The organism is Pseudomonas grimontii, from assembly GCF_007858185.1.
In the GTDB taxonomy this organism is placed as follows: domain Bacteria; phylum Pseudomonadota; class Gammaproteobacteria; order Pseudomonadales; family Pseudomonadaceae; genus Aquipseudomonas; species Aquipseudomonas grimontii.
In genome coordinates, this window is record NZ_VFES01000016.1 from 111,823 (window position 1) to 168,143 (window position 56,321).

Consider the following 56,321-nt stretch of genomic DNA (forward strand, 5'->3'; position numbering starts at 1 on the left):
ACCGGTCGAGCAACGCCGGTAGCCCCGCCCGCCACGCCCGAGGCTTGATGCCGAAGGTGTGCAGGATTTTCTTGCAGGCCAGCACCGCATGCTGCGGTTCGTCTGCCGCATCCGGCCGGGCCGCGTGGGCCTGGGCGGTAGGGGCTTCGATGGCCAGCGGGTGGAAATTGCGCGCCTCAGTGAGGATCGCCTGGCCCAGCGCCAACGGTGTGGTCGCCTCATGCCCGGCGTAGTGGTAAGTGCCCCACAGCGGCGCTGCGCAATCGAGTTGCTTAAGCACCGAGATAATCACCCGCGCGGCATCGTCCACCGGCGTCGGGTTACCGCGACGGTCGTCCGCCATCAGCAACTCATCCGGCTTCTCGGCCCGCGCCAGAAAGCGCCCGAGGGTGCCGTCGACACTGTCATCCAGCAGCCAGCCAAAACGCAACAGCACATGTTGCGGGCAGGTCGCGCGTACGCTCTGTTCGATACGCCACAACGCCTGGCCACGCAGGCCCAGGGGCACCGGCTCGTCCTTTTCGCTGTAGGCGGTGGCGCGGGAGCCATCGAACACGCGGTAGCTGGACGGTTGCAGCAGGGTGATGTTGTGGTGCTGACACAGTTCGGCCAAGCGTTCGATGGCGAACTCCTGGGCGGCCAGGCGGGTTTCGCTGACGGCTTCGGCCTGGAACCAGTCGAAATAGTAGGCGAGGTTGATCAACGCATCGGGACGGGTGTCGTCGAGCAATTGGGTGAGGCTCGCGGCATCCCAGCCGTCTTGGGGCGGTTTGGGTGCGAGAAAACCAATGTCTTCCTCTGCACCGAGGCGAATCAGCGCCTGCCCGAGGGCATTCCCGCCGCCCAGTAACATAAGGCGCATTCGCATAGATTGAGCAGGCCCGGTCTGTTTGGAACGATGGTTATTGTCGGCAGGCTGGTGAGCCCTGCCATAGGTTTATTCCAGAATCGTTGCATTTTGCGGGTTTGTAGCGCAACCGTCACGGATAAAGTGCGGGGTTGCAACTTGTTGGAGTGGGCCGCATAACTTAGGCATGAACCTTCCTGAATCAACCGACACGGTATTGAACGGCTTCCACCCCGCCGTCAGCACCTGGTTCCGCCGCACCTTCCCTTCGGTGACCAGCGCCCAGGCCCAGGCGTGGCCGCTGATCCGCCAGCGCCGTTCGACGCTGATCGCGGCGCCCACCGGCTCCGGCAAGACGCTGACGGCGTTCCTCGCGGTGCTCGATGACCTGGTTCACCAGGGCCTGGCCAACGGCGGGCAACTGCCGGACGAGACGCTGGTGGTGTACGTGTCGCCGCTCAAGGCGCTGTCCAACGACATCCAGATCAACCTGCAAACCCCACTGGCCGGGATCACCGAGCATTTGCAACGCCTGGGCCTGCCGCCGCTGGTGATTCGCACGGCCGTACGCACCGGCGACACCCCGCCAAAAGACCGCGCACTGATGCGCAAGCGCCCGCCGCATATCCTGGTGACCACGCCGGAATCGCTCTACGTGCTGCTGGGCTCGGACTCCGGCCGGCAAATGCTGGCCAGCACGCGCACGGTCATCGTCGATGAAATCCACGCCATCGCCGCCAGCAAACGCGGCAGCCACCTGGCCTTGAGCCTGGAGCGCCTGCAAGGCTTGTGTGCCGAGCCGCTGACCCGCATCGGTTTGTCGGCCACGCAAAAACCTATCGAAGCCGTGTCGCGCTTTCTGGTGGGCACCGACCGTACGTGCGACATCGTCGACATCGGCCATGCCCGCGCCCGCGACCTGGATATCGAAGTGCCGCCGGTGCCGCTGTCGGCGGTGATGGCCAACGATGTCTGGGAGCTGGTCTACGACCGCCTCGCGGTACTGGCCCGCGAACACCGCACCACGCTGGTCTTCGTCAACACCCGGCGCCTGGCCGAACGCCTGGCCCGGCACTTGAGCGAGCGCCTGGGCAAGAGCGCCGTCGCCGCCCACCACGGCAGCCTGGCCAAGGAGATGCGCCTGGACGCCGAGCAACGGCTCAAGGCGGGCGAGTTGCAAGTGCTGATCGCTACCGCATCCCTGGAGCTGGGGATCGACATCGGCGATGTCGACCTGGTGTGCCAGATCGGTTCGCCGGGCTCCATCAACGGTTTTCTGCAACGGGTGGGCCGCTCCGGACACCAGGTCGGCGGCACGCCCAAGGGGCGCCTGTTCGCCACGACCCGCGACGACCTGATCGAATGCGCCGCCCTGCTCGACTGTGTGCGCCGGGGCGAGTTGGACACCTTGCAGATCCCCGTGGCGCCGCTGGACGTGCTGGCCCAGCAGATCATCGCCGAGGTCAGCGCCCAGGAGTGGCCGGAACAGGCCCTGCTCGACCTGATCCACCGCGCCGCGCCCTACGCCACCCTGGATGAACGCCACTACCAGGCGCTGCTGCAAATGCTCGCCGACGGCTACAACGGCCGCCAGGGCATCCGCAGCGCGTACCTGCACCGCGATGCCCTGACCCGCACCCTGCGCGGTCGCCGAGGCGCCAAGCTGACCGCCGTGACCAGCGGCGGCACCATCCCTGACAACGCCGACTACAGCGTGTTGCTCGAACCCCAAAGCCTGAACATCGGCAGCGTCAACGAAGACTTCGCGGTGGAAAGTATCGCCGGGGACATCTTCCAGCTCGGTAATACCTCCTACAGGATCTTGCGGGTCGAAGCCGGCAAAGTGCGGGTCGAAGACGCCCACGGCCAGCCGCCGACCATTCCGTTCTGGCTCGGCGAAGCGCCGGGGCGCAGCAATGAGTTATCCGCCGCCGTCGCGCGTTTGCAGGGGCAACTCGACACCCTGCTCAGCGCCAGCCCCGGCGACCTGCAACCGGCGCAAGACTGGCTCACCGGCACCCTCGGCCTGAACCGCGCCAGCGCCGAACAGATCCTCGATTACCTGGCCCGCGCGCGCCTGGCCCTCGGCGCGTTGCCGTCCCAGGACACGTTGATCATGGAGCGGTTTTTCGACGAGTCCGGCGGCACCCAACTGATCATCCACACGCCGTTCGGCAGCCGCGTCAACCGGGCCTGGGGCCTGGCCTTGCGTAAGCGCTTTTGCCGCACCTTCAATTTCGAATTGCAGGCGGCAGCCAGTGAAAATGCGATCGTGCTGTCGCTGTCCACCAGCCACAGTTTTGAGCTGGATGAGGTGTGGCGTTACCTCAACAGCAACAGTGCCGAACACCTGCTGATCCAGGCGGTGCTGGATGCACCGCTGTTCGGTGTGCGCTGGCGCTGGAACGCCGGCGTGGCCCTGGCGCTGCCGCGCTTTACCGCTGGGCGCAAAGTGGCGCCGCAGATTCAGCGCATGAAGAGCGAAGACTTGATTGCCAGCGTGTTCCCCGACCAGATCGCCTGCCTGGAAAACCTCGCCGGCGAACGCGAAGTGCCCGAACACCCGCTGGTGGAACAAACCCTCGACGACTGCCTGCACGAAGCCATGGACAGCGACGCCTGGCTTGCGTTGCTGCGGCGCATGGAGCGCGGCGAAGTGCGGTTGATCAGCCGCGACCTGCCGGCGCCCTCGCCCATGGCTGCCGAAATCCTCAGCGCGCGCCCCTATACCTTTCTCGACGATGCACCGCTGGAAGAGCGCCGCACCCAGGCCGTGCTCAACCGCCGTTGGAGCGACCCGCAGAGCACCGACGACCTCGGCGCACTGGATGCGGACGCCATCGCCGGCGTGCGCGAAGAAGCCTGGCCGGCGCCCCATGGCGTGGATGAAATGCACGAAGCGCTGATGAGCCTGGCATGCATCGCCAGCCACGAAGTCACGGCGCAATGGGCCGAGTGGCTGAACGCCTTGACCAAGGCTGGCCGCGCCTTTCAATTGCCCACCGGCCTGTGGGTGGCGGTGGAACGCCTGGGGTGTTTGCAGACGATCTACCCCAACAACTTGCCGTTACTGCCCGGATTCGATGAGCCCTGGACCTTTGACGACGCACTCGTCGAGGTGCTGCGCGCGCGCCTCGGTGGCTTCGGCCCGCAGCGCCTGAGCGAGATCGCCGCGCCGCTGGGCTTGCCGCTGGCCGACGTCAGCCAGGCGCTGGCCCGCCTGGAGCAGGAAGGCTACGTGCTGCGCGGTCGCTTCAGCCCCGGCGCACTCGAGGAACAATGGTGCGAACGGCATTTGCTCGCGCGTATTCATCGCTACACGGTCAAGCGCCTGCGCCGGGAAATCGAACCCGTGGCGCTGCAGGATTTCATGCGATTCCTGTTCGATTGGCAACACCTGTCCGACAGTACACGCGGCCAGGGCAGCGCCATGTTGCCGCAGATTGTCGGCCAGTTCGAAGGCTATGCCGCCGCCACGTCGGCCTGGGACAGTGACCTGCTCAGTGCCCGGATCAAGGACTACTCCTCCTTCTGGCTGGATGAACTATGCCGCAGCGGCAAGCTGGTATGGACGCGCTTGAGCAACAAGCCGGGCGCCATCGCCCTGCGCAGTACACCGGTGGTGCTGTTGCCACGCAGCCAGGTGGCGCTGTGGAGCGGGCTGACCGAACCCACCGACAGCACGACACTGTCGCCCAAGGCGCAGAAGGTCCACCTGGCCTTGCGCGAACACGGCGCGCTGTTTTTCGATGAACTGGTGCACGAGGCTCATCTGCTGCGCAGCGAACTCGAAACCGCCTTGCAGGAACTGGTCGGCGCCGGCCTGGTGAATGCCGACAGCTTTGCCGGGCTGCGCGCATTGACCACGCCGGCCAGCAAACGCCAGGCACACAGCAGTCGGCGCGGGCGCGGGGCGTTTGTCGGCGGCATGGACGATGCCGGGCGCTGGGCGTTGATTCGCCGCCCATCGACCGCTGCCGGCCCGCACTCGGCCGAGACCCTGGAACATGTGGCGATGACCTTGCTGCGCCGTTATGGCGTGGTGTTCTGGCGCTTGCTGGAGCGCGAGGCGGATTGGTTGCCGAGTTGGCGCGAATTGCTACGCACATTCCATCGGCTGGAGGCCCGGGGGGAGATTCGCGGCGGGCGGTTTGTCAGCGGGTTGGCGGGGGAACAGTTCGCCTTGCCGGAGGCGATCCCGCTGCTGCGCGAAGTTCGGCGCCGGCCCCATGACGGGAGTTTGATCGCCGTGTGTGGGGCTGACCCGCTGAACCTGGTGGGCACACTGTTGCCGGGCAGCAAGGTGCCAGCGGTGAGTGGGAATCGGATTGTGTATCGGGATGGGTTGCCGGCGGCGGTGATGATCGCCGACAAACAACAGATACTGCTGGATGTGGATCAGCAGTCAATACGGGACAAGCTGATCCGGCACCGCGCAAATCCGTAGATACCGTCTTATCCAGCACCGCGCAAAACCCCGTAGCAGCTGCCGAGCGCCAGCGAGGCTGCGTCGGCCGCGACTCGCTTCTGAATCGGCAGCGCGCCTGACGCAGCCTCGCTGGCGCTCGGCAGCTGCTACGGGGTGGAGGATTATTGAGTACGCGGCTGCTCCGTCAACACCACCGACGCCGGCACCTCTTCATCCGGTTCATCCATCTGGGTAGTGCGCTTGGGCAACAGAACCTGCTGTGGATAAGTTTGCGCGAAGTGCACCTCGTCACAGTTATCCACAAGTTTTTTCAAACGCTGGTTAAACGCACGGCTGACCGCATATTGCCCGCCGGACACCGTACGGAACTGCGCCGTGAGCACCACGCCATTGAGGTCCATCTTGTCGACGCCAAACACCTCCAGCGGCCCTTGCAGGTTGTACTTGAGGAACACATCGTCGCGAATCGACTGCCCGGCCTCACGGATCAGCTCCACGGCCTTGTCCACATCGGTGTCGTAGGTGAACTGCACCGAGAAGAACGCATAGGCAAATTGCCGCGACTGGTTGGTGACCGCCTTGATTTGCCCGAACGGCACCGAATGCACAAAGCCCTTACCGTCGCGCAGGCGCAGGGTGCGGATGGTCAGGCCTTCGACGGTGCCGGCGTGGCCGGAGTCGAGCACCACCCAGTCACCGATGGACAGCGTGTCTTCGATGATGATGAACAAGCCGGTGATCACATCCTGCACCAATTGCTGGGAACCGAAACCAATCGCCAGGCCGACCACACCGGCACCCGCCAGCAGCGGCGCGACGTTGATGCCCAGGTTGGCCATGGTGGTGATTGCGCAGATCACCACCAGGATGATTTTGATCGCATTGCGCAGCAGCGGCAGGATGGTTTTCACCCGGGTGCTGGGCTGGCGGCTCGAGCGTTTGCTCACCGGCGGTTTCAGCGCTTCCTGGATCGCCGTGTCGAGTACCACCCAGAACAACCAGGTCATCAGCAGGATCAGGCCGATGCTGCTGAGGGAGTCGCTGATCGCACGGCCCACCGAGTTGCGCTGGGCAAATTCGAACAGCGAAACGCCCCAGATCCGCCCGAGGATTTCGATAAAGGCGATGGCCATGACGATGCGCAATATCGCGTGCAACAGGCTGAGGAAGCGCTCCTTGTAGGCACTGCTGCGCTGGATCGCCACTTGGCTGCGGGACTTGAACAGGTGTTGCAGCACCGTGCTCAGGAATACCGTGCCGATCAACAGAATCGTGGTGAACAGCGCGCAGCGCAGGGCTTTCTGGTTGTCGTCGCCGGCGCCGATCAGGTTGATCGCCGAGACCAGCACCATCAACAGAATCGGCCAATACCACAGCCCGGAAAACACCCGCAGCGATTGCTGTAGCGCCGGATGTTTAAGGCGCTGGGCCAGTGGTCGATTGCGGATCAGGTGAGCCACCGGCCGCCGCAGGCGCACCACCAGCACACCGAAGATCACCGCCGCAAACAAACCGGTAAACACCGCGATACTGCTGGTGATATTACCGCCGAGCTGACGCGCGATTTGCGGACTGGTGAGGGCGTCGCTGAGGGCCGCGAGGAAGCCGATCAGGAACAGCGGTTTGGGGCAGTAGTCGCGAATGATCTGCACCGCCGGCCGCTTGTGGCCGACATTGAACATGACGATGACGCACAGCAGCATGGAGGTGGAAAAGATGCCGCTGCTGGTGGCGTAGGCAAAACACAGCGCCAGCGCACGGCCTATCGAGGTGGGTAAAAAGTGGCTGATGTAGAGCGTCAACGGCAGGCAGATGAGCGCCGGGATCGTGTAGGGCACCACATAGCCGAGCACGCCTTGCAGGCGCCCACGCGTTTGGACGAACGGGCGGCGGCTCAGGCGCCGCACGATAAACCGCCCCAGCAGCGTCAACCCCACGAAGGCGCCGACCCACACCCCGGACAGCAGCAGGAAGTCGCCGGCCACGCTCCACGGCGAGCGCTGCGATGTCTGGTCAACCAACCGGCCGACCTCATCCGCCGCACGGTCCGCGCGCAGGCGCCAGGCATCAACGAGGTTCTGATTAAGGTCGAGCTTGCTCTGCACATCATCGATGCTGGAACTGATGGCACCGAGCAGACCGCCCTCCACCAGCAACTCCGGCTTGGCCGGCGCTTCGGCTTCCGGCGCGGTGGCCGCCGCGTGCAGCGCGCCGCTGCCGCACAACAGCAGCGCGCCGAGCAGTAATGCAGTCTTTAGATTCAGCAAAACACCGGGCTCCTTCAGAGGGGGTCTGTAAGGAACTGACGGGTTTTAGCTGGGATCGTTCACTTCAGGTCGACATTCAGGCTCGGTGCGCCAAACGCTACTAATTGCGCATTAGAACCCGCAAAGTAGCCTTTCCAGAAGTCTTCCAGCGCTTGAATGGTCTTGCCAGAGCGATAAGCCTGTTTAACGTCCTTAGTCACCAGCGCCGCACCGGCCACGTAGACGCGCGCACCTTGCAGATCAGCAAACAGATCCTTTTCACTCACCCGTTTAAGCTCGCCCTCAGGCTGCAGGTCACGAATCCGGTTGTTGGCGTAGAAGCTGCCGAAGTCACTGTTTTCCAGCATGTCGGAAATCAACAACACCACACGTTCCTGAGCTGGCTGTTGGCCCAAGTCCTTACCGATCTCGCGCAGCGAATGGAAGATTTCACTGCGTGCAATATCCTCGGACGCCTCGCGTAACGTGGTGACAAACACCTTGCCCAAGGTCTTGTTGAAAAAGCTGCGCTGCTCGGCAAGGCAGGTGTCCAGAGTACGCAGCGATTGCATGCCGACGCGGTCGCGCGCGCTGTCGTCAACGCCTCGGTTGAGCTCACCGGCAAAGCGCAGTTGCATGAATTGCCCCGGCAAAAACGCCGAAAAGCTGTACAACCGAACCTTGTCGCCCGGCTGGACGAAGCGCTGGACCTGCGCCCAGGTCGCCCTCTGAATGCTCTCGGGCATCGGGATGGTCTGATCAATGATCACCGTCAACTCCCGCCCAGCCGCAGCCGGGCGAAACTCACCGACCTTCGCATAGCCGTAGCAGTCCGGAATGTCATTGCGCTCGCCTGCCACCGCCATCAAGGGCGCCAGCAACAGGGCACAGAAAAAGCGCGGGATTGTCATTCAGGCACCTGTGGCATCGAAGTCTTTGAGCAGTTGCTGTTCAGCGCGCAACGCCAGCACGTCTTCCAGCGCATGGCCCTTGGCACGGCTGATCGTTGCCAATTGTTCTTCGCTGTAGACGGTCAGGTCCTTGCTGCGCAGGGCGTCGATACCCACCGACGGCGCCACAGGCTCCGGGTGGGCCGCCTGGAGTGGAGCGGGTGGCTGAATTGGAGCAGCGACCGGCGCCGCAACTTCAGTGACAACCGGCGCCACCGGCATAACCACAGGTTTCTCGGGGGGCCGCCGGCAATGCCTGCTTGCGTGCGACGAATGTCTCGAAACTGCGATTGTGGGCACTGGTCAGCGCCGCCTGCTGCTGAGCATTGGTGGTGGTGCGCCCGGCCAGCTTGAGCTGCAACTTACTCAATTTGTGATCGGCATGGGAGGCGATTTCCACACGCTGGCTCTGCATCCAGTTTTCCAAGGCCTGGCCGCTGGAAAACTTATGGGTATGCTCCCAGGCCGTCTTGGACTCAACCCCCGCAAAGCCGAAGATCGATGCCAGCCAGATGCTGGTGATCTGAATCGCGATGTAGATCACCGACAGCACGATGAAGGTAATCAGCGAGGCTTTGCGAATCGCATCCATCTTGTCGGTCAGGGTTTGCTTGTCCGCTTGATCGTTGAGCGCAGCCGAATCGGCCGGCAATTCAAACGGGCTGGCCGAATCGTAGTTCTGCTGGGCAAAGGCATGCGGGCTGCCGACCATCTCGGTCTCGATGCTTTTGAGTTGCATGGTGCGGATACCGAACGCCGCCACCGCAATAATTGCGATCCAGATCCCGGTGGTCACCATCCAGCCATGACTTGGCGTCACCGTGTGATTGGTATTGATACGCGCCAGGATGCGGTTGTAATCCTTGCCGTCTTTATCGCTGTCGGTGTCCTTGATACCGATGCCCGGCAATTCCTTAAGCTGGTTGGGGCGATCGCTGTCGGAGTCGTTTTCCCACCAGTGGCGCGCCTTGCTGATCAGGGCGTTCTTGTGAGCAGCACGGCCGGTTACTTCAGCCAGAATCGCCGAGGCCACGGCCAGCAGGAAGGCGAACAACCAGCCCATCCAACTTTGATCGTTAGCCGACAGATTCTGGTTGATGAACGGCACCAGCACGTAGGCAAAACCCACGGCTTCGAACATGATCAGCATGAAGATCAGGGCAAACACCCAAAACGGCCGCTCACGGCGTCCGCGCTCACCGATGGTGCGCAGGTAGGATTCACTCTTGTTGAAAAAATCGACGTTTTTCGCGCCAATTTTTTCATAGCGCGAATAGTAGGCGTCACACAGCTCGCTTTCGGATTTAGGCCAACCGTAGGCGTCGAGCATCAGGCTCTGCTTGGACAAACGCGCCACCTTTCCGATCAAGGGCACGCCGTGCCACACGCGCATGATGAAATAACCCACCTTGTCCCAATACGCTTGAATCAGGATGGCCGCCAGCAGGGTGGAAATCACCAAACCGGTAATTAACTTGTTTGCCCAAAGCAGGGCCGTCAGCGCATTGAAGCTGAACTCTTCCATGGTGTATGTCCTTGAGTCTTACGCGCGAATCGGCACGAACCGGGTGGTGAAAGCTTCATGGCTGCGGGGGTAGAACAACGCACCATCAGTGGCTTCTGAGTTTTTCTTGCTGAACACCACGTCGATACACGACACCGGTGCCTTGGGGTCTTGGGTGAACACCCGGTACAGCACCAGGTCCTCACCTTCATAGGTGTTGGCCACGGCTTTGCTCTTGATCGACTTGCGGTTGCCTTGATCGTAGCCCTTGACCACTTCGATGAACGGTTGGCGATCAACGCTCGCGCCGTCGCGCAGGATCGAAACGGGTGACAACGTCACCAAGTGACCATTGACCAGATTGGCCCACACACGGTTGTTGTAACCCGGCAGGTAATCGGTTGTGCCTTGGGTATCCAGCGCTTGACCGCTGGCAAGGTTGAACACCTTGCCGCTTTCACGCGGCCGGTCCGCCTCACAACTGCTGGATGGCAGGTCGCTGGCGTGAGCACTGGCCACTAGGGCAAAACCGGCCTTTTTCGGAGCGATGGCCTGGCCCAGTGTCCAGCGGGTGTCGCTGGCAGGGCCTCCACCGAAATCCACCAAGGCGGTACCCACATCGGCGGGTTTGCTCTCGCCGGTGGGTTTCGCGACAACGGTGGGTTTGCTTTTTGCGGGTTTGGCAGCGGTTCGCGCAGGCTCGGTCGAGGTGCCGTGCGCCAGGTACTTGGTGTTGTTTTGTTCGGCGTTGACCCGTTTGACCAGCATATTGCGGTCGGTGACCTCAACGATTTCAACCCGACGGTTCTTGCCCCGCTGCTGGCTGTCGCTGTTGTCGGCGATGGGCCGGGAAGCACCCGCCCCCTGGAAAAACATGCGCTGCGCAGAGATGCCTTGTTCGGCAAGGATCGACGCCACGGCACGGGCACGCTGCTCGGACAGCCGTTGATTGGTGGCGGCGCTGCCGGTGGCGTCGGTATGACCTACGACGAGGATGGCAGCCTGGGTATTCTGGCCCTGCTTAGGCGCAAAGGCAGCAGCCAGCTTGCGAACCTGACGCTGACCATTGGCACTCAGTTGCGCACTGCCGGTGGCGAACATGCCTTCATCCTGCACCTGAGCGACGATACCCGCGTCGGTCGACGCTGGCGCACCAGTGTTGCCGGTGACCACGTCCTGGGTCTGCAGGGTTTGTACCTGAATATTCAGATTCTCTTCCCGGGCAACCCGCTCCAGCTCCTGCAAGCGGTTCTGCCACAAGTTACCCGCTACGCAACCGGCGGCCGCACCCACGCCGCCACCGACGATGGCTTTTTTTGCATCGCCTGTAATCGCATACGTCAAGCCGGCACCGAGCAATGCGCCACCCGCGCAGCCAATGGCCGTGCCGTAGTTTTTGCCCGCATCGTTGAGCGTCGCACATCCGCTAAGCGCAACGGCTCCGGCAAGCAGGCTGATTTTTCGGGTAAAGGAGGCATTCACTTGATGGGTTCCGGCTTTCATGAAAAGAGCCGCCGACCCACTGTCAACGCCAGAAAAGCGTCAACTGCGTCATCCATGAACAGGCCCTGCACAATCGTTGAATGGGGTAGATACGCAGGATTTGATCACGTCACTGATGGCAATTCAACACCATTTGTAACTCTTTATCTCCACACCGGACCGTCTGTAGGACGCTCGAAACTTTCTCCCGCCACCGGCAGTCATCCATGAATGAAGCCTTGCCCCACTCTTCACAGGAATAAACATGGCTGCGATCCCCGACTGGGTGCCCATCACCCCCAGCGTCGCCATCACTCGCTTCACGGTGCTGACGGTCAATATCCACAAGGGCTTCACCGCCTTGAACCGACGCTTCATCCTGCCCGAGCTGCGCGAAGCGGTGCGCAGTGTGGGCGCTGATATGGTGTTCCTGCAGGAAATCCACGGCACCCACGAGCGCCATCCCCAGCGCTACAGCGACTGGCCGAACATGCCGCAGTACGAGTTCCTCGCCGACAGCATCTGGCCGCAGTTCGCTTACGGGCGCAATGCGGTCTACCCCCATGGCGACCACGGCAATGCGTTGCTGTCGAAATTCCAGATTGTGAGTTACGACAACCTCGACATCTCCCAAAGCGGGCATGAAAACCGCGGCCTTCTGCACTGTGTGCTGCGCCTGCCGGGCACCGGACAGGAGGTGCATGCGATCTGCATCCACCTGGGCTTGCGCGAGGTGCATCGCCAGCAGCAATTGCGCTTGTTGGAGCAGCGTATCCGCGAGATCCCGGCCGATGCGCCGCTGGTGGTGGCCGGCGATTTCAATGACTGGCGCCAGCGCGCCGACCTCAGCCAAAGCGGCCTGCAGGAAGTCTTCGTGCACACCCACGGCAAACCCGCACGCACCTTCCCGGCCCGCCTGCCGCTGCTGCCGCTGGACCGCATTTATGTGCGCAACTTGAAGATTCATAACCCGCGGGTGCTGACCGCCCGCCCCTGGTCCCATCTGTCAGACCATGTGCCGCTGTGCGTGGAGATCGAACTATGAACATTGCGGTCGAGCACATTGCCACCGATCAACCGCCGGATGAAGCCAAGGCCCGCGACCTCGATTACGGTTGGCAGCCGGACAATCAGCTCGAGTTGCTGGAGAACGGCGAGGCGTACTTTCCCAAAGTGTTCGAGGCCTTGCGGGGGGCGCAGCGGGAGATCCTGCTGGAGACTTTTATCCTCTTCGAAGACAAGGTCGGCCATAAGCTGCAACGCATCTTGATCGAGGCGGCGCAGCGTGGGGTCAAGGTGGTGGTCAGCCTGGATGGTTTCGGCTGCGGCGAATTGAGCCCCGCTTTTCTCGGCGAATTGGCAGCGGCCGGGGTAGCCGTGCAGATATTTGACCCGGCGTCCAAGACCCTGGGTATCCGGACCAACTGGTTTCGCCGCCTGCACCGCAAGATCGTGGTGGTGGATGCCGCCGTGGCGTTTATCGGCGGGATCAACTTTTCTGCCGATCACCTGGGGGACTTTGGCCCCGAAGCCAAGCAGGATTACGCGGTGCAGGTGATTGGCCCGGCGGTGGCCGACCTGCATCATTTCGCCCTCGCACAAAGCGGCCGCCAGGTGCGCACGCGACGTGGGTGGCGGCGCCGCCAGCAACGGCCTTCGGCATGGTCGACCGATAAAGGCGACGGCTTGGTACGCCTGATTTACCGCGACAATCTGCAACACCGCGACGACATTGAAGAGGCGTATATCCATGCCTTGAGCAAAGCCCAACAACGCGCGGTGATTGCCAACGCCTACTTCTTCCCCGGTTACCGCCTGCTGCGCGAGATTCGCAACGCCGCACGCCGGGGGGTGCACGTGCAATTGATCATGCAGGGCCAGCCCGACGTCCTGTTGGCCAAGCTGGCCGCGCGCATGCTCTACGACTACCTGCTCAAGGATGGCGTGGTGATTCATGAGTATTGCCAGCGCCCGTTGCACGGCAAGGTCGCGCTGGTGGATGACGAGTGGAGCACGGTGGGTTCGAGCAACCTCGACCCGCTGAGCCTGTCGCTGAATCTGGAAGCCAACGTACTGATTCGTGACCGCGCCTTCAATCAGCAGCTGTATGAACGTCTGGAAATACTCGCCAAGGAGCATTGCCAGACCATGCCGGAAAACCGCAAGCCACGCCTGTGGCTATGGCGATTGACCGTCGGGTTCCTGGTGTTCCATGTGATGCGCCACTTTCCCGCGCTGACGGGCTGGTTGCCAGCGCACAAGCCACGCTTGAAACCCTTCGAGAGTCAGGCCCATGACGTCTGAAAACAACGGATCACGCTTCAAGCGCTGGAAAAAACCACTGACCATCGCCTTCTTCCTCGCGCTGATCGTGCTGTTCACCCTGCTGGCTCGGCGCATTGATTGGAGCGAAGTGGTTCAAACCCTGGGCGACTTCAAGCTGCGCACCTTGTTTATCGCCAGCACGCTGACCTTGTGCAGCTTTCTCGTCTACGCCAGCTTCGATCTGATCGGTCGCACCTACATCCGCCAGCCGCTGGGCTGGAAGCAGATCCTGCCAGTCGGGATCATCAGCTATGCGTTCAATCTCAATCTCAGCGCCTGGGTAGGTGGGATCGCCATGCGTTACCGACTGTATTCGCGGCTGGGGGTGAGCACCGGCAATATCGCCAAGATCCTCGGCCTGAGCCTGGCCACCAACTGGTTTGGCTATATGGCCTTGGCCGGGGTGGTGTTCAGCAGCGGGTTGGTGACGATGCCACCGGGTTGGAAGCTAAGCAGCGGCGCACTGCAAGGGGTCGGCGTGTTGCTGATACTGGCCAGCCTCGGTTACCTGGCGGCGTGCCAGTTTTCGAAAAAGCGCGCCTGGTCGATTCGCGGGATCGAGATCAACCTGCCGTCCCTGCGCATGGCGTGCTTGCAGCTGGCGTTGGGCGCGTTGAACTGGTCGCTGATGGCAGCGGTGATTTTCACGCTGCTGCCCGCCAAGTTGGACTATCCGCTGGTACTCGGCGTATTGCTGATCAGCGCGATTGCCGGGGTAGTCACCCATATCCCGGCCGGACTGGGCGTACTCGAGGCGGTGTTTATTGCGCTGCTGCAGCACGAGGCATCACGGGGCAGCTTGCTGGCGGGACTGATTGCCTACCGGGCGATCTACTTTATTTGCCCGCTGTTGATCGCGCTGGTGATGTACCTGGGTGTCGAAGCCAAGGCCAAGGCGTTGCGGGTGAAGAAGACACCCGCTTGATCGCGTTATTGGGACTGGATGATGCTTAACCGCTCACCCACCACCATCTCGGTGATCCAGTCCACCAGGATCGAGGTGTAGGCCTGCTGGGACACCGGGTCGCTAAGGGAATGGTCGGCACCGTCGATGATGCGGTGCGTCAGTGAATGGGTCTGCTGGCACGCCGCGCGGTAACTCATGATGGTCGCGTGGGGCACATGGTCATCCGTCTCCGACTCGACGATCAGCACATCACCGGTAAATTGTGCGCAGGCATGCAGGGCGCGGTTGGTTTCGGCATGCACCAGCGTGCTGCGGTAATCCATCAAGTCACCCTTATCCAGGTCACGCTTGGGCTTGAGCCATTCCTGGTCGCGGTACAGCGCCGGCACACGCAGCGCCAGCCAGCGCACCGGGCGCAATGAAGTGAGAATCGCCGCCAGGTAACCGCCGTAGCTGGTACCCACCACCGCCACCGCCGAGGTGTCGATGGCCGGGTGCGCGAGCAGACGGTCGTAGGCCGCCAGCAGATCGCGCAGGTTGTCTTCACGGGTGACGCGGGACAACGGGATACCCGTGCCCGCGTGACCACGCAGATCGAAAGTCAGGCACACGCACCCCAGGCCGGCGATACCTTTGGCTCGCTCCAAGTCACGCTCCTGACTACCGCCCCAGCCGTGCACAAACAACACACCCGGTACTTTGGATTTGGGGCTCAGGAACGTGCCGCTCATCTGTTCGTCGTCGATATCGATCGCAATGCTTTCGCTTCTAGCCGTCATAAGATTTAACCGTCACGTACTTGAGAAGAAAGTCGCTGTTTTCGGCCGGGCCCCGGTACACCTCGATGGCATCCGCCGGCAGCGCCTGGTCCACGTAGGTTTCCACCGAAGACACATGAATGGCCTTGAGGCCTGGGTGGTTGATAAAACTTTGCAGCGCCGCGACTTCCGCGCTGCTGGCGCCGCCCATGCGCCAGGACTGTTCGAGTACGCCACTGCGGCGCTGGCCTTCACTGTCCAGGCCCTGGGCGATGTCGTAGTTGCGTCGGGAAGCGTAGAAACCAGGGTAAGCCTCATCGGCGGCCGCGTCGAAGACCTGGGCCTGTTCGATGGCTTGGCGCACACCGTCGGGCAGGTCGAGCGTGAGCAAGTCCTCGTAGCCGCCCGGCACCACCAGCAGGTTGGAGCCGCCATAAACCTCTTCACCCTGCCCGTCCTTCGTCAGGTATTGCTCGCCGCAGTAACTGAACACGTGATCACCGATAAAACTCTGGCCCACACTATGGGTGACCACATCGTGCAGGTCTTGTTCCAGCACCACGCCCTCGCTGAACATCTGCGCCGCTTCGGGGCGCGCCAGCACGGCCTCGAATGCATCAAGGCTGTGGATAACTTCCTGGCCGCGTCCGGCGCAGGCGTGCACGGGTTTCAGCCGAATCGGCCCGCTGTAAAGCAGGCGTTCGGCGGCAGGTCGTGCATCCTCCAAGGCAAATACGCTAAGACCCGCCAGAACCACATCGCGTACACGCTCGCAGAATAACGGCGACCAGCCTTCGGGGGCTTTCGCTTCGGGGCTTAGCAGCCCATGGCTGATGGCTTTGGTGCAGATGAAGTCGTGATCGACGTAACCGCCCCACAGGTCTTCCGGGCCTTTGACCTGAAGCGCGCGGGCCTGGGCTGGCCCCACCAGGGTTTGTGTGGGTAGCAGGTAGAGTTCACGACCGGTGTGTTTTTGTGGGTCGTAACTGCCGCCGAATTTGAGCCCCAGGATCTGCGCCAGCCAGCGGGCCAAGGCGCGGTTGGTTTCGACTTCATGCTGGGGCGCGCCCTCTCGCGTGGAGTGAGCGACGATCCATTTTTTGCGTTGAATCGGGGTCATGCGTCCCCCTTGGCCATCCCGCCATGTGTGTGCGGGAAAGGCTGCAGGTATCACGCCAAGGTTGTGTCCAAGAGAATGCGTTTAAAATCAAGTCGTTGATAAAAAGGCGATGGCAGTTGGCCTGCCTGATTCTGCACGACGCCGCCTTGAACGCACGGCGTTCTGCACGATTCACACGCCAAAACGGCTGCGGTAGTCACTGGGGGCCAACCCGGTGATTTTTTTGAAAATGGCGCGAAAAGCGCTGGGGTCCTGATAGCCCACGGTCCAGGCAATATGGTCGATGGTGCCGTTGGTGAACTCCAGCATCTGCCGCGCCTTGCCCACGCGCAGGTGTTGGCAGTATTCGGTGGGTTTCAAGCCGGTAGCATTGCGAAAGCGTCGCAGGAAGGTGCGCTCCTCGAGCCCCGCCTCTTGCGCCATGCTGGCGACGGACACGTCCACCGCGCCGCTGGCTTGCAACCCATGCTGGACCTTGAGGATGGCCGCGTCGCCATGGCTGAGGATCGGCGCGAAGTTACTGCCGCATTGACTGGCGCTGTCGCTGTGTTCGATCACCAGGAAACGCGCGGTGTCAGCGGCGATGCTCGGCCCCATCAGGCGGTCGACCAGGCGCAGGCCCAACTCGGACCAGGCCATCAGCCCGGCGGTCGTGATCAGGTCGCCGTCATCGACGATGGGTTTATCCGCCTCCAGCCGCACGGCCGGGTAACGCGCGGCAAAGGACTTGGCGGAAGACCAATGGGTGGTGGCGCTGCGACCATCCAGCAACCCACTGCGCGCCAGCATGATCGAGCCGATGCACACGCCGCCGAGTACGGTGCCCGCCGCGTGTTGCTGGCGAATCCACTCCAGTAACGCGGGGGGCGCCTGTTCTTCGGTGAATTCGCCAATCGACGGAGGCACCAGCACGGCCATCATCGGTTGGTCAGGGCCGGGGTCGCTGGCGAATCCCCTTGTCGGCTTGCCACTGGCGTCGACCTGCCAATGGCTGACCCGCAACACCGGCAGCTGCGCAGACTGATGCTCGGCGGCGATCCGGTTGGCGACCCCGAACAGGTCGGTCAAGCCGTGCACCGCTGCCAACTGCGCCCCCTGGTAGATCAACACGCCCAGCTCAACAACCGCCATTGTCAGTTTTCCCCCTGTTATTGTCGGTGCAGCCAATCCCGCGCCCCGGCGCCAGCTAACATACTGGCCCCATCAACCCATCACGAGGCAATACCCATGGCCAAGCAAGCGCTCATCCTAATCGATATCCAGAACGACTACTTCCCTCAAGGCAAGTGGCCGCTCGATGGCGTGGAAGCTGCGGCGGACAAGGCTGCGCAGGTGCTCCAGGCCTTTCGCCAGAACGGGGATGCGGTGATTCATGTGCGCCATGAATTCACTTCCGAGGATGCACCGTTTTTCACCCCGAACTCTGAGGGAGCCTATTTGCACCCCAAGGTGCTGAACGAGGGCAGCGAGCCGGTGGTGCTTAAACATTTCGTGAATTCGTTCCGCGAAACCCATCTACGCGCCCTGCTGGAACAGCGCAGCATCACCGAACTGGTGGTGGTCGGCAGCATGAGCCATATGTGCGTCGATGCTGTGGTGCGGGCGGCAGCGGACCTGGGCTACAAGGTCACGGTGATTCATGACGCGTGCGCCACCCGCGATCTGGAATTCAACGGGCAGGTGATTCCAGCGGCGCAGGTGCATGGCGCGTATATGGCGTCGTTGGCGTTTGGTTACGCGGGCGTAGTGTCGGCGGATGAGTATTTGAAGGCGCAAGCAGCAGCGGCGTAAGCGCTGCTTGCTTGCGTGCCATTAGCGGGTCGCGATGATAAACAGGCGCGGGAATGGCAGTAATACGGTGCCATCGCCTAGAGCTGGGTAAGCTTGGGCAATCCGCGTCTGGTATTCCTGTAGGAAGTCGGTCTTTTCGCTATCGGTCAGCGGCGCTAGAAAGGGTCGCAAACCCGACCCCTTAAACCACTCAACCACGGCCGCATGGTCCGCCAATGGGTGCTGGTAAGTGGTGCGCCATACATCGACGGTGCTGCAGTGTTTGCTCAGCAGTTCGTAGTAGTAACTCGCCGTGTGGCGTTCATTGTGCTTGACCGCGCCAATCCTGGCAGCCCACAGGCCCTCGGCCGCGACTTCACGCGCAAGCCGGTGTGCGGGCTCATCGAGGTTGTCCGGGGTTTGCACTGCCAGTGTGCCGCCGGGCGTCAGCTGGTTGACCAGATGAGGGTAAAGCGTGGCGTGATTGGGCAGCCATTGCAGCGAAGCGTTGGCGAGGATCACGTCGAATTTTTGCGCGGGACTCCAGGCGCCGATATCGGCCAGTTCAAAGCTCAACTCCGGCAGGCGTTTGCGCGCGTCGATCAACATATCGTCGGAGCTGTCCATGCCGATGACGTGTGCCTGAGGGAAACGCTCGGCCAGCACTTCAGTGGAATTGCCAGGGCCACAACCCAGGTCGACGGCGGTGTTCACCTCATTATTTGGAATGGCTGCAACCAGGTCACGGACCGGACGGGTGCGCTGTTGCTCGAACATCGTGTACTGCTTGGCTGACCAGGTCATCGCGGCTCTCCTTGTTCTTTTGAAGTGGGTTACAGCCTAAATCGTGTGCCCCATGAGGACAAATGCCAGGACCGGCGATCTTCGATCCCGTCATTTAATCCGTTGCAGAAAACTCATGTACGGTTCCCCATTCATGATGGAGTCTTCGCGCATCTGGCCGTCAGGCCTGGGCTCAAGAATGATAGGGGGTGAATAATTTGTGCCTGGGTGCAGTTTCATTCATCACGAAATTGCAAAAAAAGCCCCGAGAGCAAGGCTCACGGGGCTTTTCAGGGAAGCTGTGCGGATTGCTCCGAGCGGTATCCTAGAACGGAATATCGTCATCAAAGCTGTCGAAATCCGGAGCCGGCTGCGGAGCGGCCTGTTGCGGTGCTGGACGCGACTCACGCTGTGGCTGCTGGCTTGGCTGTGGACGCGACTGCTGCGGGCGCGGAGCCGAGTTGGACATGCCACCCTGGCCTTGTTGGTCGCCCTGTGGACGGCCGCCCAGCAGTTGCATGGTGCCTTGCATGTCGACCACGATTTCAGTGGTGTAACGCTTGATGCCGTCTTTTTCCCACTCGCGGGTTTGCAGCTTGCCTTCGATGTAGACCTGCGAACCTTTGCGCAGGTACTCACCAGCGATCTCTGCCACCTTGCCGAACATCGACACACGGTGCCATTCGGTTTTCTCGACCTTCTGGCCGGTCTGCTTGTCGGTCCACTGTTCGCTGGTCGCCAGACTCAGGTTGGTCACGGCGTTACCGTTAGGCAAGTAGCGAACTTCGGGATCCTGGCCGCATGTACCGACCAATATGACTTTGTTAACCCCACGGGCCATAACGTTCTCCTATGCTGGGCGCGCTGTCGGCACTGGGTTGACCAGTTGCTCGAGCGTCGCGCGATCCAATAATTCGGTGTCCAATTTGATGTAAATGGCCGCCTCTTCAGCGACCACGACGGCATCTGTTACCCCTACGACGGCCTTCAGGCGCTCTACCAGACCGTTTTCACGGATCGCCTCAGGCGATAGCGGCAAACGCAGGCTTGTGACGTAGGGAGGTTCGCGCATGGTAACAGCAAAGGCCAACCAAAGTGCAGCCAGCCCGGCGCATCCGAGGAACACAACCGACAAACCGCCATGCTGGAACATCCAGCCGCCCATGATGCCGCCCAACGCCGAGCCAAGGAACTGGCTGGTGGAATACACCCCCATCGCCGTGCCCTTGCCACCCGCCGGTGAAACTTTACTGATCAGCGAAGGCAATGAAGCCTCCAGCAGGTTGAACGCGGTGAAGAACACCACCGTGCCGATAACCAGCGCCCGTAGGCTGTCGCCGAACTGCCAGAAGAATAGTTCAGTGAGCATCAATGTCGCGACGGCGCCCAGTAAAACTCGTTTCATTTTGCGTTTCTTCTCGCCATAGATGATGAACGGGATCATGGCAAAGAAAGAGATCAGCAAGGCTGTCAGGTAGACCCACCAGTGCTGTTCCTTGGGCAGCCCGGCTTTCTGCACCAGGGCCAGGGGCAAGGCGACGAAGCTGCACATCAGCATTGCGTGTAATACGAAGATACCTAAGTCCAGGCGCAACAGGTCCGGGTGCTTGAGCGTCGGCAATAGCGCCTTGCGTGCGACGCCCGACTCACGGTGCTGCAACGTGCCGGTTGAGCGCGGCACCATGAAGGCCACGATCACGATCCCGAACAACGCCATGCCGCCGGTGGCAAGGAACAAGCCGTGCAAGCCAAAGGCGCGCGTCAGCAACGGGCCGACAACCATGGCCACGGCGAACGACAGGCCGATGGTCATGCCGATCATGGCCATGGCCTTGGTGCGGTGTTGCTCGCGGGTGAGGTCGGACAGCAGCGCCATGACGGCAGCGGAAATCGCCCCGGCACCTTGCAGGATGCGCCCGGCGATCACGCCCCAGATCGAATCGGATTGCGCCGCGAGCACGCTGCCTAGGGCGAAGACGATCAGCCCGAGGTAAATCACAGGACGCCGGCCAATGCGGTCGGAAATGATTCCGAACGGGATCTGAAAAATCGCCTGGGTCAGGCCATAGGCGCCAATCGCCAGGCCGATCAGTGCGGGGGTCGCGCCTGCCAGATCCATTCCATAGGTCGCCAGTACCGGCAACACCATGAACATGCCAAGCATACGGAACGCGAACACCAGGGCCAGACCGCTTGCTGCTCGGGTCTCGCCACTACTCATGCGTTCGCTGTGGGGATCGTGCATGGAAAAACCTCGTGTGAACCGGCGGCGATTCTACCAGTCCCATCGATTGAGAGGGTATATGCGGCGCTTTGCCGCGCAGCTTTCATGTAAGGCTGCACCCGGCACTTTGACAGTGTATATTCATCCAGTCCTTAGCCGTATACTCCTGCATTATTTACGCCCGCCGTGCGAGGCCATCTTGGACAAGATCCTGATTCGTGGGGCTAGAACCCACAACCTGAAGAATATCGACCTGACCCTGCCCCGGGACAAACTGATCGTCATCACCGGCTTGTCCGGCTCCGGCAAATCGTCCCTGGCGTTCGACACGCTGTATGCCGAAGGTCAGCGGCGCTATGTGGAATCGCTGTCGGCCTATGCCCGTCAGTTCCTGTCGATGATGGAAAAGCCAGACGTCGACACCATTGAAGGCTTGTCGCCGGCGATTTCCATCGAACAAAAGTCGACCTCCCATAACCCGCGCTCTACCGTGGGCACCATCACCGAAATATACGACTACCTGCGCCTGCTGTACGCGCGGGTGGGTATCCCCCGTTGCCCGGACCACGACATTCCGCTGGAAGCCCAGACCGTCAGCCAGATGGTCGACCTGGTGCTGGCCCAACCGGAAGGCGCCAAGCTGATGCTGCTGGCGCCGGTGATTCGCGAGCGCAAGGGCGAACATCTCTCTGTATTCGAAGAACTGCGTGCACAGGGCTTTGTGCGCGCGCGCATCAACGGCAAGCTGTATGAGCTGGACGAAGCGCCGAAACTCGACAAGCAGAAGAAGCACTCGATTGATGTAGTGGTCGATCGCTTCAAGGTGCGGGCCGACCTGCAGCAGCGTCTGGCGGAATCGTTCGAGACCGCGTTGAAGCTGGCAGACGGTATCGCCCTGGTGGCGCCGATGGACGACGAGCCGGGCGAAGAGATCATCTTCTCCGCGCGCTTTGCCTGCCCGATCTGTGGCCATGCCATCAGCGAGCTGGAACCCAAGCTGTTCTCCTTCAACAACCCGGCCGGTGCCTGCCCGACCTGCGACGGCCTGGGCGTGAAGCAATTCTTCGACATCAAGCGCCTGGTTAACGGGGAGCTGACATTGGCGGAGGGCGCGATACGCGGCTGGGACAGGCGTAACGTCTACTACTTCCAGATGCTCGGGTCGTTGGCGTCCCACTACAAGTTCAGCCTTGAAGTGCCATTCAACCAACTGCCGGCAGAACAGCAGAAAGTCATCCTCAATGGCAGCGGTTCGCAGAACGTCGACTTCAAGTACCTGAACGACCGTGGCGACATCGTCAAGCGCTCCCACCCGTTCGAAGGCATCGTGCCGAACCTGGAGCGGCGCTACCGTGAGACTGAATCGGCGAGCGTGCGAGAAGAGCTGGCGAAATTCCTCAGCACCCAACCGTGCCCGGATTGCCGGGGCACTCGCCTGCGTCGTGAAGCACGGCATGTGTGGGTCGGCGAGAAAACCTTGCCCGCGGTAACCAACCTACCAATTGGCGATGCCTGTGAATACTTCGGCGTACTGAAGCTGACCGGGCGCCGTGGGGAAATTGCCGACAAGATCCTCAAGGAAATTCGCGAGCGCTTGCAGTTCCTGGTTAACGTGGGCTTGGATTATCTATCCCTGGACCGCAGCGCCGACACCTTGTCGGGCGGTGAAGCGCAGCGCATTCGCCTGGCCAGCCAGATCGGTGCCGGCCTGGTGGGGGTGTTGTACATCCTCGATGAGCCTTCGATTGGCTTGCACCAGCGCGATAACGATCGCCTGCTGGGCACGTTGAAACACCTGCGGGACATCGGCAACACGGTGATTGTGGTCGAGCACGATGAAGACGCGATTCGCCTGGCGGACTACGTGGTCGACATTGGTCCAGGCGCCGGCGTGCATGGTGGGCATATTGTCGCCGAAGGCACGCCTGCCGAGGTAATGGCACATCCCGACTCGTTGACCGGCAAGTACCTGTCCGGCCGCGTGAAGATCGCAGTGCCAGCCAAGCGCACACCGCGCAACAAGAAGATGGCATTGCACCTCAAGGGCGCGCGCGGCAACAATTTACGCAATGTAGACCTGGAAATCCCCCTGGGCCTGCTGACCTGCGTGACTGGTGTTTCCGGCTCTGGCAAGTCGACGCTGATCAACAACACGCTGTTCCCCTTGAGTGCCACCGCCTTGAACGGCGCGACCACCCTGGAAGCTGCAGCGCACGACAGCATCAAGGGCTTGGAACACCTGGACAAGGTGGTCGATATCGACCAGAGCCCGATTGGCCGCACACCGCGCTCCAACCCCGCGACCTATACCGGGTTGTTCACGCCGATTCGCGAGCTGTTCGCCGGCGTGCCGGAATCCCGTTCTCGGGGCTACGGGCCTGGCCGGTTCTCATTCAACGTCAAGGGTGGGCGCTGTGAAGCATGCCAGGGCGATGGCCTGATCAAGGTGGAGATGCACTTCCTGCCGGACATCTACGTGCCGTGCGATGTGTGCAAGAGCAAGCGTTATAACCGCGAAACCCTGGAGATCAAGTACAAGGGCAAGAGCATCCACGAAACCCTTGAAATGACCATCGAGGAAGCCCGGGTGTTCTTCGATGCGGTTCCGGCGTTGGCGCGCAAGCTGCAAACGCTGATGGATGTGGGCCTGTCGTATATCAAGCTGGGGCAGTCGGCGACGACGTTGTCCGGGGGTGAGGCGCAGCGGGTGAAGCTGTCTCGCGAGCTGTCCAAGCGTGATACTGGCAAGACCCTGTACATCCTCGATGAGCCGACCACGGGCCTGCACTTCGCGGATATTCAACAGTTGCTGGACGTGCTGCACCGCTTGCGAGACCACGGCAACACCGTGGTGGTGATCGAGCACAACCTCGATGTGATCAAGACCGCCGATTGGCTGGTCGATCTAGGGCCGGAAGGCGGATCCAAGGGCGGCCAGATCATTGCAGTAGGTACACCGGAGCAGGTCTCCGAGATGCCGCAGTCGCATACTGGTTACTACTTGAAACCACTGCTGGCGCGCGACCGGGCCTGATTTATCAGGCCCAATAAAAAGCCCCTTTCACTACTGAGGTGACAGGGGCTTTTTTGTAGCCGGAAATCAGAACTGCGATTGCAGGTAATTCTCCAGCCCCACCAATTTGATCAGGCCCAACTGCTTTTCCAGCCAGTAGGTGTGATCTTCTTCGGTATCGTTCAACTGCACGCGCAGGATTTCCCGCGTGACGAAGTCGCTGTGCTGCTCGCAGAGTTCGATTCCCTTGCAGAGCGCGGCACGCACCTTGTACTCAAGACGAAGATCGGCTGCAAGCATGTCAGGTACGCTGGTGCCCACGTCCAGATCGTCGGGACGCATACGTGGCGTGCCTTCGAGCATCAGGATACGGCGCATCAGCGCATCGGCGTGCTGTGCCTCTTCTTCCATTTCGTGGTTAATACGCTCGTAGAGTTCGGTAAAACCCCAGTCTTCGTACATGCGCGAGTGGATGAAATATTGGTCACGAGCCGCCAGTTCGCCCGTCAGCAACGTGTTGAGGTAATCGATTACGTCGGGGTGACCTTGCATCGCCCTACATCTCCCTGCTTGAAAGTCTGTAGTTTGAACCATGATGACTCGGAGGTCACGGGACTAACGGCAGAAAAGTGAAGATTTCCGGAGAAAAGTAGCTGAAATAACGCAAAAACCGCCCAAATGAGGGCGGTTCTGCTTATCGTTTAGAGTCAGTTAAGCGATACACCGAGTGCCTTTGCGATTGTTTCTCCATAAGCAGGATCTGCCTTGTAGAAGTGCTGCAATTGACGCTGGACCACATCACTGGAAACTCCGCCCATTGCCCCCGCGATATTGCTGGTGAGCAATGCCTTCTGCTCATCGCTCATCAAGCGGAACAGCGCACCGGCGTGGCTGTAGTAGTCGGTGTCTTCACGGTGATCGTAACGATCAGCTGCACCGCTCAAAGCTAACGCTGGCTCGGCGTACTGAGGCGCTTGCTTTGGTGCTTCGGCGTAGCTGTTCGGTTCGTAGTTCGGAGTCGCTCCACCATTACTGCCAAATGCCATCGAACCATCACGCTGGTAGCTGTTCACCGGGCTGCGCGGAGCATTCACCGGCAGCTGCTGGTGGTTGGTACCCACGCGGTAGCGGTGGGCATCTGCGTAAGCGAATACGCGACCTTGGAGCATACGGTCTGGCGACAAGCCAACGCCTGGAACCATGTTGCTTGGGCCGAACGCTGCCTGCTCCACTTCAGCGAAGTAGTTCTGCGGGTTACGGTTAAGCTCCAACTCGCCGACTTCAATTAACGGGAACTCTTTCTGTGACCAAGTTTTGGTCACATCAAACGGATTCTCGTAATGAGCATTCGCCTGGGCCTCGGTCATGATCTGGATGCAAACCCGCCATTTCGGGAAGTCACCACGCTCGATCGCACCAAACAGATCACGCTGGGCATAGTCAGGATCGGTACCGGCCAAGCGCGCAGCCTCAGCCGGCGCCAGGTTCTTGATGCCTTGCTTGGTCTTGTAGTGCCACTTCACCCAGTGCCGCTCGCCATTGGCGTTAATCAAGCTGTAGGTGTGACTGCCAAAGCCGTGCATATGACGGTAGCCATCGGGAATACCACGGTCCGAAAACAGGATGGTGACCTGGTGCAGCGCCTCTGGAGAGTGCGACCAGAAGTCCCACATCATTTGCGCGCTTTTCAGGTTGCTTTGCGGCAAGCGCTTTTGAGTGTGGATGAAATCCGGGAATTTCAACGGATCGCGTATGAAGAACACCGGTGTGTTGTTACCCACGATGTCCCAATTGCCTTCTTCGGTGTAGAACTTCAAGGCAAAACCACGGGGATCGCGCTCAGTGTCTGCAGAACCACGCTCACCGCCCACAGTGGAAAAGCGCAGGAACGTTGGAGTTTGCTTACCGACGGACTCGAACAACTTGGCGCTGGTGTACTGGGTGATGTCCCGAGTAACCGTGAAGGTGCCGTAGGCACCCGACCCTTTGGCGTGCACGCGACGCTCAGGGATGTTTTCACGGTTGAAATGGGCAAGCTTCTCGATCAGGTGAAAATCGTCAAGAAGCAGCGGGCCGCGCGGGCCGGCTGAACGGGAATTCTGGTTGTCCGCAACGGGAGCGCCGCTGGCGGTGGTAAGGATTTTATTCTGGCTCATGCTCAATTTCCCTCAGGTCGGACTTGGAACTGCCGGCTAATCGGCTTGGGGGGAGTATTGACCATCAACATGACACCTACAAATTCATTAAATCGTAAGTCCCAATAGAAAATAACTACCAACACCCTTGTGCACATAGTGCCGAGCGTTGCCGGTGGACGCTTGTACAAATCGCGCTTTTGTTACGCGCACAAAAAACCGGGCACTAGGCCCGGTTCTTCGTTACAGCTTGTCGTCTTACTCGGCGCTTACAGCTTCGCCGGCAGTAGCACGATCAACCAACTCGACGTACGCCATAGGCGCGTTGTCGCCAGCGCGGAAACCGCACTTGAGGATGCGCAGGTAGCCACCCTCACGGGTAGCGTAACGCTTGCCCAGGTCGTTGAAGAGCTTACCAACGATAGCTTTCGAACGAGTACGGTCGAAAGCCAGACGGCGGTTAGCCAGGCTGTCTGTCTTAGCCAAAGTGATCAGCGGCTCAGCAACGCGACGCAGTTCTTTAGCTTTCGGCAGTGTAGTTTTGATCAGCTCGTGCTCGAACAGCGACACCGCCATGTTTTGAAACATGGCCTTGCGGTGCGAGCTGGTACGGCTCAGGTGACGACCACTTTTACGATGACGCATGGTTCATTCCTTACCAAACTCACGTTCGGTGATTACGACGATCAGGCAGTCGCCTTGTCGTCCTTCTTAAGACTTGCAGGCGGCCAGTTGTCGAGGCGCATGCCGAGGGACAGACCGCGGGAGGCCAGAACGTCCTTGATTTCAGTCAAGGATTTCTTGCCCAGGTTCGGAGTCTTCAACAGTTCTACTTCGGTACGCTGAATCAGGTCACCGATGTAGTAAATGTTTTCCGCCTTAAGGCAGTTAGCCGAACGTACAGTCAGTTCCAGATCGTCAACCGGGCGAAGCAGGATCGGATCGATCTCGTCTTCTTGCTCGATTACCACTGGTTCGCTGTCACCCTTGAGGTCGACGAACGCAGCCAACTGCTGTTGCAGAATGGTTGCAGCACGGCGGATAGCCTCTTCAGGATCCAGAGTACCGTTGGTTTCCAGATCAATAACCAGCTTGTCCAGGTTAGTACGCTGCTCGACACGGGCGTTTTCCACCACGTATGCGATACGGCGAACCGGGCTGAACGAAGAGTCAAGCTGCAAACGACCAATGCTGCGGCTTTCGTCTTCATCGCTCTGACGCGAGTCGGCCGGTTCATAACCACGACCACGAGCTACGGTGAGCTTCATGTTCAGGGCGCCGTTAGACGCCAGGTTAGCGATTACGTGATCGGGGTTAACGATCTCGACATCATGATCCAGCTGAATATCGGCAGCGGTAACCACCCCCGAACCCTTCTTCGACAAGGTCAGCGTAACTTCGTCACGGCCGTGCAGCTTGATAGCCAGACCTTTAAGGTTCAACAGGATTTCAATTACGTCTTCCTGTACACCTTCGATGGCGCTGTACTCGTGGAGCACACCGTCAATCTCGGCCTCGACTACTGCACAGCCGGGCATTGAGGACAACAGGATGCGGCGCAGCGCGTTGCCCAGGGTGTGGCCAAAACCACGCTCGAGAGGCTCGAGAGTGATCTTGGCGCGGGTTGGACTGACAACCTGCACATCAATGTGGCGGGGTGTCAGGAACTCATTTACCGAAATCTGCATGGATGCACCTATTTTCTAGCCCTTACTTGGAGTAGAGCTCGACAATCAGGCTTTCGTTGATGTCGGCGGACAGATCACTGCGAGCAGGAACGTTCTTGAAAACGCCCGACTTCTTCTCAGTGTCTACTTCTACCCATTCTACGCGGCCACGTTGGGCACACAGATCGAGAGCTTGGACAATGCGAAGTTGGTTTTTTGCTTTCTCGCGAACTGCGACCACGTCACCAGCACGAACCTGATAAGACGGAACGTTTACGGTCTGACCGTTAACGCTGATCGACTTGTGCGATACCAGCTGACGGGATTCGGCACGAGTCGAACCAAAGCCCATACGGTATACAACGTTGTCCAGACGGCATTCGAGCAGTTGCAGCAGGTTTTCACCGGTTGCACCTTTCTTGCCAGCAGCTTCTTTGTAGTAGCCGCTGAACTGACGTTCGAGAACGCCGTAGATACGACGGACCTTCTGCTTTTCACGCAGTTGGGTGCCGTAATCGGACTGGCGACCGCGGCGTTGGCCGTGGATACCAGGTGCTGCTTCAATGTTGCACTTCGATTCGATCGCGCGCACGCCGCTCTTCAGGAAGAGATCGGTGCCTTCGCGACGAGCGAGTTTGCATTTTGGACCAATGTAACGAGCCATTCTTTACAATCTCCTGGATTACACGCGGCGCTTCTTCGGCGGACGGCACCCGTTGTGCGGGATTGGCGTCACGTCGGTGATGCTGGCGATCTTATAGCCACAGCCGTTCAAAGCACGGACAGCAGACTCACGACCTGGGCCTGGACCTTTGACGTTAACGTCGAGGTTTTTCAGGCCATATTCCAGCGCAGCTTGACCAGCACGTTCAGCAGCTACTTGAGCAGCAAACGGAGTGGACTTGCGGGAACCGCGGAAACCCGAACCACCGGAGGTAGCCCAAGAAAGCGCGTTACCTTGACGGTCGGTGATGGTCACGATGGTGTTGTTAAAAGATGCATGGATGTGGGCGATGCCATCAACCACTGTCTTTTTAACTTTTTTACGAGGACGAGCAGCAGGTTTTGCCATGATAATTTTCCTGTCGATTCGCTGGGGCGATTACTTGCGGATCGGCTTACGCGGACCTTTACGGGTACGCGCGTTAGTCTTGGTACGCTGACCGCGTACTGGAAGACCACGACGATGACGCAGACCGCGATAGCAACCGAGGTCCATCAAACGCTTGATTTTCATGTTGATTTCGCGACGCAGGTCACCTTCAGTGGTGAACTTCGCCACTTCGCCACGCAGCAATTCAATCTGCTCGTCGCTCAGATCCTTGATCTTAGCGGCTGGGTTTACCCCAGCAACTGCGCAAATTTTCTGCGCAGTAGTGCGACCAACACCATAGATGTAGGTCAGCGAGATAACAGTGTGCTTGTTATCTGGAATGTTAACGCCTGCAATACGGGCCATTCAGTGGGACTCCAATTGACAGCTACCTACGCCCCGGAAGCCAAGAAATAGGGCGCGAGATAATATCGCTGTAATAACAAATAATCAACCCGGCAGCGCACTAGCTGCCGGGCTTCAAGCGGATCACACTCAGCCTTGGCGCTGTTTGTGACGCGGTTCCGCGCTGCAAATTACTCGAACAACACCTTCGCGGCGAATAATCTTGCAGTTACGGCACAGCTTTTTCACCGATGCACGAACTTTCATCACCAACTCCTCGAACCTTATGGGTACTCAGCGCAACATGCCGCTGCCGTAACCCTTCAGGTTGGCTTTCTTCATCAGGGATTCGTACTGGTGCGAAACGAGGTGCGATTGTACTTGGGACATGAAGTCCATCACAACCACGACCACGATCAGCAACGAGGTCCCGCCAAGGTAGAACGGAACGTTTGCTGCAACCACCAGGAACTGGGGCAACAAGCACACGGCCGTCATATATAGAGCACCGAACAGGGTCAAACGAGTCAGAACGCCATCAATGTAGCGCGCAGACTGCTCACCTGGACGAATACCCGGAATAAAGGCACCGGACTTCTTCAGGTTTTCCGCTACGTCTTTCGGATTGAACATCAACGCCGTATAGAAGAAGCAGAAGAAAATAATCCCTGCACTAAACAGCAGAATATTCAACGGCTGACCAGGAGCGATCGACTGAGAGAGGTCCTGCAGCCAGCCCATATTTTCAGACTGACCAAACCAGGTACCCAACGAAGCCGGAAACAGCAAAATGCTGCTCGCGAAAATTGCCGGAATAACACCGGCCATATTCACTTTCAGCGGCAAGTGGCTGGTCTGCGCAGCAAAAACCTTACGGCCCTGCTGACGCTTGGCGTAGTGAACAGCAATACGACGCTGGCCACGCTCAATGAACACCACAAAACCGATAATCGCTACTGCCAGCAAACCGATGGCAACCAAGGCAAAGATATTGATATCACCCTGACGTGCAGACTCGAAAGACTGCCCGATTGCTCTCGGAAGACCGGCGACGATACCTGCGAAAATCAACATCGAGATACCGTTACCAACACCACGCTCAGTAATCTGCTCACCCAGCCACATCATGAACATCGCACCAGCCACAAACGTGGATACCGCGACGAAATGGAAGCCAAAGTCACCAGTGAACGCAACACCCTGCCCCGCCAAGCCAACGGACATGCCGATAGCTTGAACCAGGGCAAGGATGACGGTGCCGTAGCGGGTGTACTGGCTAATCTTGCGACGGCCAGCTTCACCTTCCTTCTTCAACTGCTCCAGCTGCGGGCTGACGGCTGTCATCAATTGCATGATGATCGATGCCGAGATGTACGGCATGATCCCCAGTGCAAAAATGCTCATCCGTTCCAGCGCGCCGCCAGAAAACATGTTGAACAAGCTAAGAATGGTCCCCTCATTCTGTCGAAACAGGTCTGCGAGTCGGTCCGGGTTGATACCTGGAACCGGGATGTGTGCGCCTATTCGGTAGACGATAATCGCCAGGAACAGAAAACGCAGACGAGCCCAAAGTTCAGACATACCGCCTTTGCCGAGCGCTGAGAGAGCACCTTGCTTAGCCATTTATTCCTCGAACTTGCCGCCAGCTGCTTCGATAGCCGAACGCGCACCTTTGGTGGCGCCGATTCCCTTGCCGATAGTGACAGCGCGAGTCACTTCACCGGACAGCATGATTTTCACACGCTGTACGTTGACGTTGATCACGTTGGCATCTTTCAGGGTCTGCACAGTAACGATGTCGCCTTCCACTTTAGCCAGCTCGGACAGACGCACTTCTGCGCGGTCCATGGCCTTCAGGGAAACGAAACCGAACTTAGGCAGGCGACGATGCAGCGGCTGTTGACCGCCTTCAAAGCCTGGAGCGATGGTGCCACCGGAGCGGGAGGTCTGACCTTTGTGACCACGGCCACCAGTCTTACCCAAACCGCTACCGATACCACGGCCCGGACGATGCTTTTCGCGACGGGAACCCGGCGCTGGACTCAGATCATTGAGTTTCATCGATTAACCCTCGACACGCAGCATGTAGTAAGCCTTGTTGATCATCCCGCGATTCTCGGGAGTATCCTGGACTTCTACAGTGTGACCGATGCGACGCAGACCCAAACCCTTAACGCACAATTTGTGGTTAGGGATGCGGCCGGTCATGCTTTTGATCAGCGTTACTTTAACGGTAGCCATGATCAGAAGATCTCCTTGACGCTTTTGCCACGCTTGGCGGCAATGGATTCAGGAGATTGCATAGCTTTCAAACCTTTGAAAGTGGCGTGAACCACGTTTACCGGGTTAGTCGAGCCATAGCACTTGGCCAGAACGTTCTGAACGCCAGCAACTTCGAGGACAGCACGCATAGCGCCGCCAGCGATGATACCGGTACCTTCAGAAGCAGGCTGCATGTACACCTTCGAAGCGCCGTGAGCGGACTTCATTGCGTACTGCAGCGTGGTGCCGTTCAGATCAACTTGGATCATGTTGCGACGAGCAGCTTCCATTGCCTTCTGGATCGCAGCAGGCACTTCACGTGACTTGCCACGGCCGAAGCCAACGCGCCCTTTACCATCACCAACCACGGTCAACGCGGTGAAAGTGAAGATACGGCCGCCTTTAACGGTTTTGGCTACGCGGTTAACTTGAACCAGCTTCTCAATGTAGCCTTCGTCGCGCTTTTGGTCGTTATTTGACATAACTTAGAACTCCAGCCCAGCTTCACGAGCAGCATCAGCCAGCGCTTTAACGCGGCCATGGTACTTGAAGCCAGAGCGGTCGAAAGCCACTTGCGAGACGCCAGCGGCCTTAGCACGCGTAGCGACCAGCTGGCCAACCTTTGTGGCCGCGTCGATGTTGCCAGTGGCACCATCACGCAGTTCTTTATCCAAAGTCGAGGCGCTGGCCAGGACTTTGTTGCCGTCGGCCGAGATGACCTGGGCGTAGATGTGCTGCGACGAGCGGAACACGCAGAGACGCACGACTTCGAGTTCGTGCATTTTCAGGCGTGCTTTGCGAGCGCGACGCAGTCGAGTAACTTTTTTGTCGGTCATTTGCTATGCCCTACTTCTTCTTGGCTTCTTTACGACGGACGACTTCGTCCGCGTAGCGCACACCTTTGCCTTTGTACGGCTCTGGTGGACGGAAGTCGCGGATCTCAGCAGCCACTTGACCTACCAGTTGCTTATCGATGCCCTTGATCAGGATATCGGTCTGGCTAGGAGTCTCAGCGGTGATGCCTTCCGGCAGTTCGTAATCCACTGGGTGCGAGAAGCCAAGGGCCAGGTTCAAAACCGTGCCTTTTGCTTGCGCTTTGTAACCAACACCGACCAGCTGGAGCTTACGCTCGAAGCCTTGGCTTACGCCTTGGACCATGTTGTTTACCAACGCACGCGTGGTACCAGCCATTGCGCGAGTTTGTTGATCGCCATTGCGAGCAGCGAAACGCAGCTCACCAGCTTCTTCAACGATCTCAACGGACGAATGGATATTCAGTTCAAGAGTGCCCTTGGCACCCTTCACCGAAAGCTGTTGGCCTGCGAATTTGACTTCGACACCGGCTGGCAGCTTAACGGGGTTCTTAGCGACGCGAGACATGCTTATCCCCCCTTAGAACACAGTGCAAAGAACTTCGCCGCCGACACCGGCAGCGCGCGCAGCACGATCCGTCATCACACCTTTGTTGGTGGAGACGATAGACACGCCCAGACCGCCACGAACTTTCGGCAGATCTTCAGCGGACTTGTACTGACGCAGGCCTGGACGGCTAACGCGCTTCACTTCCTCGATGACCGAACGGCCTTCGAAGTACTTCAGCTCGATGGACAGCAGTGGTTTGATTTCGCTGCTGATCTGATAACCCGCAATGTAGCCTTCGTCTTTCAGGACTTTGGCAACAGCAACCTTCAACTTGGAAGATGGCATGCTTACGACGGACTTTTCAGCCATCTGGGCATTACGGATACGAGTTAGCATGTCCGCTAACGGGTCCTGCATACTCATGGGCTAGACGCTCCTAATACAAAAAAATTAGCCTTGCGGCTACATATGTCGCTGAGAATCTCCGGGTAAAAAACACGGGCTCAGGCGAGCCGCGTATTTTAGACACACTCCGGAAATGAAACAAGCCCCAAAAGGGGCTTGTTCCAGATTCAGGGTCACCGGTGGTCAGTATCTTTCGATTCAGACCACCTGGACGCTGAAAGTACTTACCAGCTGGCTTTAACCAGACCTGGTACGTCACCACGCATTGCCGCTTCACGCAGTTTGTTACGGCCGAGGCCGAACTTGCGGTAAACGCCGTGTGGACGACCGGTCAGGCGGCAGCGGTTACGCATGCGCGAGGCGCTTGCGTCACGTGGCTGCTTCTGCAGGGCAACTGTAGCTTCCCAACGCGCTTCTGGACTTGCGTTCAGATCAACGATGATTGCTTTCAGTGCTGCACGCTTCTTGGCGTACTTGGCAACCGTGAGCTGACGCTTCAGCTCGCGGTTTTTCATGCTCATCTTGGCCATGGTCCTACTCCAATCAGTTGCGGAACGGGAATTTGAAAGCACGCAACAGGGCGCGACCTTCATCATCGTTCTTGGCAGTGGTGGTCAGGGTGATGTCCAGACCGCGGAGAGCATCGATCTTGTCGTAGTCGATTTCCGGGAAGATGATCTGCTCTTTAACGCCCATGCTGTAGTTACCACGACCATCGAAGGACTTGGCATTCAGGCCGCGGAAGTCGCGAACCCGAGGCAGGGAGATCGACAGCAGACGATCCAGGAATTCGTACATACGCTCACGGCGCAGAGTCACTTTGACGCCGATCGGCCAACCTTCACGGACTTTAAAGCCAGCGATGGATTTCCGAGCGTAAGTCACAACGACTTTTTGACCGGTGATCTTTTCCAGGTCAGCAACAGCGTGCTCGATGACTTTTTTGTCGCCGATCGCTTCGCCCAGACCCATGTTCAGGGTGATTTTGGTAACGCGCGGAACTTCCATCACGTTCCCGAGCTTAAGTTCTTCCTTAAGCTTGGGGGCGATTTCCTTCCGGTAAATCTCTTGTAGTCGTGCCATGGTCTTATCTACCTAGCAGTGTTCAAGCATCAACCGCTTTTTGGGTCGACTTGAAGACACGAATTTTCTTACCGTCTTCTACTTTGAAACCAACGCGGTCAGCCTTGTTGGTTTCGCCGTTGAAGATGGCGACGTTAGAAGCGTGCAGTGGCGCTTCTTTCTCGACGATACCGCCCTGTACGCCCGACATCGGGTTAGGCTTGGTATGACGCTTGACCAGGTTCAGACCACCAACGACCAGACGGTCGTCAGCGAGAACCTTCAGCACCTTACCGCGCTTACCTTTGTCTTTGCCGGCGATCACGATGATCTCGTCGTCACGACGAATCTTTTGCATGTCGGATCTCCTTACAGCACTTCTGGGGCGAGCGAGACGATCTTCATGAACTTCTCAGTACGAAGTTCACGGGTCACTGGCCCAAAGATACGGGTGCCGATCGGCTCTTGCTTGTTGTTCAGAAGAACAGCAGCGTTGCCATCAAAGCGGATAATGGAGCCATCTGCACGGCGTACGCCGTGACGAGTGCGGACTACAACAGCAGTCATCACTTGGCCTTTTTTCACCTTACCGCGAGGAATTGCTTCCTTCACGGTAACTTTGATGATGTCACCGATACCAGCGTAACGACGATGGGAGCCACCCAGCACCTTGATGCACATAACACGGCGAGCGCCGCTGTTATCGGCCACATCGAGCATGGATTGAGTCTGAATCATATAATTTCTCCGACCCCTAGTCCTTAGACTTCCACAGCGCGTTCGAGAACATCAACCAGTGCCCAAGACTTGGTCTTGGCCAGCGGACGAGTTTCACGAATAGTGACTTTGTCGCCGATGTGGCACTGGTTGGTTTCGTCGTGCGCGTGCAGCTTAGTCGAACGCTTAACATATTTACCGTAGATCGGGTGCTTAACGCGACGCTCGATCAAAACGGTGATGGTTTTGTCCATCTTGTCGCTGACAACACGGCCAGTCAGCGTACGGACAGTCTTTTCGGCTTCAGCCATGATCACTTACCTGCCTGCTGGTTGAGCACAGTCTTCACGCGAGCGATGTCACGCTTAACTTGCGAGAGCAGATGAGACTGCCCCAACTGGCCAGTTGCTTTCTGCATGCGCAGATTGAACTGGTCGCGCAGCAGGCCGAGCAGTTGCTCGTTCAGCTGCTGTGCGGATTTTTCACGAAGTTCATTCGCTTTCATCACATCACCGTCCGTTTAACAAAGGCGGTGGCGAGCGGCAGCTTTGCAGCAGCCAGGGCAAAAGCCTCACGCGCCAGCTCTTCAGTTACACCCTCGATTTCATACAGGACTTTGCCTGGCTGAATCTGGGCTACCCAGTATTCCACGTTACCCTTACCTTTACCCATCCGAACCTCGAGAGGTTTTTTGGAGATCGGCTTGTCCGGGAATACACGGATCCAGATCTTGCCGCCACGTTTTACGTGACGGGTCAGTGCACGACGCGCTGACTCGATCTGACGAGCGGTGAGACGACCACGAGCTACAGACTTCAGCGCGAACTCGCCGAAGCTGACTTTGCTACCGCGCTGAGCCAGACCACGGTTGTGGCCTGTCATCTGCTTGCGGAACTTCGTACGCTTTGGTTGCAACATTTGGCGTACCCCTTACTTAGCAGCTTTTTTACGAGGCGCTGGTGCTTGTGGTTTCAGTTCTTCTTGGCGACCACCAATTACTTCGCCTTTGAAGATCCAAACCTTTACACCGATCACACCGTAAGTGGTGTGAGCTTCGTAGTTGGCATAGTCGATGTCGGCACGCAGGGTGTGCAGTGGCACACGACCTTCGCGATACCATTCAGTACGTGCGATTTCAGCACCGCCGAGACGACCGCTCACTTGGATTTTGATGCCTTTGGCACCAATGCGCATGGCGTTCTGTACGGCGCGCTTCATAGCGCGACGGAACATTACGCGACGCTCCAGCTGCTGAGCTACGCTCTGCGCAACCAGCATACCGTCGAGCTCCGGCTTGCGGATCTCTTCGATATTGATGTGCACAGGCACACCCATTTGCTTGGTCAGGTCCTGACGCAGTTTCTCAACATCTTCACCTTTCTTCCCGATAACGATACCTGGACGAGCGGTGTGGATGGTGATACGTGCAGTTTGCGCCGGACGATGGATATCGATACGGCTTACGGACGCGCTTTTTAGTTTGTCTTGGAGATACTCACGCACCTTCAGATCAGCGAACAAATAGTCCGCATAAGTCCGACCGTCTGCGTACCAGACGGAGGTGTGCTCCTTGACGATTCCCAGGCGAATGCCAATGGGATGTACTTTCTGACCCATCTCTTCGACTCCGTTACTTGTCAGCAACCTTGACAGTGATATGGCAAGACCGCTTGACGATGCGATCAGCACGGCCTTTGGCACGCGGCATGATGCGCTTCAGCGAACGCCCTTCGTTGACGAAAACGGTGCTGACCTTCAGGTCATCAACGTCTGCGCCTTCGTTATGCTCGGCGTTGGCTACGGCCGACTCCAGCACTTTCTTCATGATCTCGGCGGCTTTCTTACTGCTGAAAGCCAACAGGTTGAGCGCTTCGCCCACCTTCTTCCCGCGGATCTGGTCGGCGACCAAGCGGGCTTTCTGGGCGGAGATTCGAGCGCCCGACAACTTAGCGGCTACTTCCATTTCCTTACCCCTTAACGCTTGGCTTTCTTGTCTGCCACGTGCCCACGATAAGTGCGGGTACCGGCAAACTCGCCTAGTTTGTGGCCGACCATGTCTTCGTTAACGAGAACTGGGACGTGCAGACGACCGTTGTGTACAGCGATGGTCAGACCGACCATTTGTGGCAGGATCATCGAACGACGCGACCAGGTCTTAACTGGTTTGCGATCGTTCTTTTCCGCCGCCACTTCGATCTTCTTCAGTAGGTGAAGATCAATAAAAGGACCTTTTTTCAGAGAACGTGGCACTGTCGTATCCCTCTATTTACTTGCGACGACGGACGATCATTTTGTCGGTACGCTTATTACCACGAGTCTTCGCACCCTTAGTCGGGAAGCCCCATGGCGATACCGGATGACGACCACCAGAGGTACGACCTTCACCACCACCGTGTGGGTGGTCAACCGGGTTCATGGCAACACCACGAACGGTTGGGCGAACGCCACGCCAGCGTTTGGCACCAGCTTTACCCAGCGAACGCAGGCTGTGCTCGGAGTTCGAGACTTCACCCAGGGTCGCGCGGCATTCAGCCAGCACTTTACGCATCTCACCAGAACGCAGACGCAGGGTCACGTAGACACCTTCACGAGCGATCAGCTGAGCCGAAGCACCAGCGGAACGAGCGATTTGCGCGCCTTTACCTGGCTTCAATTCGATGCCGTGTACGGTGCTACCAACTGGAATGTTACGCAGTTGCAGAGCGTTGCCCGGCTTGATCGGCGCCAAGGCACCTGCGATCAGCTGGTCGCCAGCACTCACGCCTTTAGGCGCGATGATGTAGCGACGCTCGCCATCTGCGTACAGCAGCAGAGCGATGTGAGCAGTACGGTTTGGATCGTATTCGATACGCTCGACAGTGGCAGCGATGCCATCTTTGTCATTGCGACGGAAATCGACCAGACGATAATGCTGCTTATGGCCACCACCAATGTGACGAGTGGTAATACGACCATTGTTGTTACGACCACCAGTCTTCGATTTCTTCTCGAGCAGCGGTGCGTGAGGAGCGCCTTTATGCAGCTCCTGATTGACCACCTTGACCACAAAACGGCGGCCAGGGGAAGTCGGTTTGCATTTAACGATTGCCATGATGCACCCCTTCCTTACTCAGCACTGCTGCTGAAATCGAGATCTTGGCCTGGCTGAAGGGAGATAACTGCCTTCTTCCAGTCATTACGCTTGCCCAGACCGCGAGCAGTGCGCTTGCTCTTACCCAGAACATTCAGGGTAGTAACACGCTCAACTTTCACGCTGAACAGGCTTTCGACGGCCTTCTTGATTTCCAGCTTGGTTGCGTCAGTTGCAACCTTGAAAACGAACTGGCCTTTCTTGTCAGCCAGAACCGTAGCCTTTTCGGAAACGTGCGGGCCAAGCAGAACTTTAAATACGCGTTCCTGGTTCATCCCAGCAGCTCCTCGAATTTCTTCACGGCCGACACGGTGATCAACACCTTGTCGTATGCGATCAGACTAACTGGATCGGAACCTTGCACGTCACGTACATCAACGTGTGGCAGGTTGCGAGCAGCCAGGTACAGGTTCTGATCAACAGCTTCAGACACGATCAAAACGTCGGTCAGGCTCATGTTGTTCAGTTTGCCCAGCAGATCTTTGGTTTTTGGACTTTCAACAGCGAAGTCCTGAACCACGACCAGGCGATCAGTACGCACGAGTTCAGCAAGGATGGAGCGCAGTGCTGCGCGATACATCTTCTTGTTGAGCTTCTGAGAGTGATCCTGTGGACGAGCTGCGAAAGTGGTACCGCCGCCGCGCCAGATTGGGCTACGGATAGTACCGGCACGAGCACGGCCAGTACCTTTCTGACGCCAAGGGCGCTTACCGCCACCACGAACGTCGGAACGGGTCTTTTGCTGCTTGCTACCTTGACGGCCGCCGGCCATGTAGGCCACGACTGCTTGGTGAACCAGCGTCTCGTTGAATTCGCCGCCAAATGTCAGTTCGGAAACTTCGATCGCTTGAGCGTCATTTACATTTAATTGCATGTCAGCTTCCCCTTAACCGCGAGCCTTGGCCGCTGGACGTACAACCAGGTTGCCGCCAGTAGCGCCAGGAACAGCACCCTTGACCAACAACAGATTGCGTTCAGCGTCGACGCGCACTACTTCGAGGGACTGCACGGTCACGCGCTCAGCGCCCATATGACCGGACATTTTTTTGCCCTTGAATACACGACCAGGAGTCTGGCACTGGCCAATAGAGCCCGGGACGCGGTGGGAAACGGAGTTACCGTGAGTGTTGTCTTGACCACGGAAATTCCAACGCTTGATCGTACCCTGGAAGCCTTTACCCTTGGACTGACCGGTTACATCAACCAGTTGACCAGCGGCGAAGATTTCAGCGTTGATCAGATCGCCAGCCTGGTAGTCGCCTTCTTCAAGACGGAACTCCATGACAGTACGACCAGCTGCAACGTTTGCTTTAGCGAAGTGACCTGCTTGAGCAGCAGTCACACGCGAAGCGCGACGCTCGCCGACAGTGACTTGCACTGCACGATAGCCATCGGTTTCTTCAGTTTTGAACTGGGTGACGCGATTCGGCTCGATCTCAATGACCGTAACCGGAATGGAGACACCTTCTTCGGTGAAAATACGGGTCATACCGCATTTACGACCGACTACACCAATAGTCATGTTGTAAACCTCATGAGTGTACGGGGCTTTCACCCGCTATGGCCGCCCATTTCAGAGCGTTACACGACTAAGACCCAAGTCTTAGCCGAGGCTGATCTGCACTTCCACACCGGCCGCAAGATCAAGCTTCATAAGTGCATCAACGGTTTTATCCGTTGGCTGGACGATGTCCAGTACGCGCTTATGAGTACGGATCTCGTACTGGTCCCGCGCGTCTTTGTTGACGTGCGGGGAGACCAGAACGGTGAACCGCTCTTTACGGGTAGGCAGTGGAATTGGACCACGCACTTGAGCACCAGTACGTTTCGCGGTTTCCACGATTTCCTGGGTGGATTGGTCGATCAGGCGATGGTCAAAAGCCTTCAACCTGATACGGATTTGCTGATTTTGCATTGGATTTCAGACTCCGGCTGCTATTCCCAGCGAGCGCAATACGCCCGTTAAAAGGAGGCGCAATTCTATAGACGCCCAAGATAGGTGTCAACCCAATAAAAAAGCCCCCGCTGAGCGGGGGCTTTTCAAAGCATCGAAGCTATCTCAGAAGAGACGCTTACTCGATGATTTTAGCTACAACACCAGCACCAACGGTACGGCCACCTTCACGGATAGCGAAGCGCAGACCGTCTTCCATTGCGATGGTTTTGATCAGGGTAACTTCCATTTGGATGTTATCGCCTGGCATTACCATTTCAACGCCTTCTGGCAGCTGGCAGTTACCAGTCACGTCAGTAGTACGGAAGTAGAACTGTGGACGGTAGCCTTTGAAGAACGGAGTGTGACGACCGCCTTCTTCCTTGCTCAGAACATAAACTTCTGCGGTGAACTTGGTGTGCGGCTTAACCGAACCCGGCTTAACCAGAACCTGACCACGCTCAACGTCGTCACGCTTGGTACCACGCAGCAGAACGCCGCAGTTCTCGCCAGCACGACCTTCGTCAAGCAGCTTGCGGAACATCTCAACACCGGTGCAGGTGGTGGTGGTGGTGTCACGCAGACCAACGATTTCCAGCGGATCTTGAACGCGAACGATACCGCGCTCGATACGACCAGTCACAACAGTACCACGACCGGAGATCGAGAATACGTCTTCGATTGGCATCAGGAACGGCTTGTCGGTCAGACGAACTGGTTCTGGGATGTAGCTGTCCAGGGTTTCAACCAGTTTACGAACGGCAGTGGTGCCCATTTCGTTATCGTCTTTACCTTCCAGCGCCATACGAGCAGAACCGATGATGATCGGAGTGTCGTCGCCTGGGAAGTCGTAAGTGCTCAGCAGATCGCGCACTTCCATCTCAACCAGTTCCAGCAGCTCAGCGTCGTCTACCAGGTCAGCCTTGTTCAGGAAAACCACGATGTACGGAACGCCTACCTGACGGGACAGGAGGATGTGCTCACGGGTTTGTGGCATCGGACCATCAGCGGCCGAGCAAACCAGGATCGCGCCGTCCATCTGGGCAGCACCGGTGATCATGTTCTTCACATAGTCAGCGTGACCTGGGCAGTCAACGTGAGCGTAGTGACGGATCTTCGAGTTGTACTCGACGTGCGCGGTGTTGATGGTGATACCACGAGCTTTTTCTTCTGGAGCGCTGTCGATTTTATCGAAATCAACGACTGCAGAACCGAAAACCTCGGAGCAGACGCGAGTCAGAGCTGCGGTCAGAGTGGTTTTACCGTGGTCAACGTGACCGATAGTGCCAACGTTGACGTGCGGTAGGGAACGATCAAATTTTTCTTTAGCCACGACAATTAACTCCTTGCCTAAAGGACTGAATCAGCCTTGTTTTTTGGATACAGTTTCAGCGATGTGCGCCGGAGCTGTGTTGTATTTTTTGAATTCCATAGAGTAGCTTGCGCGACCCTGGGACATGGAGCGAACGTCGGTCGCATAACCGAACATCTCACCCAACGGAACCTCGGCGCGAATCACTTTGCCGGAAACCGTGTCTTCCATACCCAAGATCATGCCGCGACGACGGTTAAGGTCGCCCATGACATCACCCATATAGTCTTCAGGTGTAACAACTTCTACCGCCATGATTGGCTCAAGCAACTCACCACCGCCCTTCTGGGCCAGTTGCTTGGTTGCCATGGAAGCAGCCACCTTAAACGCCATCTCGTTGGAGTCGACGTCGTGGTAAGAACCGTCAAAAACGGTTGCTTTCAGGCCGATCAGCGGATAGCCGGCAACAACACCGTTCTTCATCTGCTCTTCGATACCCTTCTGGATAGCAGGGATGTATTCCTTAGGAACAACACCACCTACTACTTCGTTCACGAATTGCAGACCTTCCTGACCTTCGTCAGCAGGAGCAAAACGGATCCAGCAGTGACCGAACTGACCACGACCGCCGGACTGACGAACGAACTTGCCTTCGATTTCACAGTTCTTCGTGATGCGCTCACGATAGGAAACCTGAGGCTTACCGATGTTGGCTTCGACGTTGAACTCACGGCGCATCCGGTCAACCAGGATGTCCAGGTGCAACTCGCCCATGCCAGAGATGATCGTTTGACCAGTCTCTTCATCAGTTTTGACGCGGAAAGATGGATCTTCCTGAGCAAGCTTGCCCAGAGCGATACCCATTTTTTCCTGGTCATCCTTGGTCTTAGGCTCTACGGCAACCGAAATAACCGGCTCCGGGAAGTCCATGCGAACCAGGATGATTGGCTTGGCAGCGTCGCACAAAGTCTCACCAGTGGTGACGTCCTTCATGCCGATCAAGGCCGCGATGTCACCAGCGCGCACTTCCTTAATCTCTTCACGGGCGTTTGCGTGCATTTGCACCATACGACCCACACGCTCTTTCTTGCCTTTGACCGAGTTGATCACGCCGTCGCCGGAGGCCAACACGCCCGAGTAAACACGGACGAAGGTCAGAGTACCCACGAATGGGTCGGTAGCGATCTTGAACGCCAGAGCCGAGAACGGCTCGCTGTCGTCAGCGTGACGCTCCATCTCTTCTTCCTCGTTATCAGGGTTGGTACCCTTGATAGCAGGAATGTCGGTTGGAGCAGGCAGGTAGTCGATCACGGCGTCGAGAACCAGGGGAACACCCTTGTTCTTGAAGGAAGAACCGCAAACAGCCAAGACGATCTCACCAGCGATAGTACGCTGACGCAGAGCGGCCTTGATTTCCACGTTGGTGAGTTCTTCACCTTCGAGGTACTTGTTCATCAGCTCTTCGCTGGCTTCGGCGGCAGCCTCAACCATGTTGTTGCGCCACTCGTCAGCCAGTTCCTGCAACTCTGCAGGGATAGGCTTGCGAACAGGAACCATACCTTTGTCAGCGTCATTCCAGTAGACCGCTTCCATGTTGACCAGATCGATCTGACCTTGGAAGTTGTCTTCGGAACCGATAGCCAATTGGATTGGCACCGGAGTATGACCCAGACGCTGCTTGATCTGACCGATCACGCGCAGGAAGTTGGCGCCAGCACGGTCCATCTTGTTTACGTAAACAAGACGTGGAACGCCGTATTTGTTGGCTTGACGCCATACGGTTTCCGACTGAGGCTCGACACCCGAGGTACCGCAGAACACAACGACAGCGCCGTCGAGTACGCGCAGGGAACGCTCAACTTCAATAGTGAAGTCTACGTGGCCTGGGGTATCGATAACGTTGAAGCGGTGCTCGTCTTTGTACTGCTTCTCGGAACCTTTCCAGAAGGCGGTAATAGCAGCAGAAGTAATGGTAATACCACGCTCCTGCTCCTGAACCATCCAGTCTGTGGTCGCGGCGCCGTCATGCACCTCGCCCATTTTGTGACTTTTGCCGGTGTAAAACAGTACGCGCTCAGTGGTGGTGGTTTTACCAGCATCCACGTGAGCAACGATACCGATGTTACGGTAGCGGCTAATCGGAGTAGTACGAGCCATAAAGCCCTCGCAAAATTAGTGAAGCTAAGATTAGAAGCGGTAGTGCGAGAAAGCTTTGTTAGCTTCAGCCATACGGTGCACGTCTTCACGCTTCTTAACAGCAGCACCTTTACCTTCAGCAGCGTCCAACAGTTCGCCGGCCAAACGCAGAGCCATAGACTTCTCGCCGCGCTTACGGGCGAAGTCTACCAACCAGCGCATTGCCAGGGCGTTACGACGGGACGGACGAACTTCGACCGGAACCTGGTAAGTAGCACCGCCTACACGGCGCGACTTCACTTCGACCAGCGGAGCGATGGCGTCGAGAGCTTTCTCGAAGATTTCCAGGGGGTCGCTGTTCTTGCGCTCTTTAACCTTTTCCAGCGCGCCATAAACGATACGCTCGGCAACGGCTTTCTTGCCGCTTTCCATCACGTGGTTCATGAACTTGGCCAGAATTTGGCTTCCGTATTTTGGATCGTCAAGCACTTCGCGCTTGGCTGCTACGCGTCTTCTTGGCATGGATAAGCCCTCAAACGGTCTTCAGGTTCGCTCGGAATCGGTGCCCTTTCGGGACGCCTCCGACCTTACTCTTATCGACTCAGAAAATAAGATGATTCAGTTTTACAAAAAGCCGCTACTACTTAGGCTTCTTGGTACCGTACTTCGAACGACCTTGGTTACGACCTTTAACGCCGGAAGTATCCAAGGAGCCGCGTACGGTGTGATAACGAACACCTGGCAAGTCTTTTACACGACCGCCGCGGATCAGTACCACGCTGTGCTCTTGCAGGTTGTGGCCTTCACCGCCGATGTACGAGGAAACCTCGAAACCGTTGGTCAGGCGCACACGGCATACTTTACGCAGTGCCGAGTTAGGTTTTTTCGGCGTGGTGGTATACACACGAGTGCATACGCCACGACGTTGCGGGCAGTTCTGCAGCGCAGGCACGTCGGATTTCTCGACGATACGCTTACGCGGCTGACGTACCAGCTGGTTGATAGTTGCCATCTACTAGCTCCACTGTTGTCTTGCGACGCTATTGTCTTGCAAGAAAAGCAAAATGGCAGGAACGAATTCCCGCCAAATTTAGGGGTACAAGAGTCTAAAGAGGATCTTGCCCCCAGTCAAGGCAAGGCCCCGACCTCCCCTCTCGTCGAACCCAGGCAAAATTGCCTTGATCCGACGAATGGGGCTGCCAGGGCCCAGACTGATTTATCGCAGAACTCAGTTACCGCTTGAGTTCAGCGCTTCGGTCAGTGCAGCTTCCACTTCACTGGCGCTTACGCGCAACGGCTTGTCAGCATCACGGCGACGCTTACGCTCGCTGTGGTAAGCCAAACCGGTACCAGCCGGGATCAGACGACCCACGACCACGTTCTCTTTCAGGCCGCGCAGGTAATCACGCTTACCGGTTACCGCTGCTTCGGTCAGTACGCGAGTGGTCTCCTGGAAGGAGGCCGCCGAGATGAACGACTCAGTGGACAACGACGCCTTGGTGATACCCAGCAGTACGCGAGTGAACTTGGAAACGAATTTCTCGTCGCCAGCCAGACGCTCGTTTTCCACCAGCACATGAGTCAGTTCCATCTGGTCACCCTTGATGAAACTGGAATCGCCGGATTCAGCGATCTCAACTTTACGCAGCATCTGACGCAGGATGGTCTCGATGTGCTTATCGTTGATCTTCACGCCTTGCAGGCGGTAAACGTCCTGGATTTCGTTAACGATGTACTTGGCCAGCGCACTCACACCCAGCAGACGCAGGATGTCGTGTGGATCGCTCGGGCCATCGGAGATAACTTCGCCGCGGTTTACCTGTTCGCCTTCGAATACGTTCAGGTGACGCCACTTTGGAATCAGCTCTTCGTACGGATCGGTACCGTCGTTCGGGGTAATGACCAGACGGCGCTTGCCCTTGGTTTCTTTACCGAACGCGATGGTGCCGCTGACTTCTGCCAGAATCGACGCTTCTTTCGGACGACGAGCTTCGAACAAGTCGGCAACACGCGGCAAACCACCGGTGATGTCACGGGTCTTCGAAGTTTCTTGCGGGATACGCGCGATAACATCACCGATCGCGATCTTCGCACCGTCCGCTACACCGACCAGGGCGTTGGCTGGCAGGAAGTACTGAGCGATTACGTCAGTGCCTGGCAGCAACAGATCCTTGCCGTTGTCATCGACCATCTTCACGGCAGGACGGATGTCTTTACCGGCAGCTGGACGATCTTTCGCGTCGAGTACTTCAATGTTGGTCATACCGGTCAATTCGTCAGTCTGACGTTTGATCGTGATGCCTTCTTCCATGCCCACGTAGGTCACGGTACCTTTCATTTCGGTAACGATTGGGTGAGTGTGCGGATCCCACTTGGCCACGATTGCGCCAGCGTCGACCTTGTCACCTTCTTTAACCGAAATCACAGCACCGTACGGCAGCTTGTAGCGCTCACGCTCACGACCGTAGTCATCAGCGATTGCCAGCTCACCGGAACGCGACACAGCAACCAGGTGACCATCCACTCGCTCAACGTGCTTCAGGTTGTGCAGGCGGACAGTACCGCCATTCTTCACCTGAACGCTGTCGGCTGCGGAGGTCCGGCTTGCTGCACCGCCAATGTGGAACGTACGCATGGTGAGCTGGGTACCCGGCTCACCGATGGACTGGGCGGCAATAACGCCGACCGCTTCACCGATGTTCACCTGGTGACCACGAGCCAAGTCACGGCCGTAGCACTTGGCGCAAATGCCGTAGCGGGTTTCGCAGCTGATCGGCGAGCGAACGATCACTTCGTCGATGCTGTTGAGTTCGATGAACTCGACCCATTTCTCGTCAACCAGAGTGCCGGCAGGAACGATAATTTCCTCGGTACCTGGCTTGAATACGTCACGGGCAATAACACGACCCAATACGCGTTCACCCAGTGGCTCTACAACGTCACCGCCTTCAATGTGCGGAGTCATCAGCAGGCCGTGCTCGGTGCCACAATCGATCTCGGTTACAACCAGATCTTGCGCAACGTCTACCAGACGACGAGTCAGGTAACCGGAGTTAGCGGTTTTCAACGCGGTATCCGCCAGACCTTTACGAGCACCGTGAGTGGAGATGAAGTACTGGAGTACGCTCAACCCTTCACGGAAGTTCGCAGTAATCGGCGTTTCAATGATGGAGCCGTCCGGCTTGGCCATCAGGCCACGCATACCGGCGAGCTGACGGATCTGCGCAGCAGAACCCCGTGCGCCCGAGTCGGCCATCATGTACATCGAGTTGAAGGATTCCTGGTCAACTTCGTCGCCGTGACGGTCGATGACTTTCTCTTTCGAGAGGTTGGCCATCATCGCCTTGGAGACTTCGTCGTTGGCCTTGGACCAAAGGTCGATCACTTTGTTGTACTTCTCGCCCTGTGTTACCAGGCCCGAGGCGTACTGGCTTTCGATCTCTTTCACTTCATCAGTAGCAGCACTGATGATGCGGGCTTTTTCATCTGGGATAACGAAGTCGTTAACACCGATGGAAACGCCGGAAATGGTCGAATAGGCAAAACCGGTGTACATCAACTGGTCAGCGAAGATCACGGTCTCTTTCAGACCAACCACGCGATAGCATTGGTTGATCAGCTTGGAGATCGCCTTTTTCTTCATCGGCAGGTTGACGACGTCGTACGACAGACCTTTTGGCACAACCTGATACAACAGCGCACGGCCAACGGTGGTGTCGACAATACGGGTGCCGCTCACGCTGCCGCCGTCACGGTCGTTGACCGTTTCGTTGATGCGTACCTTGACCTTGGCGTGCAGTGCGGCTTCGCCGGCACGGAACACACGGTCAACTTCCTGCAGGTCAGCGAATACACGACCTTCGCCTTTGGCGTTGATCGCCTCACGGGTCATGTAGTACAGACCCAATACAACGTCCTGCGACGGAACGATGATTGGCTCACCGTTGGCTGGCGACAGAATGTTGTTGGTCGACATCATCAACGCACGCGCTTCCAACTGGGCTTCCAGTGTCAGCGGTACGTGCACGGCCATTTGGTCGCCGTCGAAGTCGGCGTTGTACGCAGCACAGACCAGAGGGTGCAGCTGGATAGCCTTACCTTCGATCAGTACCGGTTCAAACGCCTGGATACCCAGACGGTGAAGGGTCGGTGCACGGTTGAGGAGAACCGGGTGTTCGCGAATCACTTCAGCGAGAACGTCCCAAACCTCTGGCAGTTCGCGCTCGACCATTTTCTTGGCCGCTTTGATGGTGGTCGCGAGACCGCGCATTTCCAGCTTGCCGAAGATGAATGGCTTGAACAGCTCAAGTGCCATCTTCTTCGGCAGACCGCACTGGTGCAGACGCAGGGTCGGGCCTACGGTAATTACCGAACGACCAGAGTAGTCAACACGCTTACCGAGCAAGTTCTGACGGAAACGACCTTGCTTACCCTTGATCATGTCAGCCAAGGATTTCAGAGGACGCTTGTTGGAACCGGTGATAGCGCGGCCACGACGGCCGTTGTCGAGCAGCGCATCGACAGCTTCCTGCAACATACGCTTTTCGTTGCGCACGATGATGTCCGGAGCGGACAGATCGAGCAGGCGCTTCAAACGGTTGTTACGGTTGATCACGCGGCGGTACAGGTCGTTGAGGTCGGAAGTCGCGAAACGACCACCATCCAACGGTACCAGCGGACGCAGGTCTGGCGGCAGAACCGGCAGAACGGTCAGCACCATCCACTCTGGCAGGTTGCCGGAACCCTGGAAGGCTTCCATCAACTTCAGACGCTTGGACAGCTTCTTGATCTTGGTTTCGGAGTTGGTTTGCGGAATTTCTTCGCGCAGACGACCAATCTCGTGCTCCAGGTCGATAGCGTGCAGCAGTTCGCGGACAGCTTCGGCACCCATGCGGGCATCGAAATCATCACCGAACTCTTCCAACGCTTCGAAGTACTGCTCGTCGTTCAGCAGCTGACCTTTTTCAAGGGTGGTCATGCCTGGATCGATAACGACATAGCTCTCGAAGTAGAGAACGCGTTCGATATCACGCAGGGTCATGTCCATCAGCAAGCCGATACGGGACGGCAGCGATTTCAGGAACCAGATGTGGGCAACCGGCGAAGCCAGCTCGATGTGCGCCATGCGCTCACGACGAACCTTGGCCAGTGCAACTTCAACGCCGCACTTCTCGCAGATCACACCACGGTGCTTCAAGCGCTTGTACTTACCGCACAGGCACTCGTAATCCTTTACCGGGCCAAAGATCTTGGCGCAGAACAGGCCGTCACGCTCAGGTTTGAACGTACGGTAGTTGATGGTTTCCGGCTTTTTAACTTCACCGAACGACCATGAACGGATCATCTCAGGCGATGCCAATCCAATGCGGATGGCGTCGAACTCTTCGACTTGACCCTGGTTTTTCAGCAAATTCAGTAGGTCTTTCAAGGCCTTTCCTCCTGGCGGAGCAGAGAGCGGGCTAAACAGCCCCGCTCTCGATTCGCGTCACGTGTTATTCGGTTTCCAGATCGATATCGATGCCGAGGGAACGAATTTCTTTGATCAACACGTTGAAGGACTCGGGCATGCCCGGCTCCATACGGTGATCGCCATCCACGATGTTTTTGTACATCTTGGTACGACCGTTCACATCGTCCGACTTCACTGTGAGCATTTCTTGCAGAGTGTATGCAGCACCGTATGCTTCCAGTGCCCAGACCTCCATCTCCCCGAAACGCTGACCACCGAACTGAGCCTTACCACCCAGCGGCTGCTGGGTAACCAGGCTGTACGAACCGGTAGAACGAGCGTGCATCTTGTCGTCTACCAAGTGGTTCAGCTTCAGCATGTACATGTAGCCAACAGTAACCGGGCGCTCGAACTTGTTGCCGGTACGGCCGTCGAACAGCTGCATCTGGCCGCTTTCTGGCAGGTCTGCCAGTTTCAGCATGGCCTTGATTTCGCTTTCCTTGGCACCGTCGAACACCGGGGTAGCCATTGGAACGCCGCCGCGCAGGTTCTTCGCCAGATCCAGGATCTCCTGATCGGAGAAGGTATCCAGCTCTTCCTTACGACCGCCGATCTCGTTGTAGATCTCGTGCAGGAACTTACGCAGGTCAGCAACCTTGCGCTGCTCTTCGATCATACGATTGATCTTCTCGCCCAGACCTTTAGCCGCAAGGCCCAGGTGGGTTTCAAGGATCTGGCCAACGTTCATACGCGACGGTACGCCCAACGGGTTGAGGACGACGTCGACCGGGGTGCCATTGGCATCGTGCGGCATGTCTTCAACCGGCATGATCACGGAGACCACACCTTTGTTACCGTGACGACCGGCCATCTTGTCGCCCGGCTGGATGCGGCGACGGATTGCCAGGTAAACCTTGACGATTTTCAGCACGCCTGGAGCCAGGTCATCGCCCTGCTGCAGTTTGCGCTTCTTGTCTTCGAACTTGTCGTCCAGCAGACGGCGACGATCAACGATATAGGCCTGGGCCTTCTCGAGCTGCTCGTTAAGAGCATCTTCAGCCATGCGCAGCTTGAACCACTGGCCGTGCTCAAGACCGTCGAGGATTTCGTCGGTGATGTCCTGACCTTTCTTCAGACCTGCGCCGCCTTCAGCCTTGTGGCCTACCAGAGCGGAACGCAGACGTTCGAAGGTCGCGCCTTCAACGATACGGAACTCTTCGTTCAGGTCCTTGCGGATCTCGTCGAGCTGGGTCTTCTCGATGGACAGTGCACGAGCATCACGCTCGACGCCGTCACGGGTGAAGACCTGTACGTCGATGACGGTGCCCTTGGTACCAGTAGGTACACGCAGGGAGGTGTCTTTAACGTCGCTGGCTTTCTCACCGAAGATGGCACGCAACAGCTTCTCTTCCGGAGTCAGCTGGGTCTCGCCTTTCGGAGTGACCTTACCAACCAGAATGTCGCCTGCACCAACTTCAGCACCTACATAAACGATACCGGCTTCGTCCAGCTTGTTCAGTGCAGCTTCACCCACGTTCGGGATGTCTGCAGTGATTTCCTCTGGCCCAAGCTTGGTGTCACGTGCCACACAGGTCAGCTCCTGAATGTGGATCGTGGTGAAGCGATCTTCTTGAACCACACGCTCGGACAGGCAGATGGAGTCTTCGAAGTTGAAGCCGTTCCATGCCATGAACGCGATGCGCATGTTCTGACCCAGAGCCAATTCACCCATATCGGTGGACGGACCGTCAGCCATGATGTCGCTACGCTGAACGCGATCACCCTTACGCACCAGCGGACGCTGGTTGATGCAGGTGTTCTGGTTCGAGCGGGTGTATTTGGTCAGGTTGTAGATGTCGACACCGGCTTCACCCGTTTCAACTTCATCATCAGCAACACGAACCACGATACGGCTGGCATCGACGGAATCGATCACGCCGCCACGACGAGCCACGACGCAAACGCCGGAGTCACGGGCTACGTTACGCTCCATGCCGGTACCTACCAGCGGCTTGTCAGCACGCAGGGTCGGTACAGCTTGACGCTGCATGTTGGAACCCATCAACGCACGGTTGGCGTCATCGTGTTCCAGGAACGGGATCAGCGACGCTGCGACCGAAACTACCTGCTTCGGCGATACGTCCATCAAGGTGACGTCTTCCGGCGCCTTGACGGTGAACTCGTTCAGGTGACGAACAGCTACCAGCTCGTCGATCAGGACTTTCTTGTCGTTCATCGTGGCCGAAGCCTGAGCGATCACGTGATCAGCTTCTTCGATGGCGGACAGGAACACGATCTCGTCGGTGACCAGAGCGTCTTTCACCACACGGTACGGGCTCTCGAGGAAGCCATACTGGTTGGTGCGCGCATAGGCGGCCAGGGAGTTGATCAGACCGATGTTCGGACCTTCCGGCGTTTCAATCGGGCATACACGACCGTAGTGAGTCGGGTGTACGTCACGCACTTCAAAGCCAGCACGCTCACGGGTCAGACCGCCCGGGCCCAGTGCGGAAACACGGCGCTTGTGGGTGATCTCGGAGAGCGGGTTGTTCTGGTCCATGAACTGCGAGAGCTGGCTGGAACCGAAGAACTCTTTCACCGCCGCAGCCACTGGCTTGGCGTTGATCAGGTCTTGCGGCATCAGGCCTTCGCTTTCAGCCATCGACAGACGCTCTTTGACCGCACGCTCAACACGCACCAGGCCAACGCGGAACTGGTTCTCGGCCATTTCGCCTACGCAGCGAACACGACGGTTACCCAGGTGGTCGATGTCATCGACGATGCCTTTGCCGTTACGGATGTCGACCAGGGTCTTCAGGACCGCAACGATGTCTTCCTTGCACAGCACACCCGAACCTTCGATCTCGGTGCGACCGATACGACGGTTGAACTTCATCCGGCCAACCGCAGACAGGTCGTAGCGCTCAGGGCTGAAGAACAGGTTGTTGAACAGGGTTTCGGCAGCGTCTTTGGTTGGTGGCTCGCCAGGACGCATCATGCGATAGATTTCTACCAGCGCTTCCAATTGGTTGCTGGTGGAGTCGATCTTCAGGGTGTCGGAAACGAACGGACCGCAGTCGATATCGTTGGTGTACAGGGTCTCGATACGAACAACCTGAGCCTTGGCGATTTTCGCCAGGATCTCGGTGTTCAGCTCGGTGTTGCACTCAGCCAGGATTTCGCCTGTAGCCGGGTGAACAATGACCTTGGCGGTCGTGCGACCCAGGACGTAGTCCAGAGGCACGTCCAGCGACTTGATACCTGCTTTTTCGATCTGGTTGATGTGGCGCGCAGTAATACGACGACCCGCTTCAACAATGACCTTGCCCTTTTCATCCTGGATGTCCAAGACGGCAATTTCACCACGCAGACGAGATGCAATCAGTTCCAGGCTGAGGGTTTCATCCTTCAGGCTGAATACGTTGGTGGTGTAGAACGCATCCAGGACCTGCTCAGTGGTGTAGCCGAGCGCGCGCAGCAGTACCGAGGCCGGCAGCTTACGACGACGGTCGATACGCACGAACACGCAGTCTTTCGGATCGAACTCAAAGTCCAACCACGAACCGCGGTACGGAATGATCCGCGCGGAGTACAGGAGCTTGCCGGAGCTGTGCGTCTTACCGCGGTCGTGGTCGAAGAACACGCCCGGGGAACGGTGCAGCTGGGAAACGATAACACGCTCGGTACCGTTGATAACGAAGGTACCGTTCTCAGTCATCAATGGGATTTCGCCCATGTAGACTTCTTGCTCTTTGATGTCCTTGATCGCTTTGTTCGACGACTCTTTGTCGAAAATGATCAGACGGACTTTTACCCGCAAAGGTACGGCGTACGTAACACCGCGCAACACGCATTCTTTGACATCAAATGCCGGTTCGCCCAGGCGATAACCGACGTACTCCAGCGCAGCATTGCCGGAGTAGCTGATGATCGGGAAAACGGATTTGAAGGCCGCATGCAGGCCCACGTCGCGGAACTGATCTTTGGTCGCTCCCGCCTGCAAGAATTCACGATACGAATCCAGCTGGATAGCCAGAAGGTACGGGACATCCATGACGTCCGGCAACTTGCTAAAGTCCTTGCGGATACGTTTTTTCTCAGTATATGAGTAAGCCATCAGCGTTCCCCAGCTTGGTCACCTGCTTGTTTGGCCCTCCCGACGGGAGCAGCCAGAAAATCTTGCAAACCCCATGGTTTGCACCACCGCATCGGGTGGCTACAGCGCGTTAATGGCGGCGACCGAGTCGACAGCCAAGAACGGAAAAAGGCCGGTGGCAAGAGCCACCAGCCATCAGCCTTCAGCTTAACGCTTGGGCTGGAGACGCAAGGTCGATGCTTACTTCAGCTCGACTTTAGCGCCTGCTTCTTCCAGAGTTGCCTTGGCTTTGTCGCCTGCGTCTTTGGTCACTGCTTCCAGAACCATAGCAGGAGCGCCGTCAACTACAGCCTTGGCTTCTTTCAGGCCCAGACCGGTCAGTTCACGTACTGCCTTGATCACGTTAACTTTCTTCTCGCCAGCTTCCAGCAGCATGACGTTGAATTCGGTTTGCTCTTCAACAACGGCAGCAGCAGCAGCTGGACCAGCAGAAGCAGCGGCAGCGGAAACGCCGAATTTTTCTTCGAAAGCTTTGATCAGCTCAACAACCTGCAGAACCGACATTTCAGCTACGGCGTTGAGGATATCGTCTTGGGAGATAGACATTGCTGTATTTCCTGAATTGGGGGACGGCCTACGCGGCCATCGAAATAAACAAAAATACGCGAGAGAAATTGCTCAGCCTTAGGCTGCGGCAGCTTCTTTTTGCTCGCGAACTGCAGCCAGAGTACGAGCCAGCTTGCTGGTAGCGCCTTGAATCACGCTCATCAGCTGCGAAATGGCTTCGTCGCGGGTCGGCAGTGTTGCCAGTACGTCGATTTGGTTAGCTGCGAGGAACTTGCCCTCGAACGCAGCTGCCTTGATCTCGAACTTATCCTGACTCTTGGCGAACTCTTTGAACAAACGGGCAGCAGCGCCTGGATGATCCTTGGAGAAAGCAATCAGAGTCGGGCCGGTGAACACGTCGTTGAGGACACTGTATTCAGTGTCAGCAACAGCGCGCTTGAGCAGGGTGTTACGTACAACACGCACGTATACGCCAGCTTCACGAGCCTCTTTACGGAGTCCGGTCATAGCGCCTACTGTCACACCACGGGCATCAGCCACGACAGCGGACAGAGCAGCTTTGGCAGCCTCGTTGACTTCAGCGACGATGGCCTTCTTGTCTTCGAGATTAATTGCCACGGGTTTAACTCCTGCTTGTTACCGTTTCATCTGGCCGAGGCCGGATGTCGTTTTGGTGTCTGATTCGGTAAGGAACCGGGAGCACCATCTGCGTAGGCTTGTGGTTTAAGACTTGCGCCGCCTACGGTCTTGGATAGCCCCCGCCAGGCAGGGACCCCAATTTTTTCCGATTGGCCCAATTGCTTGCGCCAATCTGTGTCTTATACGTCCAGCGAGCCTTGGTCGATGACCAGACCTGGGCCCATAGTGGTGCTCAGGGTAACGCGCTTGACGTAGATACCTTTCGAGGAAGCTGGCTTGATACGCTTCAGATCAGCGATCAGGGCTTCAACGTTTTCCTTCAGCTTGACGGCGTCGAAGCCGACTTTGCCAACGGAGGTGTGAATGATGCCGTTTTTGTCGGTGCGATAACGAACCTGACCAGCCTTGGCGTTTTTAACCGCGGTAGCTACGTCTGGCGTTACGGTGCCGACTTTAGGGTTAGGCATCAGGCCACGTGGACCCAGGATCTGACCCAATTGACCTACAACACGCATTGCATCCGGGGAAGCAATAACTACGTCGTAGTTCAGGTCGCCGCCTTTCATTTCGGCAGCCAGGTCGTCCATACCAACGCGATCAGCGCCGGCGGCCAGAGCAGCTTCAGCTGCCGGGCCTTGAGTGAAGACAGCTACACGAACAGTCTTACCAGTACCGTGCGGCAGCACAGTAGCGCTACGAACGACCTGGTCAGATTTACGTGGGTCAACACCCAGGTTTACAGCAACGTCAACGGACTCGCTGAACTTGACAGTCGACAGCTCGGTCAGCAGAGCAGCAGCGTCTACAAAGTTGTAGGACTTGCCCGCTTCGATTTTGCCGGCGATAGCCTTTTGGCGCTTGGTCAGCTTAGCCATTACACACCCTCCACGTTAAGGCCCATGCTACGAGCAGAACCGGCGATGGTACGCACGGCTGCATCCATATCAGCTGCAGTCAGATCCGCGTTTTTGGTTTTCGCGATTTCTTCCAGCTGAGCACGAGTTACGGTGCCAACCTTAACGGTGTTAGGACGAGCGGAACCGCTAGTCAGACCAGCAGCTTTCTTCAGCAGAACCGAAGCCGGGGTCGACTTGGTTTCGAAAGTGAAGCTACGGTCGCTGTATACAGTGATGATCACTGGAGTCGGCAGACCTGGCTCAAGACCCTGAGTACGGGCGTTGAAGGCCTTGCAGAATTCCATGATGTTCACGCCGTGCTGACCCAGAGCCGGACCAACAGGTGGACTTGGGTTGGCCTGAGCGGCCTTCACTTGCAGCTTGATGTAAGCGGTAATCTTCTTGGCCATGAGGCACTCCAATTACGGGTTCAAGCGCCTCGAAAGGCTCCCCGGTTACTTGCGCGTTTATCCCAGTGACGACAAAACCCCACAGCCTTAGGCTGCGGGGTTGGGATGCTTACTCAGCTAGACCTTCTCGACCTGGCTGAATTCCAACTCTACCGGAGTAGAGCGACCGAAAATGAGCACCGCGACCTGGATCCGGCTCTTTTCGTAGTTAACCTCTTCGACGGTACCGTTGAAATCAGCAAACGGACCATCTGTGACGCGAACAACCTCACCCGGCTCGAACAACGTCTTCGGCTTAGGCTTGTCGCTACCGTCGGCGACGCGACGCAGAATTGCTTCTGCCTCTT

The 56,321-nt window shown here is 57.9% G+C and carries 59 protein-coding genes (2 of these 59 only partly in view); 6 read left to right on the top strand and 53 right to left on the bottom strand.

The genetic code is table 11. The features are described from left to right. Nucleotides 1-868 carry the 5' portion of a sugar nucleotide-binding protein gene (locus FIV39_RS23400; RefSeq protein ID WP_090401859.1) on the bottom strand. The gene continues 17 nt to the left of window position 1, outside the view, so the window shows 868 of its 885 coding nt (coding positions 1-868); the start codon lies at nucleotides 866-868; its stop codon lies off the left edge, out of view. Between the two features lie 166 nt (nucleotides 869-1,034). Between FIV39_RS23400 and FIV39_RS23405 the strand changes: the two genes are divergently transcribed. Continuing rightward, nucleotides 1,035-5,294 carry a DEAD/DEAH box helicase gene (locus FIV39_RS23405; protein WP_090401858.1) on the top strand — a complete coding sequence of 1,420 codons (4,260 nt, stop codon included), beginning with the start codon at nucleotides 1,035-1,037 and terminating at the stop codon, nucleotides 5,292-5,294. Between the two features lie 143 nt (nucleotides 5,295-5,437). On the opposite strand, the gene FIV39_RS23410 is transcribed toward FIV39_RS23405, so the two are convergent. The 5 genes from FIV39_RS23410 to FIV39_RS23430 are packed head-to-tail and all read right to left on the bottom strand — an operon-like array spanning nucleotide 5,438 to nucleotide 11,479. Next, on the bottom strand, nucleotides 5,438-7,543 hold the full coding sequence (locus FIV39_RS23410; protein WP_090401857.1) for a mechanosensitive ion channel family protein: 2,106 nt from the start codon (nucleotides 7,541-7,543) through the stop codon (nucleotides 5,438-5,440). 59 nt (nucleotides 7,544-7,602) lie between these two features. Beyond that, on the bottom strand, nucleotides 7,603-8,433 hold the full coding sequence (locus tag FIV39_RS23415) for a hypothetical protein (RefSeq protein WP_090401856.1): 831 nt from the start codon (nucleotides 8,431-8,433) through the stop codon (nucleotides 7,603-7,605). Next, nucleotides 8,434-8,688, bottom strand: coding sequence for a hypothetical protein (locus tag FIV39_RS23420; RefSeq protein ID WP_186731551.1), 255 nt, complete (start codon nucleotides 8,686-8,688; stop codon nucleotides 8,434-8,436). After that, nucleotides 8,669-9,997, bottom strand: a complete 1,329-nt coding sequence (locus tag FIV39_RS23425) for a hypothetical protein (RefSeq protein ID WP_146371618.1) — start codon at nucleotides 9,995-9,997, stop codon at nucleotides 8,669-8,671. The genes FIV39_RS23420 and FIV39_RS23425 overlap by 20 nt, the downstream gene beginning before the upstream one ends. 18 nt (nucleotides 9,998-10,015) lie before the next feature. Beyond that, nucleotides 10,016-11,479, bottom strand: coding sequence for an OmpA family protein (locus FIV39_RS23430; protein ID WP_090401854.1), 1,464 nt, complete (start codon nucleotides 11,477-11,479; stop codon nucleotides 10,016-10,018). A 244-nt stretch (nucleotides 11,480-11,723) separates the two neighbouring features. Here FIV39_RS23430 and FIV39_RS23435 point away from each other — a divergent pair, with 244 nt between their 5' ends. Genes FIV39_RS23435 through FIV39_RS23445 form a run of 3 tightly spaced genes read left to right on the top strand, consistent with a single transcriptional unit; the run spans nucleotide 11,724 to nucleotide 14,708 of the window. Further along, complete coding sequence (locus tag FIV39_RS23435; RefSeq protein ID WP_090401853.1) at nucleotides 11,724-12,503, top strand: endonuclease/exonuclease/phosphatase family protein; 780 nt, start codon at nucleotides 11,724-11,726, stop codon at nucleotides 12,501-12,503. Next, complete coding sequence (gene clsB / locus FIV39_RS23440) at nucleotides 12,500-13,762, top strand: cardiolipin synthase ClsB (protein ID WP_090401852.1); 1,263 nt, start codon at nucleotides 12,500-12,502, stop codon at nucleotides 13,760-13,762. Before FIV39_RS23435 ends, clsB begins: the two co-directional genes overlap by 4 nt. After that, nucleotides 13,752-14,708 (top strand): lysylphosphatidylglycerol synthase domain-containing protein, encoded by a 957-nt coding sequence (locus tag FIV39_RS23445; protein ID WP_090401851.1) that lies wholly within the window; start codon nucleotides 13,752-13,754, stop codon nucleotides 14,706-14,708. Before clsB ends, FIV39_RS23445 begins: the two co-directional genes overlap by 11 nt. A gap of 5 nt (nucleotides 14,709-14,713) precedes the next feature. On the opposite strand, the gene FIV39_RS23450 is transcribed toward FIV39_RS23445, so the two are convergent. From FIV39_RS23450 to FIV39_RS23460, 3 genes are all read right to left on the bottom strand, one after another. Then, nucleotides 14,714-15,469: an alpha/beta hydrolase family protein gene (locus FIV39_RS23450; protein ID WP_090401850.1), complete on the bottom strand. Its 756-nt coding sequence runs from the start codon at nucleotides 15,467-15,469 to the stop codon at nucleotides 14,714-14,716. Then, the gene (locus FIV39_RS23455) at nucleotides 15,459-16,568 is read right to left on the bottom strand and encodes a DUF3182 family protein (protein ID WP_090401849.1); all 1,110 of its coding nucleotides are present in this window, start codon (nucleotides 16,566-16,568) and stop codon (nucleotides 15,459-15,461) included. Before FIV39_RS23455 ends, FIV39_RS23450 begins: the two co-directional genes overlap by 11 nt. A 171-nt stretch (nucleotides 16,569-16,739) precedes the next feature. Further along, nucleotides 16,740-17,699, bottom strand: coding sequence for a GlxA family transcriptional regulator (locus FIV39_RS23460; protein WP_090401848.1), 960 nt, complete (start codon nucleotides 17,697-17,699; stop codon nucleotides 16,740-16,742). A gap of 96 nt (nucleotides 17,700-17,795) precedes the next feature. Between FIV39_RS23460 and FIV39_RS23465 the strand changes: the two genes are divergently transcribed. Then, entirely contained in the window at nucleotides 17,796-18,359 is a 564-nt protein-coding gene (locus FIV39_RS23465; RefSeq protein ID WP_090401847.1) for a cysteine hydrolase family protein, read from the top strand. A 21-nt stretch (nucleotides 18,360-18,380) separates the two neighbouring features. Here the strand turns inward: FIV39_RS23465 and tam are convergent, their stop codons facing one another. From tam to FIV39_RS23480, 3 genes are all read right to left on the bottom strand, one after another. Then, nucleotides 18,381-19,142, bottom strand: a complete 762-nt coding sequence (gene tam, locus FIV39_RS23470; protein WP_090401846.1) for a trans-aconitate 2-methyltransferase — start codon at nucleotides 19,140-19,142, stop codon at nucleotides 18,381-18,383. Nucleotides 19,143-19,446: 304 nt separating this feature from the next. Next, entirely contained in the window at nucleotides 19,447-19,962 is a 516-nt protein-coding gene (locus FIV39_RS23475; protein WP_003232445.1) for a single-stranded DNA-binding protein, read from the bottom strand. 9 nt (nucleotides 19,963-19,971) lie between these two features. Then, a complete protein-coding gene (locus FIV39_RS23480) occupies nucleotides 19,972-21,366 on the bottom strand; it encodes an MFS transporter (RefSeq protein WP_090401845.1) in 1,395 nt (464 codons plus the stop codon). 178 nt (nucleotides 21,367-21,544) lie between these two features. Here FIV39_RS23480 and uvrA point away from each other — a divergent pair, with 178 nt between their 5' ends. After that, the gene (gene uvrA, locus FIV39_RS23485) at nucleotides 21,545-24,379 is read left to right on the top strand and encodes an excinuclease ABC subunit UvrA (protein ID WP_090401844.1); all 2,835 of its coding nucleotides are present in this window, start codon (nucleotides 21,545-21,547) and stop codon (nucleotides 24,377-24,379) included. A gap of 66 nt (nucleotides 24,380-24,445) precedes the next feature. Here uvrA and bfr read toward each other — a convergent pair whose 3' ends face one another. The 41 genes from bfr to nusG form a co-directional block, all read right to left on the bottom strand. After that, a complete protein-coding gene (gene bfr / locus FIV39_RS23490) occupies nucleotides 24,446-24,910 on the bottom strand; it encodes a bacterioferritin (RefSeq protein WP_032884537.1) in 465 nt (154 codons plus the stop codon). A 155-nt stretch (nucleotides 24,911-25,065) separates the two neighbouring features. Continuing rightward, the gene (locus FIV39_RS23495) at nucleotides 25,066-26,514 is read right to left on the bottom strand and encodes a catalase (RefSeq protein ID WP_090401843.1); all 1,449 of its coding nucleotides are present in this window, start codon (nucleotides 26,512-26,514) and stop codon (nucleotides 25,066-25,068) included. A gap of 237 nt (nucleotides 26,515-26,751) precedes the next feature. Continuing rightward, nucleotides 26,752-27,138: a 50S ribosomal protein L17 gene (gene rplQ, locus FIV39_RS23500; protein ID WP_003176402.1), complete on the bottom strand. Its 387-nt coding sequence runs from the start codon at nucleotides 27,136-27,138 to the stop codon at nucleotides 26,752-26,754. A 41-nt stretch (nucleotides 27,139-27,179) separates the two neighbouring features. Then, a complete protein-coding gene (locus FIV39_RS23505; RefSeq protein ID WP_003176403.1) occupies nucleotides 27,180-28,181 on the bottom strand; it encodes a DNA-directed RNA polymerase subunit alpha in 1,002 nt (333 codons plus the stop codon). 22 nt (nucleotides 28,182-28,203) lie between these two features. Continuing rightward, nucleotides 28,204-28,824 (bottom strand): 30S ribosomal protein S4, encoded by a 621-nt coding sequence (gene rpsD / locus FIV39_RS23510; RefSeq protein ID WP_003176404.1) that lies wholly within the window; start codon nucleotides 28,822-28,824, stop codon nucleotides 28,204-28,206. An 18-nt stretch (nucleotides 28,825-28,842) separates the two neighbouring features. Further along, on the bottom strand, nucleotides 28,843-29,232 hold the full coding sequence (rpsK, locus tag FIV39_RS23515; RefSeq protein ID WP_002555466.1) for a 30S ribosomal protein S11: 390 nt from the start codon (nucleotides 29,230-29,232) through the stop codon (nucleotides 28,843-28,845). 30 nt (nucleotides 29,233-29,262) lie between these two features. Continuing rightward, nucleotides 29,263-29,619: a 30S ribosomal protein S13 gene (gene rpsM, locus FIV39_RS23520; protein WP_024077676.1), complete on the bottom strand. Its 357-nt coding sequence runs from the start codon at nucleotides 29,617-29,619 to the stop codon at nucleotides 29,263-29,265. A gap of 129 nt (nucleotides 29,620-29,748) precedes the next feature. Beyond that, nucleotides 29,749-29,865, bottom strand: coding sequence for a 50S ribosomal protein L36 (rpmJ, locus tag FIV39_RS23525; RefSeq protein ID WP_002555468.1), 117 nt, complete (start codon nucleotides 29,863-29,865; stop codon nucleotides 29,749-29,751). Nucleotides 29,866-29,892: 27 nt separating this feature from the next. Next, nucleotides 29,893-31,221, bottom strand: a complete 1,329-nt coding sequence (gene secY, locus FIV39_RS23530) for a preprotein translocase subunit SecY (RefSeq protein WP_003176406.1) — start codon at nucleotides 31,219-31,221, stop codon at nucleotides 29,893-29,895. Continuing rightward, the gene (gene rplO / locus FIV39_RS23535) at nucleotides 31,222-31,659 is read right to left on the bottom strand and encodes a 50S ribosomal protein L15 (protein ID WP_003176407.1); all 438 of its coding nucleotides are present in this window, start codon (nucleotides 31,657-31,659) and stop codon (nucleotides 31,222-31,224) included. A 3-nt stretch (nucleotides 31,660-31,662) separates the two neighbouring features. After that, entirely contained in the window at nucleotides 31,663-31,839 is a 177-nt protein-coding gene (rpmD, locus tag FIV39_RS23540; RefSeq protein ID WP_003176408.1) for a 50S ribosomal protein L30, read from the bottom strand. Nucleotides 31,840-31,841: 2 nt separating this feature from the next. Then, nucleotides 31,842-32,342, bottom strand: coding sequence for a 30S ribosomal protein S5 (rpsE, locus tag FIV39_RS23545; protein ID WP_003186035.1), 501 nt, complete (start codon nucleotides 32,340-32,342; stop codon nucleotides 31,842-31,844). Between the two features lie 3 nt (nucleotides 32,343-32,345). Further along, nucleotides 32,346-32,696 carry a 50S ribosomal protein L18 gene (gene rplR / locus FIV39_RS23550; RefSeq protein ID WP_003186037.1) on the bottom strand — a complete coding sequence of 117 codons (351 nt, stop codon included), beginning with the start codon at nucleotides 32,694-32,696 and terminating at the stop codon, nucleotides 32,346-32,348. A 10-nt stretch (nucleotides 32,697-32,706) separates the two neighbouring features. Then, the gene (gene rplF, locus FIV39_RS23555) at nucleotides 32,707-33,240 is read right to left on the bottom strand and encodes a 50S ribosomal protein L6 (RefSeq protein WP_003176412.1); all 534 of its coding nucleotides are present in this window, start codon (nucleotides 33,238-33,240) and stop codon (nucleotides 32,707-32,709) included. Nucleotides 33,241-33,252: 12 nt separating this feature from the next. Then, entirely contained in the window at nucleotides 33,253-33,645 is a 393-nt protein-coding gene (gene rpsH / locus FIV39_RS23560; RefSeq protein WP_003176413.1) for a 30S ribosomal protein S8, read from the bottom strand. A gap of 206 nt (nucleotides 33,646-33,851) precedes the next feature. Continuing rightward, a complete protein-coding gene (rpsN, locus tag FIV39_RS23565) occupies nucleotides 33,852-34,157 on the bottom strand; it encodes a 30S ribosomal protein S14 (RefSeq protein ID WP_003176414.1) in 306 nt (101 codons plus the stop codon). Nucleotides 34,158-34,170: 13 nt separating this feature from the next. Next, nucleotides 34,171-34,710, bottom strand: coding sequence for a 50S ribosomal protein L5 (gene rplE, locus FIV39_RS23570; RefSeq protein WP_003194642.1), 540 nt, complete (start codon nucleotides 34,708-34,710; stop codon nucleotides 34,171-34,173). 22 nt (nucleotides 34,711-34,732) lie between these two features. After that, nucleotides 34,733-35,047 (bottom strand): 50S ribosomal protein L24, encoded by a 315-nt coding sequence (gene rplX, locus FIV39_RS23575; protein ID WP_007896770.1) that lies wholly within the window; start codon nucleotides 35,045-35,047, stop codon nucleotides 34,733-34,735. A gap of 11 nt (nucleotides 35,048-35,058) precedes the next feature. Then, on the bottom strand, nucleotides 35,059-35,427 hold the full coding sequence (gene rplN, locus FIV39_RS23580; protein ID WP_002555479.1) for a 50S ribosomal protein L14: 369 nt from the start codon (nucleotides 35,425-35,427) through the stop codon (nucleotides 35,059-35,061). Nucleotides 35,428-35,450: 23 nt separating this feature from the next. Beyond that, a complete protein-coding gene (rpsQ, locus tag FIV39_RS23585) occupies nucleotides 35,451-35,717 on the bottom strand; it encodes a 30S ribosomal protein S17 (protein WP_003176419.1) in 267 nt (88 codons plus the stop codon). Nucleotides 35,718-35,719: 2 nt separating this feature from the next. Next, nucleotides 35,720-35,911, bottom strand: a complete 192-nt coding sequence (gene rpmC, locus FIV39_RS23590) for a 50S ribosomal protein L29 (RefSeq protein WP_002555481.1) — start codon at nucleotides 35,909-35,911, stop codon at nucleotides 35,720-35,722. Beyond that, nucleotides 35,911-36,324 (bottom strand): 50S ribosomal protein L16, encoded by a 414-nt coding sequence (gene rplP, locus FIV39_RS23595; protein WP_003232424.1) that lies wholly within the window; start codon nucleotides 36,322-36,324, stop codon nucleotides 35,911-35,913. Before rplP ends, rpmC begins: the two co-directional genes overlap by 1 nt. Before the next feature lie 12 nt (nucleotides 36,325-36,336). Then, nucleotides 36,337-37,023, bottom strand: coding sequence for a 30S ribosomal protein S3 (gene rpsC, locus FIV39_RS23600; protein ID WP_003176422.1), 687 nt, complete (start codon nucleotides 37,021-37,023; stop codon nucleotides 36,337-36,339). A 13-nt stretch (nucleotides 37,024-37,036) separates the two neighbouring features. Next, nucleotides 37,037-37,369: a 50S ribosomal protein L22 gene (rplV, locus tag FIV39_RS23605; protein WP_003103908.1), complete on the bottom strand. Its 333-nt coding sequence runs from the start codon at nucleotides 37,367-37,369 to the stop codon at nucleotides 37,037-37,039. An 11-nt stretch (nucleotides 37,370-37,380) separates the two neighbouring features. Then, entirely contained in the window at nucleotides 37,381-37,656 is a 276-nt protein-coding gene (gene rpsS, locus FIV39_RS23610) for a 30S ribosomal protein S19 (RefSeq protein WP_003232420.1), read from the bottom strand. A gap of 16 nt (nucleotides 37,657-37,672) precedes the next feature. Then, nucleotides 37,673-38,497 carry a 50S ribosomal protein L2 gene (gene rplB / locus FIV39_RS23615; protein ID WP_003210080.1) on the bottom strand — a complete coding sequence of 275 codons (825 nt, stop codon included), beginning with the start codon at nucleotides 38,495-38,497 and terminating at the stop codon, nucleotides 37,673-37,675. A gap of 14 nt (nucleotides 38,498-38,511) precedes the next feature. After that, on the bottom strand, nucleotides 38,512-38,811 hold the full coding sequence (gene rplW / locus FIV39_RS23620; RefSeq protein ID WP_002555488.1) for a 50S ribosomal protein L23: 300 nt from the start codon (nucleotides 38,809-38,811) through the stop codon (nucleotides 38,512-38,514). Further along, nucleotides 38,808-39,410, bottom strand: a complete 603-nt coding sequence (gene rplD, locus FIV39_RS23625) for a 50S ribosomal protein L4 (protein ID WP_003176424.1) — start codon at nucleotides 39,408-39,410, stop codon at nucleotides 38,808-38,810. Before rplD ends, rplW begins: the two co-directional genes overlap by 4 nt. Before the next feature lie 12 nt (nucleotides 39,411-39,422). Further along, nucleotides 39,423-40,058 (bottom strand): 50S ribosomal protein L3, encoded by a 636-nt coding sequence (rplC, locus tag FIV39_RS23630; RefSeq protein ID WP_007253310.1) that lies wholly within the window; start codon nucleotides 40,056-40,058, stop codon nucleotides 39,423-39,425. 81 nt (nucleotides 40,059-40,139) lie between these two features. After that, nucleotides 40,140-40,451 carry a 30S ribosomal protein S10 gene (rpsJ, locus tag FIV39_RS23635; RefSeq protein ID WP_003186070.1) on the bottom strand — a complete coding sequence of 104 codons (312 nt, stop codon included), beginning with the start codon at nucleotides 40,449-40,451 and terminating at the stop codon, nucleotides 40,140-40,142. Between the two features lie 157 nt (nucleotides 40,452-40,608). Continuing rightward, complete coding sequence (tuf, locus tag FIV39_RS23640; RefSeq protein ID WP_090401842.1) at nucleotides 40,609-41,802, bottom strand: elongation factor Tu; 1,194 nt, start codon at nucleotides 41,800-41,802, stop codon at nucleotides 40,609-40,611. A gap of 30 nt (nucleotides 41,803-41,832) precedes the next feature. After that, entirely contained in the window at nucleotides 41,833-43,938 is a 2,106-nt protein-coding gene (fusA, locus tag FIV39_RS23645; RefSeq protein WP_090401841.1) for an elongation factor G, read from the bottom strand. Nucleotides 43,939-43,968: 30 nt separating this feature from the next. Next, entirely contained in the window at nucleotides 43,969-44,439 is a 471-nt protein-coding gene (rpsG, locus tag FIV39_RS23650) for a 30S ribosomal protein S7 (protein ID WP_002555493.1), read from the bottom strand. Between the two features lie 118 nt (nucleotides 44,440-44,557). Next, on the bottom strand, nucleotides 44,558-44,929 hold the full coding sequence (gene rpsL / locus FIV39_RS23655; RefSeq protein WP_002555494.1) for a 30S ribosomal protein S12: 372 nt from the start codon (nucleotides 44,927-44,929) through the stop codon (nucleotides 44,558-44,560). A 216-nt stretch (nucleotides 44,930-45,145) separates the two neighbouring features. Beyond that, entirely contained in the window at nucleotides 45,146-49,345 is a 4,200-nt protein-coding gene (rpoC, locus tag FIV39_RS23660; protein WP_090401840.1) for a DNA-directed RNA polymerase subunit beta', read from the bottom strand. Nucleotides 49,346-49,409: 64 nt separating this feature from the next. Beyond that, nucleotides 49,410-53,483, bottom strand: a complete 4,074-nt coding sequence (gene rpoB / locus FIV39_RS23665) for a DNA-directed RNA polymerase subunit beta (protein WP_053138310.1) — start codon at nucleotides 53,481-53,483, stop codon at nucleotides 49,410-49,412. Nucleotides 53,484-53,702: 219 nt separating this feature from the next. Beyond that, on the bottom strand, nucleotides 53,703-54,068 hold the full coding sequence (rplL, locus tag FIV39_RS23670; RefSeq protein WP_053138313.1) for a 50S ribosomal protein L7/L12: 366 nt from the start codon (nucleotides 54,066-54,068) through the stop codon (nucleotides 53,703-53,705). 78 nt (nucleotides 54,069-54,146) lie between these two features. Continuing rightward, nucleotides 54,147-54,647 (bottom strand): 50S ribosomal protein L10, encoded by a 501-nt coding sequence (gene rplJ, locus FIV39_RS23675; protein ID WP_003232405.1) that lies wholly within the window; start codon nucleotides 54,645-54,647, stop codon nucleotides 54,147-54,149. Nucleotides 54,648-54,847: 200 nt separating this feature from the next. Next, nucleotides 54,848-55,543 carry a 50S ribosomal protein L1 gene (rplA, locus tag FIV39_RS23680; RefSeq protein ID WP_003176434.1) on the bottom strand — a complete coding sequence of 232 codons (696 nt, stop codon included), beginning with the start codon at nucleotides 55,541-55,543 and terminating at the stop codon, nucleotides 54,848-54,850. Next, nucleotides 55,543-55,974, bottom strand: coding sequence for a 50S ribosomal protein L11 (gene rplK / locus FIV39_RS23685; RefSeq protein ID WP_003176435.1), 432 nt, complete (start codon nucleotides 55,972-55,974; stop codon nucleotides 55,543-55,545). Before rplK ends, rplA begins: the two co-directional genes overlap by 1 nt. A 117-nt stretch (nucleotides 55,975-56,091) precedes the next feature. Continuing rightward, a protein-coding gene (gene nusG / locus FIV39_RS23690) for a transcription termination/antitermination protein NusG (protein WP_003176436.1) crosses the window boundary here: on the bottom strand, nucleotides 56,092-56,321 show its 3' end. The gene runs 304 nt beyond the window's last position; the window shows 230 of its 534 coding nt (coding positions 305-534); its start codon lies off the right edge, out of view; its stop codon occupies nucleotides 56,092-56,094.

Bases quoted from the DNA above. Each gene is read 5' to 3' on its own strand.
- rpsJ (WP_003186070.1), bottom strand. From the start codon at position 40,451: ATGCAAAATCAGCAAATCCGTATCAGGTTGAAGGCTTTTGACCATCGC.
- rpsH (WP_003176413.1), bottom strand. From the start codon at position 33,645: ATGAGTATGCAGGACCCGTTAGCGGACATGCTAACTCGTATCCGTAAT.
- rplE (WP_003194642.1), bottom strand. From the start codon at position 34,710: ATGGCACGACTACAAGAGATTTACCGGAAGGAAATCGCCCCCAAGCTT.
- FIV39_RS23465 (WP_090401847.1), top strand. From the start codon at position 17,796: ATGGCCAAGCAAGCGCTCATCCTAATCGATATCCAGAACGACTACTTC.
- rpsK (WP_002555466.1), bottom strand. From the start codon at position 29,232: ATGGCAAAACCTGCTGCTCGTCCTCGTAAAAAAGTTAAAAAGACAGTG.
- FIV39_RS23480 (WP_090401845.1), bottom strand. From the start codon at position 21,366: ATGCACGATCCCCACAGCGAACGCATGAGTAGTGGCGAGACCCGAGCA.
- rpmD (WP_003176408.1), bottom strand. From the start codon at position 31,839: ATGGCTACCGTTAAAGTAACGCTGATCAAAAGCATGACCGGCCGCATC.
- FIV39_RS23495 (WP_090401843.1), bottom strand. From the start codon at position 26,514: ATGAGCCAGAATAAAATCCTTACCACCGCCAGCGGCGCTCCCGTTGCG.
- FIV39_RS23450 (WP_090401850.1), bottom strand. From the start codon at position 15,469: ATGACGGCTAGAAGCGAAAGCATTGCGATCGATATCGACGACGAACAG.
- FIV39_RS23405 (WP_090401858.1), top strand. From the start codon at position 1,035: ATGAACCTTCCTGAATCAACCGACACGGTATTGAACGGCTTCCACCCC.
- rplO (WP_003176407.1), bottom strand. From the start codon at position 31,659: ATGAAACTCAATGATCTGAGTCCAGCGCCGGGTTCCCGTCGCGAAAAG.
- rpsQ (WP_003176419.1), bottom strand. From the start codon at position 35,717: ATGGCTGAAGCCGAAAAGACTGTCCGTACGCTGACTGGCCGTGTTGTC.
- fusA (WP_090401841.1), bottom strand. From the start codon at position 43,938: ATGGCTCGTACTACTCCGATTAGCCGCTACCGTAACATCGGTATCGTT.
- rpsM (WP_024077676.1), bottom strand. From the start codon at position 29,619: ATGGCCCGTATTGCAGGCGTTAACATTCCAGATAACAAGCACACTGTT.
- tam (WP_090401846.1), bottom strand. From the start codon at position 19,142: ATGACCTGGTCAGCCAAGCAGTACACGATGTTCGAGCAACAGCGCACC.
- rplW (WP_002555488.1), bottom strand. From the start codon at position 38,811: ATGAACCAGGAACGCGTATTTAAAGTTCTGCTTGGCCCGCACGTTTCC.
- rpsG (WP_002555493.1), bottom strand. From the start codon at position 44,439: ATGCCAAGAAGACGCGTAGCAGCCAAGCGCGAAGTGCTTGACGATCCA.
- rplL (WP_053138313.1), bottom strand. From the start codon at position 54,068: ATGTCTATCTCCCAAGACGATATCCTCAACGCCGTAGCTGAAATGTCG.
- rplV (WP_003103908.1), bottom strand. From the start codon at position 37,369: ATGGAAGTAGCCGCTAAGTTGTCGGGCGCTCGAATCTCCGCCCAGAAA.
- rpmC (WP_002555481.1), bottom strand. From the start codon at position 35,911: ATGAAAGCGAATGAACTTCGTGAAAAATCCGCACAGCAGCTGAACGAG.
- FIV39_RS23425 (WP_146371618.1), bottom strand. From the start codon at position 9,997: ATGGAAGAGTTCAGCTTCAATGCGCTGACGGCCCTGCTTTGGGCAAAC.
- FIV39_RS23415 (WP_090401856.1), bottom strand. From the start codon at position 8,433: ATGACAATCCCGCGCTTTTTCTGTGCCCTGTTGCTGGCGCCCTTGATG.
- rplA (WP_003176434.1), bottom strand. From the start codon at position 55,543: ATGGCTAAGCTGACCAAGCGCCAAAAGGCTATCGCCGGCAAAATCGAA.
- rplR (WP_003186037.1), bottom strand. From the start codon at position 32,696: ATGACCGACAAAAAAGTTACTCGACTGCGTCGCGCTCGCAAAGCACGC.
- FIV39_RS23435 (WP_090401853.1), top strand. From the start codon at position 11,724: ATGGCTGCGATCCCCGACTGGGTGCCCATCACCCCCAGCGTCGCCATC.
- FIV39_RS23455 (WP_090401849.1), bottom strand. From the start codon at position 16,568: ATGACCCCGATTCAACGCAAAAAATGGATCGTCGCTCACTCCACGCGA.
- rplF (WP_003176412.1), bottom strand. From the start codon at position 33,240: ATGTCTCGCGTCGCTAAGAACCCCGTTAAGCTGCCAGCCGGTGTCGAA.
- FIV39_RS23505 (WP_003176403.1), bottom strand. From the start codon at position 28,181: ATGCAGATTTCGGTAAATGAGTTCCTGACACCCCGCCACATTGATGTG.
- bfr (WP_032884537.1), bottom strand. From the start codon at position 24,910: ATGCAAGGTCACCCCGACGTAATCGATTACCTCAACACGTTGCTGACG.
- FIV39_RS23445 (WP_090401851.1), top strand. From the start codon at position 13,752: ATGACGTCTGAAAACAACGGATCACGCTTCAAGCGCTGGAAAAAACCA.
- rpoB (WP_053138310.1), bottom strand. From the start codon at position 53,483: ATGGCTTACTCATATACTGAGAAAAAACGTATCCGCAAGGACTTTAGC.
- rplK (WP_003176435.1), bottom strand. From the start codon at position 55,974: ATGGCCAAGAAGATTACCGCTTACATCAAGCTGCAAGTGAAGGCCGCT.
- rplP (WP_003232424.1), bottom strand. From the start codon at position 36,324: ATGTTGCAACCAAAGCGTACGAAGTTCCGCAAGCAGATGACAGGCCAC.
- rplQ (WP_003176402.1), bottom strand. From the start codon at position 27,138: ATGCGTCATCGTAAAAGTGGTCGTCACCTGAGCCGTACCAGCTCGCAC.
- rpsC (WP_003176422.1), bottom strand. From the start codon at position 37,023: ATGGGTCAGAAAGTACATCCCATTGGCATTCGCCTGGGAATCGTCAAG.
- rplN (WP_002555479.1), bottom strand. From the start codon at position 35,427: ATGATTCAGACTCAATCCATGCTCGATGTGGCCGATAACAGCGGCGCT.
- rplC (WP_007253310.1), bottom strand. From the start codon at position 40,058: ATGACTATTGGTGTAGTCGGTCGTAAATGCGGTATGACCCGTATTTTC.
- rplB (WP_003210080.1), bottom strand. From the start codon at position 38,497: ATGGCAATCGTTAAATGCAAACCGACTTCCCCTGGCCGCCGTTTTGTG.
- rpmJ (WP_002555468.1), bottom strand. From the start codon at position 29,865: ATGAAAGTTCGTGCATCGGTGAAAAAGCTGTGCCGTAACTGCAAGATT.
- rpsD (WP_003176404.1), bottom strand. From the start codon at position 28,824: ATGGCTCGTTACATTGGTCCAAAATGCAAACTCGCTCGTCGCGAAGGC.
- FIV39_RS23460 (WP_090401848.1), bottom strand. From the start codon at position 17,699: ATGGCGGTTGTTGAGCTGGGCGTGTTGATCTACCAGGGGGCGCAGTTG.
- rpsN (WP_003176414.1), bottom strand. From the start codon at position 34,157: ATGGCCAAGATGAGCATGAAAAACCGCGAGCTGAAGCGTCAGCTCACG.
- rpsE (WP_003186035.1), bottom strand. From the start codon at position 32,342: ATGTCAAATAACGACCAAAAGCGCGACGAAGGCTACATTGAGAAGCTG.
- rpsL (WP_002555494.1), bottom strand. From the start codon at position 44,929: ATGGCAACTATCAACCAGCTGGTACGTCAGCCGCGTAAGCGTATCGTC.
- FIV39_RS23430 (WP_090401854.1), bottom strand. From the start codon at position 11,479: ATGAAAGCCGGAACCCATCAAGTGAATGCCTCCTTTACCCGAAAAATC.
- clsB (WP_090401852.1), top strand. From the start codon at position 12,500: ATGAACATTGCGGTCGAGCACATTGCCACCGATCAACCGCCGGATGAA.
- FIV39_RS23475 (WP_003232445.1), bottom strand. From the start codon at position 19,962: ATGGCCCGTGGGGTTAACAAAGTCATATTGGTCGGTACATGCGGCCAG.
- secY (WP_003176406.1), bottom strand. From the start codon at position 31,221: ATGGCTAAGCAAGGTGCTCTCTCAGCGCTCGGCAAAGGCGGTATGTCT.
- rplX (WP_007896770.1), bottom strand. From the start codon at position 35,047: ATGCAAAAGATTCGTCGTGACGACGAGATCATCGTGATCGCCGGCAAA.
- rplD (WP_003176424.1), bottom strand. From the start codon at position 39,410: ATGCAATTAAATGTAAATGACGCTCAAGCGATCGAAGTTTCCGAACTG.